Genomic DNA, 53,919 nt, shown 5'->3' on the forward strand with positions numbered 1-53,919 from the left:
GCATCGCCAAGATGCGGGTCAATGTCCGGCTGGGGCTGACGCAGGGCATCCTGTTGCCGCACCCGCGCCCCGACCGCGAGTGGCTGGTGGCGCTCGAGACCGATCCGAGCCGCGCCGGACGGTTGTGGGCGGCGGCGGCGTCGGCCTCGGCGATGTGGGCGGCGAATGCGGCGACGGTGTCGCCCGCGCCCGACACGGCGGACGGGCGCTGTCACCTGACGGTCGCGAACCTCGTCACGATGCCGCATCGCAGCCATGAGTGGCCCGAGACGTTTCGCCAGCTGCGCCTGGCCTTTGCCGACCCGGCGTTCGCGGTGCACGGGCCGGTGCCCGCGCCGTTCGGCGACGAGGGCGCGGCGAACCATATGCGGCTGTGCCGGTCGCATGGCGAGCCGGGCGTCGAGATATTCGTCTATGGCGAGGCGGGCGGTCCTTTCCCCGCGCGCCAGCACCCGGAGGCGAGCGCGGCGGTGGCGCGGCGGCATGGCGTCACCCCGGTGCTGGTCCAGCAATCGCCCGAGGCGATCGCCGCCGGCGCGTTCCACAACGACGTCGTCGCGGTCGCCAACGAGCATGTGCTGTTCGCGCATGAACACGCCTTCGCGGACAAGGAGCGGTTCTACGCTGACCTGCGGGCGCGGCTGCCCGAGGTCGAGATCGTCGAGGTGCCGGCGAGCGCCGTCTCGCTGGCGGACGCGATCGAAAGCTATTTGTTCAACGCGCAGCTGGTGACGCTGCCCGAAGGCGGCCCCTCGGCGGAGCTCGGGCGAGCCATGGCGCTGATCCTGCCGAGCGAGGCCAAGGCGAACGGCCGCGTGTGGGACTGGCTTGAAACGCTGGTCGCGGGAAACGGGCCGATCCGTCACCTCGTCCCCGTCGACGTGCGCGAATCGATGGCGAACGGCGGCGGGCCGGCGTGCCTGCGGTTGCGCGTCGTGTGCGACCCGGCGACGGTCGATCCGCGCTTCCTGGTCGACGAGGCGAAGCTGGACCGGATCGCCGCCGTGGTGGCGACGCACTGGCCGGAACGGGTGGGGCCGGAGGAGCATGCGACGCTGGGTGACTGGCCGGCGGCGGTGGCGGCACGGCGCGCGCTGCTGGAGGCGTTGGATCTTGTCGAATTAATTGACAGTTAACTATCGAGTTGCGCGCGAAAACGGCTGAAAACCGGGGCTGGCCCGTGACTTGCTACGTGTCGGGCATGTTCACCCGTGTCGCCCGCCTTTTCACGATTAAGACCAAGTTCGAGGCGTTCCTCATCATCTATGGCCTGGGCCTCGGCGCGGTCGAGCGCGGCATGCATTATCTCCAGCTCTATCCCGGTATCGGCGGCAAGCTGTTGTTCGCCTGCTGCCCCGTCGCGGTGTTCATGGCGGGCGGGCGGATCCTCCATTCGGTCGAGGTCACCAACGCCGACGAATAGATGGACAGCCGGGCGCAAAGCGACGACATTCCATATGGATGGACTGGTCAGGGCTGGATGACGCGGCATTGGCACGCGCGGCTGCGGCTGAGGCGGGGGCGCTGCTTCGCCATCTGCGCGACGGCAGCGGGTTCGAGGGTGCCGCGCTCGGCGCGCTGGGCGACCGGGCGGCGAACGACCTGCTGATCGAGCGGCTGCGGGTCGCGCGGCCGAGCGACTTCATCCTGTCGGAGGAAGCGGTCGACGACCGGCGGCGGTGCGCCGAGCGGCGGGTGTGGATCGTCGATCCGCTCGACGGCACGCGCGACTATGCCGACGGGCGCGACGATTGGGCGGTGCATGTCGGGCTGGCGATCGACGGCGTCGCGACGGCGGGCGCGGTGGCGCTGCCGATGCGCGACAAGGTGCATGCGACCGACGATCCGCCGGTTGCCCAAGCGCCGCTGCCCGACCGCCTGCGATTGGTGGCGAGCCGGACGCGGTGCACGCCGCTGGTCGAGCGGGTGGCGGCCGCACTCGACGCCGAGCTGATCGGGATGGGCTCGGCGGGGGCCAAGGCGATGGCGGTGGTCGACGGCCGCGCTGACATCTACCTCCATGACGGTGGGCAATATGAGTGGGACAATTGCGCGCCGGTGGCGGTGGCGGTGGCGGCGGGGCTGCATGCGTCGCGAATCGATGGCGCGGCGCTGCGCTACAATTGCGCGGACCCGCTGTTGCCGGACCTGCTGATCTGCCGCGCGGAGCTGGCGGCGCGGGTGCTGGCGCTGGTCGCGGCGGAGCGGGATTAGGCGGCGGCTCTCGTCGCGCTTGTCGCCGCCAGCAGGTGGGCTTCGAGTTCGGCGGCACGGTGCGCGGCGGTGTGTTCGGCCAGGACCCGCGCCCTCCCCGCCTCGCCGATCGCGACCGCGTCGGTGCGGTCGAGCGCGGCGAGGACGTCGGCGGTGGTGTCGGCGAGCACGATCTCGCGATCGGGCGCCAGCAACCGATCGAGCCCGTCCCAGCGATCCGAGACGATCGGCGTCGCGCAGGCCGCGGCCTCGAACAGCCGCACCGACGGCGACCAGCCGCGCGCGATCATGTCGGCGCGGGTGACGTTCAGCGTCCAGCGCGAGGCGGAATAGAAGGCGGCGTGCTCGCTGGGCGGCAGGTGATCGATCCGCTCGACATTGGCGGGCCAGTCGATCGTGTCAGGGTATTGCGGGCCGGCGACGACGAAGCGGCGGTCCGGGGCGGCGCGGGCGGCGTCGATCAGCAGCCGGGTCAGCGTCGGCTGGCGATCGTCGCTGTAGGTGCCGAGATAGGACAGGTCCCAGCGCCTGGCCGCGCCGGTCGGCCGGTAGCCGTGCGGATCGACGCTGCAATATAGCGCGCGGGCGGCGGGGCTGCCGTAATGCTGCTCGATGTGGCGCAGCGTCGGGCCGCCGGTGAACGACAGATAGACGTCGTAGCCGGGGATCAGTTCGGGGCTGAGATACTCGTGGTCGCCGCGCGCCAGCTTGGCGAGCGTGACTGGAGTGTCGATGTCGTAGAACGCGGTGACGCCGCGCGCGGTACGCTGCGCCCACCGACCGACCTCGACGCCGTCGGGAACGTAGGAGCCGACGATCACCGCATCGGCCTGTGCGACGTCGCTCGCCCATCCATGCAGGTCGTCGAGGTCGCGATAGAAGGCGAGCCGGCACCAGTCGGGGTCGGTCAGGTCGCGCTGGTCTGCGTACCAGGGCACGTCGCGTTCGAGGAACAGGACGTCGTGCCCGCGCGCGGCGAACGCCTTGAGCAGCGCGCGGAACGTCGTCGCGTGGCCGTTGCCCCAGGACGAGCTGAGCGACAGACCGAGGACGACGAGCTTCACGCGGCCTCGCGGGAACGGGCGACATGCTCGCGGAACAGGCGGTCGACCTGGACGCCGCGCAGCGCATAGGTGTGCTCGGCCAGTACCCGCGCGAGTGCCGCCTGCCCGATCGTCCGGGCGCGATCGGGGGTGAGTGCCGCGAGGTGATCGGCAACGTCCCGGCCGTCGCGGGCGACCAGGACCTCGCGATCGGGGATCAGGAACTGCTCGATGCCCTCCCATGCGTCGGTAATGAGGCAGGCGGCGGCACCCGCGGCCTCGAACACGCGCGTCGCCGGGCTGAAGCCGATATTCGCCATCGAGTCGCGCGCGACGTTGAGGACGGCGCGGGGCGTGCAGTTGAAGGCGTTGTGCTCGGCTGTGTAGACATGACCCCGGTGGCGAACATTGGCCGGCATGTCCTTGGATTCCCAGCCGTTGCCGCCGATCAGGAACCGCTGCCCGGCGAGCAGCGCGGCGGGGCGGAGGAAGAACTCCTCCACGCGGGCCTCGCGGTCGGGCAGGCGATTGCCGAGGAACGCGAGGTCGCAGGCGAAGCGCTCGTCGGGGGCGACCGGATGGTGCGTCTCGGGGTCGAGCGCGTTGTAGACGGGGATGCACTGCTTGGCGCCGAAGCCGAGATAGGCGTCGACCACCGGCGGCCCGCCGCCATAGGTAAGCACCATGTCCAGCTCGTCGAGCGCGCCGAGCACCGGGTGGCCGGGATCGACGCGCATCTCGTCCAGCGTCGCGGCGGCGTCGACGTCCCAAAAGATCTTGAGCGCACGGTCATGGCCGTGGTCGAGGATGCCTTCGAGCAGCTCGCGGTCGAACACGCCGACTCCCGACGCCTTGACGACGATGTCGGCGTGGCCCGCTTCGGCGAGCACCGTGCGAAGGCCCTCGGTCGTGGCGGGGTAGACGACGCTCTTCGCATAGCCGGGCGGGTCGATGTCGCGGTGCTGTTGGCGGTCGAAGGCGTCGGGTTCGTAGAAGGTGATGTCATAGCCGTGACCGGCCAGCGCGCGGAGGATGCCGCGGTAATAGGTCGCGGCACCGTTCCAGTAGGAAGAGACGAGGCTGGAGCCGTAGAAAGCAATCTTCACGCGGCGTTCCTTGCGGGCAGGTCGAGTCTGGTGGCGATGGCGAGCAGTTCGTGGGCGCGGTGAGTGCAGGTGTGGCGGGCGCAGATCGCTTCCAGCCCGGCGGCGATCAGCTCTGACCGTCTGGCGGGATCGCCACGTAACATGGTGAGGTTGTGCTCAACCTCGCCGCCGTCGTGAGCGACGAGGAAGTCGTTGCCGGGACGGAACAGCTGCTCACTGTCGTTCCACGGCGCGGAAATCAGCGGAATGCCGCAAGCCAGCGCCTCGAAGACGCGGATCGTCGGGATGCCGGGCAGGATCGTGGTGTAGTAACGCCGCGGGACATGCACGGTCGCCAGGTGACGGGCGAAGATGGCCGGCGCGCGGGCGTTCGGTGCCCAGCCGTGGTAGCGCGCGCCGTAGCGGGTAAGCGTCGCGCGCGCGTCGTCCGGGTAGCGAACGCCGTAGATGTCGAGTGACATGCCGGTGGCTTGCACCGGCTTGAAGAGAAAGCGTTCTAGCTCGGCGGTGCGCTCGCCGTCGCCCCAGTTGCCGATCCAGACGACGCCGTCGCGGTCGCCTTCGATCGCAGGTGGATGGAAGAGCCGCGTGTCTGCGGCCTCGTGCCAGGTCCAGACGCGGCCCGCCCAGCCCCAGCCGCGATAGACCTCGCTCAACGTCTCACCGAACGCGAGCACGCCGTCATAGTCGGACAGGTCGAACGCCTGCATCTCCTCGGGCGCGCTGACGGCGCGGTGATGCGTGTCGTGGAACAGCAGGCGGAAGTCGCCACCGCGCTTGCGGAGATCACCGATCGCGGCGACCAGCGTCGGGTCGTTCCACTCGTGGACGATGACGAGGTCGGCGCCCTCGACCAGCGCCGTCGGGTCCGTGTCGGCGGCATAGGTTTCCGGGCGCAGGTCGGGATAGGCGTCGTTGAAGGCGGTGAGCCCTGCCTCGCCCGCGTCGGCGAGAAGGTTGTCGAGGCTCCAGTTGGAGGCCGGCTCCAGCGCGCGGACGTGGTGCCCCAATATCTGCAACTCGCGCAGGACACCGCGCAGGAAATGGGCGTTGCCGTGGTTCCAGCAGGAACGCAGCGAGTGCGTGAAGTAGACGATGTTCACGCGGCGCGGCGCTCCGGCTGGGCGAGAAGGTCGCGGTAGATGGCGAGCATGCCCTGCGCCATCGCGGCCGGGGTGTAGCGGGTTGCGCGGGTACGGGCGCCCTCGGATAAATGCTGGCGGAGACCGGGTTCGAAACGGATACGCTCGATCGCGGCGGCGTAGGCTTGCGGTTCATCGTCGGTGACGAGGAGCGCGGCACCCGTCCACAATTCGCTAAAAGTGTCGATGCCGGAAAGGACGAGCGGGCAGCCGGCCTGCGCGGCTTCGAGCACGGCGAGGCCGAACGGCTCGAACATGGCGGCGGCGACGAAGATCGGGGCCTGCGCGTATTCGGCGGCGAGGTCGGGCTCGTCGAGGACGCCCAACAGGGCCAGGTGACGGGCGGTGAAGGTCTCGCCATGCGGAGCGGTGACCGGGCCGGCGGCGCGGAAGGGGACCGGGAGCAGCGCCGCGACCTCGTCCAGCAAACCGGCATTCTTGACGCGGTCCCAGAGACGGCCGGCGGTGAAGACGTGATCGGACGGGGGAATATCGGGCAGTGCCGCCGGCGTGCGGCCGTTGTGGACGACCTGTGGTGTCGATCCGAGATCGTAACGATCCCGGACGGCGGCGGCGTACCCGGCGCTGGGCGCGACGACGGCGTCCGCCACGTTCAGGCCGGCGCGGACGAGATCGACGTGCCAGGCGAGGTCGGCGGGCACCTCCTCGTGCTGGGCGGCGAACCAGGTGCCGACGCAGCCGTGCGCGACCGCGACCACCGACGTGGGGAAGGAACCGGCGGCGGCCAGCGCGGGGGAGTTGAGGTGGATCAGATCGACCTCGTGTTCGGCAGCGAGGGCGGCGATCGCACGGCCGGCGTGGAGGACTTCCTGCGGCCCGGAGGCGAGCCAGTCGAGGGGGAGGTCGGTGGATAATATGGTCGTGACTCCCCTGTGCCCTTCAGAAGAGAGCGAACAGGGGCCGAGCACCGCGAGGACTATTTCCACGCCTTCGCTCGCCAGCGCGCGCGACAGGTCGTTGGCGTATTGCCAGACACCGCCGACGGCGTCGCATGTCATCAGGACCTTCATTACGCCAGTCGCTGGGGCTCAACGTCGATCGGCAGGTTGAGGCGGCGTTCGGCGGCCAGCCACCGCGCCAGCGTCGCGACGCCGTCCTGCCACGCCACCTTGGGCGCCAGGCCCAGTGCCGCTTCCGCCGCACGGGTGTCCGCGACGAAATAGCGCTGGTCGCCGGCGCGCCAGTCGCTCCACTCGACCGCGACCTCGTGGCCGACGAGGTCGCCCATGTGCGCGAGCAGCTGGCGCAGCGACACGGCGTTGGCGGGGCCGCCGCCGAGGTTGAACGCGCGTCCGCTGACCGCGTCGATCCGGTGCCACGCCTGCATGTACGCGTCGACCGCGTTCGACACGTCGAGGATGTCGCGCACCTGATACCCGTCGCCGTAAAGCGTGATCGGGCGGTTCTCCAGCGCGCGGATCAGGAAGTGCGCGACCCAGCCCTGATCTTCCGTGCCCATCTGTCGCTGACCGTAGATGCAGCTCATGCGGAGTACGCAGGTCGGCACGCCGAAGCTGCGGGCGTAGTCGAGCACGTACTGGTCCGCCGCGCCCTTCGACACGCCATAGGGAGTGTGGAAGTCGAGCGGGCGCGCTTCGCCGATGCCGTGCGCGCGAACGTCCGGATCGGCGGGGACATAGGCGTCGTGCTCGCGCACGAAGTCGAGGTCGGCGAGGTCACCATAGACCTTGTTGGTCGAGGCGAAGATCAGCGGAACGTCGCCGCCACACCGCCGCAGCGCCTCCAGCAATGAAAAGGTGCCGCCGATGTTGATGTCGTAATCCGCCTGCGGATCGTCGAGGCTGGTGGTGACGGCGACCTGGGCGGCGAAGTGGAACACGGCCTGCACGTCGGCCACCGCCGCGATGACCGCAGCGCGGTCGCGGATGTCGGCGTGGACGAACTCGATCGCGTCGCCGTGACGCGACCGGAGCCAGGTGAGGTTGTGCTCGGTGCCGGGGCGGCTGAGCGCGTCGAGGACGCGGACGCGATGGCCGTCGGCCGCCAGGCGGTCGACGAGGTTGGCCCCGATGAACCCGGCGCCGCCGGTGACGAGGACCGGCTGAGTCACGCCACCAGTCCCCGCTGCTCCAGCTCCCGGCGCATCTGGTCGACATTGTCGGTGGCGGTCTGTTCGGCGACCCAGCCGGCGAGTTCGGCCAGCCCTTCGCCGAAATCCTGTCGCGCCGCGAAGCCGAGCCGCTGCTCGCTGAGCGTCGTGTCGCAGAAGCAGTGGCGGATGTCGCCGATCCGTGCCTTGCCGACGATCTCCGGCTCAAGATCGTTCTTGCCCATTGCGCGGGCGAGTTCGGTCGCGACTTCGCGGATCGAGCGGTGATGGCCCGAGCCGATGTTGAAGGTGCCGCCGACTGCCGCGGGCAGCGTCAGCGCGTCGGCGAACGCGCGCGCGACGTCCGTCACATGGACGAAGTCGCGGCGCTGTTCGCCATCCTCGAAGATCATCGGCGGCTGGCCGTTGAGCAGCCGCGAGGCGAAGATCGCGAGCACGCCGGTGTAGGGATTGGAGAGTGCTTGCCCCGGACCATAGACGTTGAACAGACGCAGGCAGACGCTCTCGATGCCATAGGGCGCGCCCATGATGTGGGTGGTGCGCTCCTGCACGTATTTGTTCAGCGCATAGATCGACGACAACGCCGGGCGCTTCCACTCGGGCGTGGCGACCGGGGTCAGGGGGCGGCCCTGCGCGTCGGTGGGGTCCCATTGGGTGAGGCCGTCGCGCAGGTTCGGGCGGTCGGCGTCTTCGACACCGGCACCGTCGGCGTCGTGATAAAGGCCCTCTCCATAGATCGACATCGACGAGGCGGTGACGATGCGGCGGACGGGCTGGTCGATCAGCTTTTCGAACAGCACGGCCGTGCCGACGTCGTTGGTCGAAGTGTACCGTTCGACCTCGTACATCGACTGGCCGACGCCGACCTCGGCGGCGAGGTGGACGACGCTGTCGACGCCGGCAAGCGCGCGCGAAACGGCATCGCCGTCGCGCACGTCGGCGCGGATCAGCTCGGCGTCGCGGTTAAGCAGCGCGGTGCCGTCGACGACGCCGTGGACCTGCGCGATGACGCTGTCGAGCACGCGCACCTGGTTGCCGCGGCGAAGCAGCTCCTCGACCACGAAGCGGCCGATGAAACCGGCGCCGCCGGTCACGAGGACAGTTTCACTCATGCCGCGACCCCGCCGCCTATCAACATCGATTGCATCAGACGCGCCTGCCCCCTTATCATGTCCTTACGCCCGTTCGGGAACGGAGCTTCTTCTTCTTTGTTCCTGCTGACGCCGCTGGCAACCGCGACCTCCGTAATTCAGTGCAACCCATGTTAAATCCTGCGGAGAACTTGTGACGTGACGGCGACGATCCTGCTCGTGCGCCACGCCGCGCATGTCGACCTGGACCGACGCCTGTCGGGACGCCGCCCGGGCGTTGCGCTGAGCGATGCCGGACGCGGGCAGGCGTCGGCGTTGGGCGAACGGTTGGCAGGGCGCGGGATCGATCGCGTGGAATGCAGCCCGCTCGACCGCACCCGCGCCACCGCGGCAGCGATCACAACCGCCTGTCCCCTACCCGCCCCCGCCCCGGTCGACGCGCTGATCGAGATCGACATGGGCGAATGGACCGGACGCGAGCTCGACAGCTTCGGCGACGACCCGGCATGGCGCGCCTGGAACGAGCGGCGGGCGAGTGCGCGCATCCCCGGCGGCGAGACCATGGCGGAGGCGCAGGCGCGGATCGTCGGTCATCTCGCCGTGACGGCGCGCGCGGGCGGGACGGTCGCGATGGTGACGCATTCGGACATGATCCGGGCCGCCGTCGCGCATGTGCTGGGGCTGAGCCTCGACCATCTGCTGCGATTCGACATCGATCCCGCTTCGGTTACAGGCGTGGTCTGGGGCGACTGGGGGTCCAAACTGTTGTGGCTGAACGAGAAGGTGGGTTGATGGCGGACGCCGAAACGCTGCGCGACGAGGTGGACCGCCTCGCGCCCTGGTTCCACAATATCGATCTGGGGCACGGCATCCATACCGCGCCCGACCATTTCCTGGGCGACTATCCGCGCTTCAAATATGCGCGGTTCGCCGATGCGCTGCCCGCCGACCTGACCGGCAAGACCGTGCTAGACATCGGCTGCAACGCCGGGTTCTATTCGGTCGAAATGGCGAAGCGCGGCGCGGCGCGGGTGGTGGGGATCGATTCCGACGACCGTTACCTGGCGCAGGCGCGGCTGGCGTCGGCGGCGCTTGGTTTCGCCGACGTCGAGTTCCGCAACCTGTCGGTCTATGACGTGGGGGCGCTGGGCGAGAAGTTCGATCTCGTGATCTTCATGGGCGTGCTGTATCACCTGCGGCACCCGCTGCTGGCGCTCGACCTGATCCGCGAGCATGTCGCGGGCGACCTGATGCTCTTCCAGACGATGCAGCAGGGATCGAAGGCCGGTTGGACGCCGATCGAGGACCATCCATTCCATACGCCCGGCAGCTATGACCCGCCGGCGTTCTTCGATGATCCGGATTATCCCAAGATGCATTTCATCGAGTGGCGTTTCGCGGGCGACTGGACCAACTGGTGGGCGCCCAACCGGGCCGCGTCGGAGGCGATGCTGCGGTCGGCCGGCTTCACGATCGAGGCGCATCCCGAGAACGAGGTGTATCTCTGCCGCGTCGCGCCGCTGCCCTATGCCGAACACGGACCGAGCGCCGTCTACCCCGCGAAAGGAGCCTGAGCTTGCCTGTCGAAGCGGCGATGATCTGGAACGAGCCCAACAACAAGTCGCATTGGGACCCGGTACTCGATCCCGACTGGAGCGTGTTCGCCGATACCGTGAAGCGGGCAGGCACCGCGATTGCGCGCGCCAATCCCGCCATCACGCGCGTGCTCGGCGGCATGTCGCCGATCGACCCGCTGTGGGTGCGCCGCATGGAGGCGCACGGCGCGATGGACGCGATCGACGTGGTCGCGGTCCACGGCTTTCCACTCGACTGGAACCTGTGGTCGATCCACGAATGGCCGAACAAAGTAGCCGAGATCGAGGCGGTGACGCACCTGCCGGTGTGGGTGACCGAGGTCGGGGTCGGCTCGTTTGGCGCCGAGGAGGTGCAGGTGTTCGGCGTACAGAAGACCGCCGAGCTGCTGCTCGGGCGGGTCCCGCGCGTCTTCTGGTATTCGCTGTTCGACCTGCCGATGGAATGGGGCGCGACGACGCGGCACCGAGAGGCGGAGGGATCGAGCTATTACCGGCATTTCTACATGGGACTGATCCGGCCCGATGGCACGCCCAAGCCGGCGCTGGCCGAATATGCCAAGGTGGCGGACAGGATCGGGCTGATGCAGTGGTTCCACTATCACGATCCGCGCCTCGACGATGCGGTCGAGTGGATGAAGCGGCTGGGAACCAGACAGCTGCGGACGGGGCTGAGCTGGGCCGATCGCTTTCGCGACGACGCGCTGGGCTGGTTCGACCGGCAGATGGAGGCGCTGGCGGACTTCGACGTCACGGTCACCTTCTGCTTCACGCCGGAGCATCTGGGTGTCGAACCGCATCACACCAGCCCGGCGCGCGAGCCGCAGGCGTTCGCGGATTTCTGTCAGGAGATGATCGAGCGCTATGCCCCGGCGACGGTGATGGCGCCGGCCACGGTAGCGTGAGCTATCCCTCCTGTTTCTCCAGCGCGTCGAGCACGCGCTCGGGATCGACGTCTTCCCTGATCTCCGCGAGGTCGTTCGACATCGGATCGACGCCAACCTTTTCGGCGATGCGCGCGACGAGTTCGGCCAGCTTCGACAGCTCGTGTTCGGTCAGCAGGCTGATGTGGAGGTCGAGGTCGGCGCGGTGGTCGGACACGGCGGCCTGACGGTTCTGACTGATGAGCACGAACGTCGACAGGAAGATCGCTTCGACGGAAGCGATCATCGCCAAGACCACGAAGCTCGGGTCGAACTTCGGGCTGCCGAGCAGGTTCCAGGCGATCCACGCACCGAAGAGCAATGCATGCAGGCCGACGAAAAGCATGGAACCGGTGAACGCGGTGATCCGGCCCGCGAGCCGGTTGGTCGCGCTGGCGTCGGCTTCCTCACGGCGGCGTCGATCGGCAAGCCGTTCGATGTTGGTGGCGAGAGTTTGGGTCATGCCTGGCTGCGGGGTCATGGAGCGCTAACGCGCGGAACGGAAAAAGGAACGAGCGTGAGCGAGACGATGCGCGCCGCGGTACTGACCGCGCCGGGGACGATGACGACGACCGATGTCGCGGTGCCGGTGCCCGGTCCGGGCGAGGTGCGGGTGCGGCTGGAGGGATGCGGGGTTTGTGCCTCCAACGTCGAACCGTGGGAGGGACAACCCTGGTCCAGCTTCCCCGGCGAGCCGGGCGGCATGGGACATGAGGGCTGGGGCGTGGTCGAGGCGCTGGGCGACGGCGTCGCGGGCGTGGCGATCGGCGACCGGGTGACGACGCTGTCGGGCAAGAGCTTCGCCGAACATGACCTTGTCGGGGCGGACCGGCTGGTGACGCTGCCCCCTGCCCTTGCCGGCCCCTTTCCCGGCGAGCCGCTGGGGTGCGCGATGAACATCTTTCGCCGGTCGGACATACAGGCGGGCCAATGGGTGGCGATCGTCGGCATCGGCTTTCTCGGCGCGGTGCTGACGCGGCTGGCGACCGAGGCGGGGGCGCGGGTGATCGCGATCTCTCGCCGGCAGGAGTCGCTCGACCTGGCGACACGGTATGGAGCCGTCGACGTGGTGCCGATGCACGACCACGGCGCGATCATCGCGCAGGTCATGGCGCTGACCGGCGGCACGGGCTGCGCGCGGGTGATCGAGGCGGTGGGCAAGCAATGGCCGCTCGATCTGGCAGGCGAACTGGTCGCGGAAGGCGGCAAGCTGATCGTCGCGGGGTATCATCAGGACGGGCCGCGCCAGGTGTCGATGCAGATGTGGAACTGGAAGGGCATCGACGTCGTGAACGCGCACGAACGTGATCCGGCGGTGCAGATGCGGGGCCTGCGCGAGGGCGTCGCGGCGGTGGCATCGGGCCGGGTCGATCTCGCGCCGCTGCTGACGCATCGCTATCCGCTGGAGCGGCTGGGCGAGGCGCTGGCGGCGACGCGGGACAAGCCCGAGGGGTTCGTCAAGGCGGTGATCGAGTACGGCGCATGACCAGACCGCGAGTCGGTTTTCTCGGCGTCGGCTGGATCGGGCGGCACCGGATGGCGGCGATGCTCGATACCGGGCTGATCGAGGCGGTGGCGGTCGCGGACCCGTCGGCCGAGATGGTGGCGGAGGCGCTGACGCTCGCGCCCGGTGCGGTGGTGGTCGACGGTCTGGACGCGCTGCTTGCGCTCGGACTCGACGGTATCGTCATCGCAACGCCGTCCGCGCTTCATGCCGAGCAGTCGATCCGCGCGCTGGACGCCGGCGCAGCGGTGTTCTGCCAGAAGCCGCTCGGGCGTGACGCGGCGGAGGCGGCGCGGGTCGTCGAGGCGGCGCGGCGGGCGGATCGGCTGCTTTCGGTCGACTTTTCATACCGCTACACGGCCGGGATGAAAGCGATCGCGCCGCTGGTCCGCGACGGCGTGCTGGGGCGGGTGTTCGCCGTCGATCTCACCTTCCACAACGCTTACGGTCCCGACAAGCCGTGGTTCTACGACAGGGCGCAGTCGGGCGGCGGCTGCGTGATGGATCTGGGAGTCCATCTGGTCGATCTCGCATTGTGGGCGCTCGGGTTTCCGGCGTTCGATGGGCCGGTAACGGCGCAATTGCTGGCGGACGGGCGGCCGCTCACCGGCGATGCGGTGGAAGATTACGCGGCGGCGCAGTTCCGGCTGGCGGACGGTACGATGGTGCGGCTGACCTGTTCGTGGCGGTTGCAGGCGGGACAGGAGGCGGTGATCGAGGCGGCCTTTTACGGCACCGCCGGCGGCGGGCGGCTGCGTAACGTCGGTGGCAGCTTCTACGACTTCGCCGCCGAGCGGCTGACCGGGACGCGTACCGAGCGACTGACTGCGGGGCCGGACGAGTGGGGTGGTCGCGCCGGGGCCGACTGGGCGCGGCGGCTGGCGGCGGGGGAGCGCTTCTCGAACGAGGCCGACCAACTGGTGCGGGTGGCCGAGGTGCTGGATGCGATCTATGCCCGCTCGCCAGCCATCGCGGGGGACATTTGACGAGCAAGAAGGCCCGTCGCAACCAGACAGCCGGCCCGGCAACATGGCGGGCGTGCTCGCCGGGCGCCGAGCAGCGCCGCGCCTATCGAGGCGCGTCGGCGACCTCGGTCGGTCGCAAGAGCGAGAACAGCAGCGCCACGAGTTGCTCCGCGCCGAGCGGCTTCGGCGCTGCCGGAAGGCGCGCGAAACGATCCGGCAACACGGAACGATCGTAGCCCGTCACGAATGCAAACGGGATATCGTCCGCCCGCAACTCGTCGGCGGGATCGTACGCCATGTCGCAACGCAGGTTGATGTCGAGCAGGACGGCGTCGATCATGATGCGGGCCCGAGCGATGGTAGGCACCGGCCCGATCACCTCGCCCCAGCTATGCTGAGCAAGGCGCGCAGATCGGCGGCCACATGACATTCGTCCTCAGTCACCAGAATGCGTGACCCTGCCATCAGCGCTGAACCTTACGTCTGCTCGTCGCGTAGAGGGCGCTGACCCGACTTCTTTCAGGCGAGGGTCGAACGTGGTTGGCAACCTCGCTCCCTCTGAGTGCGACGTGGGGGCCATCAAGCTTTTTCCGAACCCGGACGGGAAGCACCGGGTTGCGCGCCTGCCTTGCCTTCGGTGAGGAGCGCGAGCGCCTGTTAGAGACTCACGATCGGTTGCGATTCTCCGCGGCCGGAGAAGATGGCTGATTGCCGTCCGGTGCGGGTGAGCAGCGCGGTGTTTCAGGGCGCCAGCTAACGAGCGGCGCGCGCGAACCAGCGCCGCCGGAACAGGCCGCGATCGCTCAGCGGCTCGAACATCTCGTCGGGACCTTCGGGATCGAGCAGTTCGTTGTCCGCCAGCCATCTGCCCGCGTCGCCGAGGTCAGGCAGTTCGTAGGGCCGGAGCGAGCGGCGATTCCCACGTAACGCCTCGATCGCGCCGATCAGACCGTGCGTGTCGATCGTCGCGCCGACGTGCGCGGCCTCCATGCCGAGATGCTCCGCGATCAGGCCGTTACGAAGCGCCGTCGCCTGCTCGCCCACCCGGTCGCCGTCCGCGATCAGCACATCGCATTCGCTGTCGAGCCGCATCGAGCGGTTGTTGATGTTCGCCGACCCGACCCTGATCGACGCGCCGTCGACCACCATGATCTTGGCGTGGACATAGATCGGCTCACCGCCCGCGGTGAAGGGATGATACATCGCCAAACGCCCATGGCGATCGACCTGTCGCAACGCCTTCATCAACCGTGCACGCGCGCCGTCCATCGCGAGCGATTGCAGCCAGCCCTCGGCCGAGGTCGGGTTGACGATGACGAACTCCGGTCCGTCCGCTTCCTGCAGCCGTACGGCGATCGCCTCGGCGACCTTGCGCGACGCGAAATACTGGCTCTCGATATAAACGGTGCGCCGCGCCTCCGCGATCTGATGCAGGAACAATCGCTCGATTTCGTGGACCGCCTCTTGGTCGGGCATGTCGGGCACGGTCCGTGCGATCCCGACCTCGACATGCTCAAGATCGGCGTCGAGGTTGGCGGGCCAGCAATCGCCCTCGGGCTTGACCGGTGCCAGCCGCTCGCCCGTGGCGCTCGCCCAACGGCCACGGCATAGCTCGGCCAGCGCGGCGGCGGCCGGGCCGGACAGCGCAGTGGTCGCGTCGTGCCACGGCTTGTAGGGCTTGCCCGCCGGCGTCCGCCGCCTCGGCTCCTCGTCACGATGACCGCGCGTGTCCCAACGCTCGCTGGTCATGTCGATGCCGCCACAGAAGGCGAAACAGTCGTCTATCGAAACGACCTTCTGATGGTGCGACCCGCCGGTCGGGTGGTGCCCGTCCAGCTTCGTATGGATGCGGGGATGCCGCATCCATTTCAGCACCGTGAAGACGGTGGAGCCGCGGAACAGCGACTTGAGCGCGCCGACGTCCCAGCGCAGGAGATACAGCTCCAGCGTCGGGGTGCGCTCGACGAGCCAATAGAGAAACTCGCCGATCGTGGCGGGCTCGCCCTCGCCGCGCTCGTCGCCGCTGAGCTTGATCCGCGCGTCGAAGTCCCAGCCGATGAGCATGATCCGCGATCGTGCCTGGAGCAGCGCGACGCGGGCGACCTCGAAATAGCGTTCGGCGTCGACGAGAACGCTGAACCGCTCCGCCCGCTCGGTGCGCCAGAGCCGATCCTGTTCGTCCAACCCGTTCCCTCTCACCCATGCGCCCGCGTGATCGGATGACCCGCGTAGCCTTCCCGCGGCCGGTGCCACGATCGACGATCCGTCCAAGCGCGCCGGCGATTTGCCGATGACGAAGTCTAATGTCCAGGTCGCGCCAGCCACCGGAGGGTGCCACGATCATGGTCGCATGGTCGGCGGCCGGCAGATCCGGTCGGTCAGGCGGCTTGCCTGATCGCGGACGCCTCCTCCGAAATCGCCTCGACCGCGTCGGCGAGCGAGCCGGCGTAGCGATCGGCGCCGATCGCGCGCTGGATCGCGGCGTCGCTCAAGGCAGCCTCGCCCTGCGGCCACAACCCCACGACGACGCGCGCGCCGGGTGCCTTGGCGCGCAGCCGCTTGATGAGGTAACGCAGCTGCGCCGGTGAGCCTTCCACTTCGAGATAGGAAATGGCGATTACCGTCACGTCGTCGAGGTCCAGCGTCGCGATCGCATCGCGCGAGGTCTGACCGTTGGCGACCGTCTGCGTCGCCAGCCCGTTGATGGAGAGCAATTGCGCCAGCATGGCGGTGACCGCCTCGTCGAACGATCCGCTGCCGGCGACGCATACCACGCGGCCGGCACCCGCGACCGGCCGCGGGATGTCCGCATCTTCGCCGAGCTCCGCCACGACATATTGCATCGTGCGCGTCATCTCGACCTGGCGGCGGTGGTCGATGGTGCCGCGCGCCTGATCCTCGACCGCGAGCCGCAATCCGGCAAGGGCTACGTCGTCATAATAGGCGAGCAACGAGCGGTCGGTCAGCAGCGCCTCCGCCTGCGCCAGGGCCTCGTCGGGATTGTTGGCGAGGACGCGCTGGTAAAAGGTCTCGACCGGGGTCAGCGCGGGTCGGTCCCCGAGGAGCACGTCGAAGAACTCCAGGCTCTTAACATGCCGCCCCATCACCACCAGGCATAGCGTCAACGGCGTCGACATGATGAGACCGATCGGTCCCCACAGCCACGTCCAGAAGATCGCCGACACGATCACCGATACCGGCGACAACCCCGTCGAGTGGCCGTAGAGCAGCGGCTCGACGACATAGCCGGTCAGCGGCTCGACCACCGCGAACAGCACGACGACCTCGATCGCCATCGTCCAGCCCGGGTCGACCGCCGCCGCCAGCGCCGCCGGCGCCACCGCCGCGATCAGCGCGCCGATATACGGCACGAAGCGGAGCAGCCCCGCCATCACCCCCCACATCGCCGGCGAAGGCACGCCGATCGCCCATAGCCCGATGCCGATGATGATGCCGAAACAGGTGTTCACCGCCAGCTGTGAAAGGAAATAGCGGCTCAGCCGCTGCCCGGCATCGTCCATCGCGCGGGTGGTGCGGTGAAGGTCGTTCGACCCGAACAGCCGGATCATCCGGTCGCGCAAATCCTCCTTCTGCATCAACACGAAGATGGCGACGATCAGGACGAGAATGGTCGTTTCCAGCGGCCCGAGGACCGGCGCCAGCACCGTCATCGCGATCGTGAGCGGCGACGTCCGCTCCTCGACCACCCGCACCGCGACCGGCCGGGTGGCGGCGGCCGCGGGGTCGGCGACGGTGGTCGCCGGCGCGGCGGTGCGTGGCGCGTGACCGCCCAGGCTCTTGGTGATCGACGCCAACCGGCCGACCGCGAACGATTGGACGCCCTGTACCTTCGCCTCGATCGTGCGCGCGTATTGAGGGGCGTTGGCGCTGAGCGACGCGGCCTGACTGCCGATCAGCGTGCCGACCGCGCCGAGCATCCCGAGCGCCGCCAGCACGGCGATGATGACGGCGGGCGCGCGCCAGAGCCGCAGCCGTTGAAGGACCGCCACCACCGGCGACAAGACGAACGACAGCATCACCGCGAGCACGATCGGAATCAGCACGTCCTGGCCGAAGTACAGCGCCGCCACCACCAGCGTTCCGACCGCGATCGCGAGCAGGCTCCTGAGTTCCGGCGCCGACACGGGCGGCACCGGCGCGGCGCCGGTGGTGGCCGACGTCTCCCGTTCGCCGGTAAGCACGTCCTTGTAGCCGGAGATATTGTCGAGATCGGTCATGAGCATCTCCACCCGCCGCGACGACGCTGGCTCGCGTCGAAACCAACGGTGACCGAATACGGTCCATTACGGATGGTCAGTAGACGTCGCGCTATCGCGCCGCCAAGCGCTTCTTCCTGGAATTCGGAAGGCTCGATACGAGCAAAGGAAAATGGTGCGCCCGGAGCGATTCGAACGCCCGGCCCTCAGATTCGTAGTCTGATGCTCTATCCAGCTGAGCTACGGGCGCTTGAGAGTGGTGCCCATAGAAGCGGTTTTGCGGCCATGCAAGGGCGTGATGCGTTGCGTGGTCGTTTCGCGCGGCATAGGGCCGGCGCCATGAAGCGTTCTCTCCTCGCCGTCGTCCTGACCATGTCCGCCTGTACCAATACGCGGGACGACGGCTATCCGTCGCTGTCGCCGCGCGCCGCGGAACGCGCGGGCTTCGACGAGCCGGCGATCGCGCCGCCCGCGGCGACCGTCGCCGATCCCGCGCTCGATGCGCGGGTGGGAGAGATCGCCGGCAAGCTGGCGGCAGTGGTCAGGGGCTTCGATGCCGATGCCGCGGTCGCGACACGGGCGGCGGGCACGTCGGGCGCGCGGACGGTGGGGAGCGACGCCTGGCTGACCGCGCAGACGGCGCTGGCGGCGCTGGACGACTGGCGCGCGCAGGCGTCGTCGCTGGCGAGCGATACCGAGACGCTGGCGGGCGAGCGGGCGGCCGGCGTCGGGACGCCCTATCCTGCGCTGGAGACGGTACGCGCGCGGACGGCGGCGGAGGCGGAGCGGCAGGCGGCGGTGATCGCGGCGCTCAGCGCCAAGCTGCCGACCGGCTGACGATCAGCGTGGCCGTTCGATGGTGTAGGTGAGGTGGCGGCGGAGCGGATCGCCCTCGGCCAGCGCCGGATGATCGAAGTCGCCGTCCGCGACCCGCGTCATGCCGATCCGCTTCATCAGACCCCAGCTACGGACGTTGCCGGGCGTGGTGATCGCGACGATCTTCGCACGGACGGTATGGGTCCACGCCCAGGCAAGTGAAGCCTCTGCCGCCTCACGCGCGTAGCCTTGACCCCAGGCATCGTGCACCAGCCGCCAGCCGATCTCCAGTTCGCCCTCGACCGGCGACGCGGCGGGGGCGTGGCCGATGCCGCAAAACCCGAGCATGCGCCGATCCGCACGACGCTCGATCGCCCATAGGCCAAGCCCCTCCCGATTCTTCGCGCGCATGTCGTCGATGACCGCGTCCGCCTCCTCGCGGGTCTGCGGCGGACCGATCGTCGCCATGACGCGGGGATCGCTGTTCATGGCGTGGAAGGCGGCGCGGTCCTGATCGGTCCAGTCGCGCAGCACCAGCCGCTCCGTCTCGATCATGCCAGCCGGTCGATCGCATAGACGATCATCGCGCCGTCCGGATCGCCCGCCGCGACCTTGGGGTGGTGGAAGTCGAGATCCGGCAGGCGATGCATGCCCAGCCGCTCCATCAATCCCCACGACCGTGTGTTGCCGATGCTCGTCCAGGCGGCCACGCGCGGCGCGGTGGTGTTGGCCCAAGCCCAGGCGATGCTCGCTTCGGCCGCTTCGCGCGCGATCCCCTGCCCCCACCAGTGTTCGCCGATGCGCCAGCCGATCTCCAGCTCGCCGAACACCGGCGTGCCGGGATAGATCAGCTGCCAGCGCACGCCGCAGATGCCGGCGAGGTCGCCCGCCTCGCGCAGTTCGACCGCCCACATCGAACAGCCGTCCGCCGCCTGGCTGGCCATCTGCTGGTCGATCAGCGGGTCGATCTCGGCGCGTGGGCGCACGCCACCGAAATGCGTCATCATCGCCGGTGTGTTGACCACCGCCGCGAACCCCGGCTTGTCGCCCTCGCACCACGGGCGGAGGATCAGGCGGTCGGTCTCGATCAAGCGCCGAGCAGCCGCGCCGCGTGGGCGGCGTGGTAGGTCAGCACGCCCGAGCAGCCGGCGCGCTTGAACGCCAACAGCGTCTCCAGCACCAGCGCGTCGCGCTCGCCGGCACCGGCGGCGACGCTCGCTTCGATCATCGCGTACTCGCCCGACACCTGATAGGCGAAGACGGGCACGCCGAACCGCTCCCGCACGCGCACGACAATGTCGAGATAGGGCAGGCCCGGCTTGACCATCACGCTGTCGGCGCCCTCGGCGAGGTCGAGAGCGACCTCTCGCAGCGCCTCCTGCGCGTTGGCCGCATCCATCTGATAGGTCTTCTTGTCGCCCTTCAGCAGGCCACGGCTGCCGACCGCGTCGCGGAACGGGCCGTAGAAGCCGCTGGCGTATTTGGCGGCATAGGCCATGATCTGGACGTTGTGGTGGCCGTCCGCCTCCAGCGCGGCGCGGATCAGGCCGACGCGGCCGTCCATCATGTCGGACGGCGCGATGACGTCGGCGCCCGCCGCCGCCTGATTGAGCGCCTGCGCGACCAGCATTTCCGCCGTCGTGTCGTTGACGACATAGCCGGCGGCGTCGACCAGCCCGTCATGGCCGTGCGTGGTGTAGGGATCGAGCGCCACGTCGGTGAGGACGCCGACCTCGGGCACCGCGTCCTTCAACGCGCGGATCGCCCGGCACATCAGGTTGTCGGGATTGAGCGCCTCGTCGCCCCGCTCGCTCTTGCGATCGGGTGGGGTGTTGGGGAACAGCGCGATGCACGGGATGCCGAGGTCGCGCGCTTCCCTAGCCCGTGCGACGATGCCGGCGACCGGCCAGCGCGATACGCCGGGCAGGCTGGCGATCGGCTCCTCGGCGTCACCAGCGGTGATGAACAGCGGCCAGATCAGGTCTGCGGGGGTCAGCGTGGTCTCGGCATGGAGGCGGCGGCTCCAAGCGCTGGCGCGGGTGCGGCGCAGGCGGACGGCGGGGTAGGAGGACATGGACGGGCTTTGCGCCCGAGGGGGATGCGAGGCAAGCGGGGCCAAAACCGGGATCGGAGCGTTACGCATGTGCAATGACCCGACAGATCAATTCCGCCGCCTTCATCGTCAACGCCAAATCACGGCAGGGACAGCGCCGCTTCGCGGAGGCGTGTTCGGCGATGGCGGGATTACCCTATCCGGTCGACGCGCACGCGGTGGAGGACCCCGGCAAGCTGTGCGAGGTGCTGGCGACGGCGCTGGCGAAGAAGCCCGATCTGGTCATCATTGGCGGCGGCGACGGCACCGTCAGCGGGCTGGTCGATCAGCTCGTCGGCCATGGCGTCATTCTCGGTGTGATGCCGTTCGGAACCGCCAACAGCTTTGCGCGGACGCTGGGCATCCCGCTCGACCCGGTCGGCGCGATCGAGGTGCTGAAGTCGGGTGTGCCGCGGCGGATCGACCTGGGAATGATCGGCGACGATTATTACTGCAACTGCGCGACGCTGGGGATCGCGCCGCAGATCGCCGCGTCGGTGCCGCACGGGCTGAAGAAGGTTGCGGGGCGGCTGGGTTACCTCACTTGGGCGGCGTGGGAGTTCCTGCACTTCAAACCGTTCACGCTGATCGTCGGCGAAGGGGCTTCTGCCGAGCGGCTGCGCGTCGTCGAGGTCCGCATCTCCAACGGGCCGTATCATGGCGGCACCGAGTTGGTTGAGTCGGCGGAGATTGATTCGGGCGAGATCGTGGTTCAGGCCGTCGTCGGTCACATCAAGCGGCGGCTGGTCGTCAACTGGGTGTCTAGCGTGCTGCGCCTCCCCGCCCGCCACGAGCAGGTACGCGAGTTCCGGGGCAAGGCGCTGAAGCTCGCGACCGAGCCGGTGCTGCCGATCTCGATCGACGGCGAGTTGCTGGCGACGACACCGGTCACCGCAAAGATCGCGGCGGGGGTGATCGAGGTGATGGTGCCTGCGGCTCAGTGAGCGGGACGCAGGCCGCCCGCTGGTTCGACCGTCGCCTGCGCCTGCTCTTCCGCCGCCGGTGACTCGGGAACGAACAGCCGTCCCTTGCGCCAGCTGCCGTAGCGATAGAACAGGATCGCCATCGCTAGGTTGGCGGCCGATCCCGCCGGGAAGCTCCACCACAGGGCATCCGCGTCGAGCCACGGCTTCAACGCGACCGCGACGCCGATCCGGACCGGGAACATCGACACGAACAGGATCAGCAGCGGCCCCAGCACCGCGCCGTTCGCGCGGACGACGCCGAACAGCACCATCGTCGCGCCGAACAGCACGAAGCTCCACGTCACGATCAGGCCGATACGGCTGGCGATCGGCAGCGACGCCGGGCCGAGATGAAACAACCCGAGCAGCGTGCGGTCGAACCACACGACCGTGACCACCAAAACCCCCGTCAGCACGACGTTGTAGATCAGCCCGGCGCGGGTGATGAGGCCCACCCGATCCCATTTGCCGGCACCGATGTTCTGCGCGGCCATGCCGCTCACCGCCGCGCCGATCGCCAGCGCGGGCATCTGCACATAGGCCCAGATCTGTTGCGTGATGCCATAGGCGGCCGACGTCGCGAGCCCTTCGCGGTTGACCAGCCCGACCATGGTCAGCGCGGCGGTTGAGATGATGAGCATCTGCGCGCCGATCGGCAAACCCTTGCTGACGATCGCGCGGACCAGCGCCGGTTGGGGCAGGATGTAGCGCAGCTCCCGGCCTGTCAGCCGGATCGGCAGGTCGCGCCACGCGATCCATGCCACCATCGCCGCCAGCGCGACGCCGTTCGCGACCAGCGTCGCGGTCGCCGACCCGGCGATGCCGAGCCGTGGCGCCGGACCGAGGCCGAGGATGAACACCGGGTTGAGACCTGAATCGAGCAACACGCTCAGCCCGGTGAACCACAAGGGCGTCAGCGAGTCGCCGGTGCCGCGCAGCGCCATGCTCATCAGCACCAGCAGCATCGACGCGGGCAGGCCGAGGAAGATGACCCGGAGATAGGTCAGTGCCAGCGGCATCGCGCGGCCGGGCGTCTGGAGCAACCCGAGGATTTCCGGCGCGAATATCCAGCCGAGCGTCCCGACCACGATCGAGGCGGCGAGCACCAGCCCGATCGCGGAGCCGACCGCGCGCCGCGCCGCATCGACGTCGCGTCGGCCCCAGCTCTGCCCGACCAGGATCGTCGCCGCCATGCCGAACCCGAACACCGCGCCGAACATCAGGAACATGATGATGTTGGCGTTGGACGTCGCCGCGATCGCGTCCTCCCCCAGGAAGCGCCCGACCCAGATCGCGTTGATCGAGCCGTTCAGCGACTGGAGGACGTTGGACCCGAGCGTCGGCAGCGCAAACGCGAGCAGCGCGGGCGCGATGGGGCCGGTGGTGAGGTCACGGCGCTTGCTGCTGGGGCCGGGAGAGTTCGGGGGACGAGCCACCTTAGTTCATCATCCTAAGCGCGACCCGTGATCCCGCTGCCGAAAGGTCGACGAAGAAGAAGCGGGACCCCGGCTCAAGGCCGGGGTGACGGGGTGCTTGTCTCACCCGAGCCGGCCCAACGCCGCACGCAGACGCTCCGCCTCCGCCGCGCGTTCGTCGTGGTCGGCACGCGCCTTTTCCACTGCTTCCGGTTTGGCCCGCTCGGTGAAGCTCGGATTGCCGAGCCGCGCCGCGAGGCCGTCGCGGTCCTTCTCCGCCACCGCGATCGCCTTGGCGAGGCGGGCGCGTTCGGCGTCGAGGTCGATCATGTCCCCGAGCGGCAGAATGAAGGTTGCCTCGTCCATTACCACCGACACCCGCGCGCCGAGCGCCGGCGTGCCGTCCTGCACCTGCACCCGAGCCAGGCGCTCCAACGTCGGCCGGCTGCTCGCCAGACGAGCGCGAGTCGTATCCCCCTCGCCGTCCACATGGAGCGGCAGCTTGGCTCCGGGCGGCACATTGAGTTCGGTCCGCGCCGCACGGATCTCGCCGACGAGGCGGATCAGCCAGTCGACCTCCGCCTCCGCCGCCGGATCGAGACTACGCGCGTCGGTCATCGGCCATTTGGCGACGATCAGGTCGTGGTCCCGCTCGGCCAGCGCATGCCACAGTTCCTCGGTGATGAAGGGCATGAACGGGTGGAGCACGACCAGGATCTGGTCGAGCACCCAGCCGGCGACCGCCTTGGTCTCGGTGTCGATGGCGCCGCGCTCGTCGCCGATCGCGATCGGCTTGATGAGTTCCAGATACCAGTCACAGAAGCGGCTCCAGATGAACTGATAGATCGCGTTCGCCGCCGCGTCGAAGCGATAGTCGGCGAGTGCGAGGTCCACCGCCTGCACGGTGCGGATCGTCTCCGCCACGATCCACTTGTTGACCGCCAGCGTCGCGGGCGGCGGCTCCAGCGTCGTCGAGCCGCCGATGCCGTTCGCCTGCGCGAAACGGGCGGCGTTCCACAGCTTGGTCGCGAAGTTGCGATAGCCCTCGACGCGGCGCTCATCCATCTTGATGTCGCGACCCTGGCTCTCCATCGCGGCCATGAAGAAGCGAAGGGCGTCGGCACCGTAGCGATCGATCAGGCCGAGCGGATCGACGGTGTTGCCCTTCGACTTCGACATCTTCTGCCCGTCGGCGGCGCGGACGAGGCCGTGGAGGTAGAGCGTGCGGAACGGCACGTCCTCCATGAAGTGCAAACCCTGCATCATCATGCGGGCGTCCCAGAAGAACAGGATGTCGAAGCCGGAGACGAGGACGTCGTTGGGGTAGCGGCCGTGAAGTTGGGGCGAGGGCTTACCGTTCGTGCTGAGCCCTTCGACTTCGCTCGGCGCGAACGGAGGGTGATTACCCTCACGCCAACCCAAGGTCGCGAACGGCCACAGCGCGGAGCTGAACCACGTATCGAGGACGTCCTCGTCCTGCCGTAGCGCGATACCCTCTCCGGCCTGCGCCTGCGCCTCCTCTTCAGTCGCGGCGACGAAGATACGGCCGTCGTCCGCGAACCACGCCGGGATGCGATGCCCCCACCACAATTGCCGCGACACGCACCAGGGCTGGATGTTCTCCATCCAGTTGAAGAAGGTCTTCTCCCATGTCTTCGGCACGATCCGGATCGCACCCGAGCGGACCGCCTCGATCGCCGGTTGTGCGAGCGTCTTGGCGTCGACATACCATTGATCGGTCAGCATCGGCTCGATTACGACGCCACCGCGGTCGCCGAACGGCTGCATGATCGTCTTGTCCTCGACGCCGAGCATCAGCCCCTCGGCGTCGATGTCGGCGACCACCTTCGCACGGGCATCGTAGCGGTCGAGACCGCGATAGGCGTCGGGAACGAGGTTGAGCGTGTCGATCTCGACCGCGCTCGCCTCCGCCCCCGCCGCGATCTCCCGCGCGCGCGCCGACGCGACGGCATAGGGGGCGCCGTCGGTCCGCATCGCCGCGATCTCGTCCATCAGGCGATACATAGGGATGCCGTTGCGCTGGGCGACGCCGTAATCGTTCTCGTCATGCGCGCCGGTGATCTTCACTGCGCCAGAGCCGAACGCGGAATCGGGATAGTCGTCGGTGATGATCGGAATCAGGCGGCGATGCTCCTTTGGTCCCACCGGGATTTCGCAGAGCATGCCGACGATCGGACGGTAGCGCTCATCGCCGGGATGGACTGCGACAGCGCCGTCGCCGAGCATCGTCTCGGGCCGCGTGGTCGCGATCGCGATATAGTCGCGCACCTCCTCCAGCACGACCGCGCCATCGGCATCGCGCTCCACGTAAGTATAGGTCGCGCCGCCCGCGAGCGGGTATTTGAAGTGCCACATGTGACCCTTCACCTCACGCGACTCGACTTCCAGGTCGGAGACGGCGGTGCGGAGCGCGGGGTCCCAATTGACCAGCCTCTTGTCGCGATAGAGCAGGCCCTCGCGGTGGAGCTGGACGAAGACGTGCGTCACCGCGGCCGAGAAGCCCTCGTCCATCGTGAAGCGTTCGTTGCTCCAGTCCATCGAGCAGCCGAGCCGGCGCAGCTGGCGCGTGATCTCGCCGCCCGACTTGGCCTTCCAGTCCCAGACGCGGTCGACGAACGCCTCGCGGGTGAAGTCGGTGCGCTTCTTCTGCTCCGTCGCGAGGTCGCGTTCGACTACCATCTGCGTCGCGATGCCGGCGTGGTCGGTGCCGACGACCCACAGCGCATCCTTGCCCTTCAGCCGCGCGTGCCGCGTCAGGATGTCCTGCAACGTGTTATCGAGCGCGTGGCCGATGTGGAGCGAGCCGGTGACGTTCGGCGGCGGGTTGACGATCGTCCACGGCGCCGCGCCCGGACGGTCGGGCCGGAACAGACCGCTCTCCTCCCAATGGGCATACCAGCGGGATTCGATCACGGCGGGATCGAAGGTCTTGGGGAGTTCGGCCATGCCGGCGGCTCTAACGAGCGGCCGGCATTAGTCCAAGCCGGTCAGTTGGTCGGGCTCGCTGCCGGGGCGACGTGCAGGTCGGCGCGCGAAGCCTTGCCGGTCCAGCGATCCATCCAGCCGAGCACCTCCGCATACCATTGGCGGCTGTTGCGCGGCTTGAGCACCCAGTGGTTCTCGTCGGCGTTGACGAGCAGGCGCGAGGGGATGTTGCGGCGTTGCAGCGCGGTGAACGCGGCTAGCCCCTGGGTGTAGGGGATGCGGAAGTCGCGTTCGCCGGTAATGACCAGCATCGGCGTCTTCCACTGCGCGACGCCGTTGACCGGATTCCAGCGCTCGAACGCCTGCGGGTCTTCGTAATAGGCTTTGCCGCCATGCTCCCACTCGTCGAACCACAGCTCCTCGGTCTCGTACGCCATGGCGCGGGAATCGAAGACGCCGTCGTGCTGGACGATGCACTTGAACCGGTCGGGCCACTGGCCCTCGATCCAGTTCATCATGTAGCCGCCATAGGACGCACCCAGCGCGCAGGCGCGGTCGCCGTCGAGCCAGCCGAAGCGGTCGGTCGCCGCCTTCAGCCCGGCCTTCAGATCCACCAGCGGCCAGCCGCCCCAGTTGTTGCTGATCGAGTCGGTGAAGGCCTGGCCGTAGCCCGTGGACCCGTGGAAATCGATCGCGACGAGGCCATAGCCGCCGCCGGCGAACACCGCCGGGTTCCAGCGATACGACCAGCTGTCGTTGCTCGATCCCTGCGGCCCGCCATGGACCATAAAGGCGACCGGCACCTTGCCCGCCGCGCCATAGGGCCGCACCGCATAGCCGTGCGCGGTGTCGCCGTTCGCGCCGGTGAAGCTGAAGCGGGTGACGGTCGGCAGGTCGATGCCCGCGAGCTTGTCGGCGTTGACGCTGGTCAGCCGCACCGGCTTGCCGCGACCGGCGATGCCGTAGAAGTCGTCGGGCGCGATCAGGCTGTCCATCGCCACCACCGCGCCGCGCGGCGTGACCGCGACCGCGGCGACATGGCCCTCAGCGGTGAGGCGGGTGACCTTGCCGGACGTGGCGTCGACGCGGAACAGCGGCACGTCCTGCACATCGTCGGCGGTGACGAGCAGCGACTTGCCGTCGGCGGCCCAAAAGATACTGGACACCGACCGGTCCCAGCCCTGCGTCAGCGGGCGAACCTGTCCGGACGCGAGGTCGCGGAGCATCAGCACCTGACGATCCGCCTCGAAGCCCGGCCGCGCCATCGCCACATAGGCGAGCATACGGCCATCGGGCGACACGGTCGGCAGCGTGTCGGTCGCGTCGTTCGCGTCGGTCAGGTTGAGCGGGGCGGCCGAGCCGTCGGCCGGGACCGAGAAGATGTCGAGATTGGTCGAGGTCGCCTCGATCCGCCCCGCCTCGCGCAACGCGAAGAACAACGTGCGGCCATCGGCGCTCCATGCCACTTCCTCCGCCCCGCCGGACGGCTTGGACGGCGTGTCGCCGACCAAGCCGTGTTCCACCGCGACGCCGTCGCCCGGTGCGCCATCGGGGCCGAGCGGCAGGACGAAGAGCTGCGACCGGTCGCCGTTCGCCCAGGTATCCCAATGGCGCACGAACAGCTGATCATAGGTGCGGCCGGTGCCCGCGTTCGGGTCGCGCTTTTCCTGCGCTGGCGCGAGGCTGGGGGCGCCGGGCTTGCGGTCCGCCCAGACGACGATGCGGTCGCCGGTCGGGGCGACGCGGAACCCGCCGAAGCCGCCCTGGAAGCCCGTCAGCTGCCGCGGTGTGCCGCCAGTGACGGGGATCGACCAGATCGCGTCGTCGCCGCCCTTGTCGGACGAAAAGTAAACGGTTTCGCCGACGATCTGCGGATCGTTCTCGTTGACGTCGGCCTCGGCGAGCAGCTTTTCGGGCTTTGCGCCGCGCCGGGTCAGGTCGAGCCGCCACAGGTCGTAGCGCCCCCGGTTCGCCGCCAGGTCGGTCTCGCGCTGCGCCCAGACCAGCCAGTGGCCGTCCTTGCTCGCGGTCGGCGCGCCGACGCGGCTTAGCATCGTCACGTCGGCGATGGTGAGCTGACGGGCGGCGGCCGGGGCAGCGGCGACGGATAGCGCGAGCAGGCTCGCGGACAGGATGCGCTTCATGGCGGGGTTAGAGCAGAGGGGCACGCCTGATTCAACATGCGGCCTCAAGACCGGATCGGTTGCCGGAAGTTCACGAACGTCACGGAACGTAAGCGGGAACGCGGATGAAGCGTGGCGACGTAGCAATCAGTCTACCGAGGCGCGACACGAGGATGTGCGACCGGCCTGGGGGGATGCCGGTTCGCTGAATGTATGACAGGAAAACCGCGCCACGACGCCGGTTCGCCGTCGCGAACTTACCTCAGCCTTGCTGGCCAGTGATCCGCTTGATCTCGGCGGCGACCATGTCCTCGACCATCGCGGGCAGGTTGGCGTCGAGCCAGTCGCTCAACATCGGCCGAAGCATGTCGCGGACCATCCCCTCCAAAGTGCCGTCGCTGCCCGGTTCGGCCTTCACCACCATGCGGCTAAGCTGATCCAGCGCACCGCGACTGGCGGCGGCGACGTTCGCGGAGACGATCGGGGCGACCGACGCGGCCGGTGGCGCTTCGCGTCGGGGTTCGGGGCGCGCCGCCTCGATCGGCGAGGGGTCGAAGCGCGGCATCGGCTCCGGCCGCGCGGCCGGCATGGGATCGCTCAGCTCCAGCACCTCGGCGGTGTCGTCCGCCTCGTCAACGTTCAGGGGAAGCGGCGCGAGCGCCGGCGCAGAGAGCGGTGCGGCGGCGGTGCCGCCCGGCCGTACTGGACGCCGCTGACGCGGGCCGGGGCTGTCGCCTTCCTCGGCGATGATGCGTTTGATGGAGGACAGGATTTCCTCCATCGACGGTTCGGCGCTCAGATCACCCATCCCGGTCGGCTCGCCCCTTTTGTCCCGCCGTTACTGACGGTTCGGCGAGGCGGAACCTGTGGTCAAGGGGCGGTTCCTGTCAACCGGCGCGTCGAGCAACGGGTCCAGCGGCTTGGTCACCGTCGCGGTCTGCGCCGGCGTCTGTCCGGTCGTTGTCGCGACCGGCGCGGGCTCCCCGTCGCCGCCGAAGTCCGAGATCCTGTGGCGCACGCGGTTGTAGTTGACGGTCGGGTCGTAGAGCGGCCCGCCCTCCAGCCCCAGGTCGCGCGCCTCCGCCCTGCCCATCGCGGCGAGCAGGTTGAAGCCCGCGACATAGGCGTCGCGCCGCGCGGTCACCAGCGTGACCTGGCTGTTGAGCAGCTCCTGCTCGGCGTTGAGGATGTCGAGGATCGTGCGCGTGCCGACGCTGTTTTCGGCGCGCACGCCTTCCAGGCTGAGCTTGTTGGCGTTGACCGCCTGTTCGGAGGACAGGATCACCTCCTGACTGGAGCGATAGACCGCGAACGACGAGCGCGCTTGTGCGATGACGCCGCGTTCGGTTTCGGTCACGGCCTCGATCGCCTGGCTGCGCCGCGCCTCCGCCTGACGAACCAGCGCGGCAGGGCGGCCGCCCTGGAACAGCGGCAGATTGACCGAGAGGCCGAGCGTACCGGCGGTTCCGGTCTGTCCGACGCGCGTCGTGGTGCCGGCGCCTAGCGAGCCTAGGAAATCGCTGTAGCTGCCCCCCGCCGTGCCGCTGATCTGCGGCAGGCGCTGTGCCCGTGCCACGGCGATGTCATACCGCGTCGCATCGCGCTGTCGCGCAGCCGCGATCAACGCGGGATTTTGCGCCAACGCCTGCTGCACCGCGTTGTCGACCACAACCGGCAGGTTGGGCAGCGGCGGTGGCTCGTCCAGCGTGCCAGGCGGCGTGCCGATCAGGCGGACGTAATTCTCGCGGCTGCCGATCAGCCTCGCCTCCGCCGACTGGAGCTGCGCGCGGGCGATCGACAGCCGCGCTTCCGACTGCGCGACATCGGTGCGGGTCAGGTCGCCGACCTGGAACCGGTCGCGGCTGGCGCGCAGATTGACCTCCAGCACGCGGACGTTCTGCTGGTTCAGCCCGACGATCGCCTCGTCGCGGATGACGTCCTCGTAGGCGGCGACGACGTTGGTGAAGAGCACCGCCTCCGTATCGCGCAAGCCCGCCTGCCCTGCCTCGACACGAGTTTCGGCGGCGCGCACCGAGTTGCGGACGGCGCCGCCGCGATAGAGCGGAACAACCAGGTTGGCGCTCGCCTGCGCCTGACGCGCGGGCGAAGCGAAGCTGTTACCCGAGGTAAGCAGGTTCTCGCTGTATCCGCCGTTTGTCTGGATCGACGGCAACCCGTCGGCGCGCGCGATCGGGACGTTCTCGTCGATCGCGCGCTGTTGCGCGCGGGCGCCGGTGATGGTCGGATTGCTCTGATACGCGCGCAGCAGCGCCTCGCGCAGCGTGTCGGCGGCGGCGGGCGTGGCGGTGACGGTGCCGGCGAGCAGCAGGGAAACGACGATGCGGCGCATAGGCCTCCTTCCTAGAACCGGAAACCCTGCGGGCGCGCAAAGCCGGGCAGGACGACACAATCGGAATCGACGAACGCCTGCAGGCCGAACCCGCCCGCCGTCTTGCGCCCGGCGGCGAGCCGGGTGACGCCGCGCTCGATCAGGCCCGCTACGATTCGGCCGCCGGGGCGGACCTGATCGAGCAGCAGGGCGGGCAGCTCTTCGGCGGCGCCGTCGACGACCAGCACGTCATAGGGCCCACCGGCCGGGTGACCGGCCTCTAGGGGAGCCTCGACTACCTCGACATTGCCGGTGTCGGCCAGCGACCGACGCGCGATCGCCAGGAGGCGCGGGTCGCTTTCGACCGCGACGACCTGCGCCACCAGCCCGGCGAGCACCGCCGCCGCGTAACCACCGGCAGCCCCGATCAGCAGCACGCGATCGTCGGGCGCGAGCGCCGCCTCGGTCAGCAGGCGTCCGGTCGCGAGCGGGGGGTTGGCGGCGCGCGCGGCCCCCAGCGGGATGGCGGTGTCGCGATAGGCGAGTCCGGCGGCCTCGGGCGGCAGGAACAGCTCGCGCGGGATGCTCGCCATCGCGGCGATCACGCGCGTGTCCGACACCGCGTTGGTCCGCAGCTGGCTCGTCACCATGGCGTGGCGTTCGGCGCGGGTGGTGACGGGATCGGTCGCGAACATCATGGTCCTGGTCTGTCGCACGGCTGTTTTAGCGGTGCAACACAGTTGTTGAGCCGCGACTTGTAGCGGGCACAGCGGCGAGCGCCAAGGCACCTGCTGGCCCCATCGACATCGACCGATGGCTTGACCGCATCGGGATAAGTCGCCATTCGCCCGGCCCTCCACGCGATCGGCCCGATGGCGGAGTGGTGACGCAGAGGACTGCAAATCCACACACAAGTGAGGTTTGAGGCCGAGTGTTCGCGGTCTTCATGGTCTGTTCGCCTCGTGGAATATCATAGGGTTAGCAAAGCTACTGCGAACTCGTGCGAGGACTGGCTCACGCACTTTCCGCCACCTCCATCTTGGCCATCGCGGCCTTCGCGCGCAGCCGCTGAGAGGCATACTTCAGCGCCATCTTGAAGGTCTGATGACCGAGCACTGACTCGATCTCGGCAACGGTGCAGCCGGCCTCTTCCATCCGCGATCCGGCCGCATAGCGCAGGCCGTGCATTGATCGATTGTTCGGCAGGTCGGCGGTCTTCATGACCACGCGACGCAGCGCCTCCGACAGACCCTGCGCCGTGAATGCCACCGCGTCCGCGCTGGTCGCGATCACGACGGCGGTACGCGGCAGTGCGTCCAGATGCCGGCGCAGGACGGAATGGCAGGCGATGTCGAGCAGCGCCGAGGTCTTCGACTGCCTGACCCGGATCACGTCGCCTTGAAACTGCTGCCACGTCATCTTCGCCACGTCCTCCCGGCGCTGACCGGTGTAGAGCGCGATGAGCACCGGCGTGACGATATGCGCCGGCGCGGTTGCGAGGAAGAGATCGACCTCTGCGTCCGACCAGACGACGATCTCACGATCGCCCCCTTTGCGCTTCAGCCGCTTGATGCTCTTCGCGGGGTTGAAGCCGGCGGGGACATGATCGTTCTCGTCAGCCCAGCTGTAGAGGCGCGAGAGCATCTGCTTGATCTTGTGCGCCTTCCTGACCGTTTCTGCATGCCCGTCACGAACGGCCTTCAGGATGTTGCGGGTGGCCATGGCGAAGCGAACCTCGCCCAGCTCGGCGACGATCAGGTCGAGCGTGCGGCCGTAATCAAGCTGCGTGGCGTCGGCGAGCTCGTTGAACTCGGCGCTACGACGGTACTGCTGCACCAGCCAGGCGAAGCTTGCGCGTGATACCGGCACGGTGGCTGCGCGCCTGTCGACCGCCTCAAGCAGCTCGGCATAGCGCGCGATAAACGCCGGCTGATGCGGCTGCTCGCTCCAATGGATGCCTCGCTTGTTCGGCAGCGCCACGTCGCCGGTCAGCTTGTGCCTGAACCGCCAGTAGCGCCCCTTCGCGATGTATGTGTACCGAAGCTCAGTTGCGGCCATTGGCCTGCCGGCGCGCGAAGAAGCGCTCCTCTTCGTCGATGCTCTCGCGTAGATGATCCGCGGCGGCGATCGGCTGCTCGTCCATGCGGTCGACCCAACGATCCAGATCCCTGATGTCGTAGAGAACTCGACGGCCGACACGGCGAGCCTTCAGCCCGAGCCCGCGCAAGGTCGTGCTGCCGATCGAGAGGTAGTCGGCGGCGTCGCCTTCGGAGAGTAGGCGCGGCCAAGGGCGGACGGCGTCACGGTTCACCGGCAGTCTCCCATCCCGTAACGACGCCAGTACCGATCCCACCGAACCGCAGCCCCGGCCGCGATCACCGCGCACTCCAGCCGTCGACCGTCAGGCAGCGAGCAGCGCGCGACAATCCGGTTCCAGCTACGGTCCACCGGCGTGCAGGTCAGCCGCTGGTTGAGCACCAGCCGCGACACGACCGCCCTCGCCTGCTGTGCGGGCATGGCTGGGCAGACGGAGAGATGGCAGCCACCCGATAGCTCGTTCGCTTCGACGCCACTCGTCCTGACTCGTGTTCCGTTCGAACAAGTAAACGTATCAGCGTCGTGTACCGCCACGACTAGGCATAAGAAGGCGGTCAGCATGTGCGCTCCCTGCGGCGCGCAATAGAGTTGCCAGCCGCTCGCCTGCGGGTAGCGTCCGCCAAAAGCTCACCCCGAACCGCTTCTGGGACATGCACAGCGCCGCCGGTCACGTGGCTCCAAAAATCACCGCTCTTGATTCTGTAAATTACGGAAAACCCGACACCGAACCTGGGTGCGATTGCTTTTGGCAACTCTCCGTTTTGCAGGCGACGGACAATCTCGCGAACATCCAATTCGCTTAGCTTAGCACCGGGGCAAAGTTCACCTACCCGACGTTGCTTCTTTACGGCGTCCCGCGTGTTCTCGCTCGGCGTGCCCGCCCAGATGTGAGCCGGGTTGCAGCAGGGCGGGTTGTCGCAGGTGTGACAGGCAAGCCTGTCTAGGGGCATGGGTCCGTTGACCAGCTCCCAAGCGTAGCGAGGCGCGGGCGCTGACCAGAACCTTCCGTAGCCACCCTTCCTGGCGCTCGCCGTCCAAGGCCAGCAATCCTCAGGGCCACGCACGTCCACCTTCGCCCAAAATGCGCAAGCGCGGGAGCAATGCCGTTGCGATCCGTTCGTGCGCTCAAAAGGCTTCGAGCACTGAACGCACTGCAAATTGGTAGACCCAGCTCTGATAATGCCTCTTCCCATCACCCCTCCCCTACAACCGAGCCGGTAGCTTGGAGAGCGGCGCGGTAGGTTGTGGCGCGCATAAGCGTTGCTGGTCCGTCTTGCGCGTAGACCGCAAGATAGTGGCGCGCGTCAGCTTCGTAGGTGGACGCCGCGACCTGCATGTCATCTTGCCAGACCTCGAACATTACCTCCCCGCCCACAGGTTGAGCCGGGGCGGGTACTTCGGGGCAGGTGACGAGGGCAGCGCGCGGGTAAATCTGAACGCTGCCCGCCTCGTTCTCGCTCTCGACGGCGTAGCCTTCCGGCGTAAGGCTAGTGCTGTAAAAGCCAACCACCCGACCGGTCCAAGACGAGCCCTTCGATTTAAACACACGATCGCCAAGCGTAAATGTCCGCGCCTCCGCTTCGCTGCGATCGGCTGTCGGTTGGGGGGAGGCGAGGCGGGTGTTCCATGCGGCGGCGGCGATCACCTCATCGGGATACGATATTTGCAGCGCGTGAAACCCTAAGGGGCACGGCTCAACATGGGTGTCTGCGATGCTGACAGGATAATTCGGGTCGCTGTCGCGCATGAACGACGCAGGCTCACCGCACCAAGGGCACGGCAGAAGCTCCACCACCTCGCCGGGGCGAGCGTCGTCAGTCATATTTAAGCATTGCGTCTAGCCTTAGTTGAGAAAACCAGTTGTTTACGATACTTCGCGCCGCTGCCTTTTCTTCTTTTCCCCCGTCCGCCATCAATACGCAGTAACGGATAGAAATAACAACCGATGGCCTTAACTTCTTTTGAGACGGGTTCCATTCGCGGTCTGCAAATGGAGCAGCACGTTCTATAGCATCAAGAATATCATCACCGACCTCCGGTGCATCGTCAGTCTGCATGATCATGCGCTCCGAGTAAGTACCGGCGGACGGCGAGGCGGCGGTGACGGGCGAAGGCTTGGACAATCGAGTTGTCATCGATTCTCCCAGCTACGGCGTCCTCTTGCGCCTCTCTGGAGATCATCACTTTGCCCGCCTCCTCACGATCCACCTGCTCCACCACCTCGCCGTCAGTCTGCGACCACGGCCCGGTTGCAGGGCGAGACTCGCGGCTGCCGTCGTTGTGCTTGTAGGGGTCGGGCATGCGTCTTCTCCGAGTAAGTGCTGGCGGAGGTTGGCGGCAAGATCAGCCAAAGACGATCGCAACTTTTCGACGGCATCCGGCGTGTCAAAGGTGAGGTAGCATTGCGGGCCCGTCTCAGCCGCCTTCCACGCAATATTCACCATGTCCTCTTTTCCGACATAACTGTCAGGAACAGCCCGCATATTTAGGATGCCGACGCCTTCAGTTATGCCATGGCCAGTAATCACAGCCCCCGCACCAAACGGCCACACTTGAAGCATACCAAATTTCGGCTGGCTCTCCACCTGGTCGGTGTGCGCGTTATCCATGGTCATGCGACTGCTTTCCGCTCTTGAACCGGCCGCCACTCTTCTCGCTGAAGCCAGCCCGAGCCGATAACGGTGCGTTCCCACCCCCAATGAGCAAGGATCGCAGGCATCTGCGGCCCCATTGGCTCAACGACGACCGGCGACAGGCCCGCAGTGCGGGCACCCTCAATCAGCCGGGACAAAGCCCCTGCCCGCGTCGCCATAACTGCGATGATGTGAAGCTCGCCCTTGCTGATCGATAGAACGGGCCACCCATGCCAGTCAGACGGATTAAGCCAGTAGGGCGCAGTATGCGGGTAGATGGGCGTTCTGCCTTCCTCGCGTTCTCCGGCGAGCATCATTCGAGTGATTGGGGAAAGGCTCACGCCCCACCTCCATCACTCTGCTCGCTAGATGCTGTCTGGGTGCGGGCGAGGATGGCCGAGCGCGCGGCTTCAGCTTTTTCCGCCGAGTCGAAACTTTTGACCGTCCATTCATCATCATCGCCGACAGGCGGGATGAACAACTCCCAGCTATCCGGCAATCTCTCCGCCCATTGGAAGCGATTGATGAATGGCGTTACCTCTTGCGGCCAAACCTCTTGGTGCCATTCCAAAGGGTCGTCATAGGGGCGCTCGGGATCGTCGGCGTCCCAGCACATGTCACCGACCAGCTTTGCCCGCTCGTCACGCTCACGCACCGCCTCTGCAATACGGGCAGGCTCACCGTCGATATGGTCGAGGAGGGCGGGTAAGCCGTTGATGGCGGCGACGATGGCCCTAGCGTCGGACCAGCCTTCGCCTGTCCGTTCGTTAAACCACACAGCAGCTACCGCATCGCCATCGGGGCCAATGTCATGGCAGACCAGCTTGCGCTTGCCATCCATCACCTTGCCGCGACAGCCGTTCACGATCCACGGCCCCGGCGTCGCCTTCGCCAGAAGCGCCCGCAATTCAGCGCAATCGGCTACGTCCCCGCTCATTCTCCTGACTCCTGATGTTGGGTGGCGAGGGCGCGGAGAGCGGCGGTCTGCGGGAAGAACGCCCCCACGATGCGCCGCCAGTTCGGAATGAGCGTGACCAGCAACGTGGCGGCGGCGAGCACGGCGATGCAGCTGAGGCAGGCGATGCCGAGCAGGTAGAAGGCGAGGTCGGTGTTGGTCATGCGACGGGGGCCTCCTGCCAGCGCTGCTCGGGCACCTCGAAGGGCGCGCGGTGGGACTTCTCGACCATCACGAAGCCGGGACGCGTCGCCGGCTGGCGTGATCGACGGACCTTGACCGTGTGCCCGGCCGCGATCGCCACGATGCGGTGTTCGCTCGGCATCAGCCGAACCCCACTGAGCCGCGGTACGGATAGGAGCTGGGTTTTGCCGCCCAGCCGTCCGCGCGGATGTGCTTCGTCGTGCCGTCGGGCGCGATGATGGTGACCTTGTCGTCCGCGCGCCGCGCGAGCACCGGGCATGCGAACTCGTAGATCGGGATCCACGTGTTCAGGTTCGGCGCACCCTCGGTGTAAAGATCCTGCTCGCGGCGAACCGTCATCCGCTCGGCGGTGACCGGGTCGCGCCCGAGCTGGATGAGCCGCTCCTCCTGCTCAATCGTGAAGTCGTGGCCCTCGCGCCAGCCGCCCAACCACCAGGGCAGCGGCTTCGACGGCGTCCATTTCACCATCGCCGGGCGGCGGCCGAGCACCTGACGGTGCGCCAGTCCGAAGTTTGGTTCCCGTGCGATCACCGGCTCGCCTCCATGTAGCTGAGCGCGGCGGTCGTCGACGCAGCGCGGTGGGTAGCGAGCACCTTGCCCAGACGGGCGAGGTTGTACTCGGCCTCCGCCTCGGTGAGATCGCGCGCGGCGTTCTCGACTGCGGTACGGACGGCAAGGGCAAGCTGCGCGGCGGTGGGGCGGCGACCGCGGTGCGCCCGGCGCCAGCGGCCGACCTCCTCCACCACGGTCAGCAGCGCGCGGCCGGCGATGTGACGGGTCGGGTGCATGGCGAGCCGCTCGCCGCGCAGCCGGAACTCCTCCTCCGCATCGGCGAGGTCGGACCGGCGGGCGACGATCGTGGAATAATCCTTGATCGGGTCGATGCGGGCGACCTGCTCCTGCAGCTGGCGTAAGCGGACGGCGGGGTACGCCAGATCCTCGCACGCCTGATCGAGGTCGGGATCGTTGGTCACCGGCCCAACTCCCCCTGCTCACGCTCCCACGCGAGACGGCCGGGCCATTGCTGCCAGTATTTGACGGACAGGCTGACGGCGCTGCTCTCGGGCAGGCCCTTCTCGAAGGTCAGCCAGCCGACACAATGCTGCTCGCAGTGGCAGTCGTCGCAAAGCGGTATGCTGTGCCTGTCCGCTACCTTGGCCCCCATCCCCTTCCCGCCCGCGTGATCGACATGCGCGGCGACAATTGGGTTGCGGCGGTCACCCGCCTCGGGCTGGTGCGCGCATTTGGCGCACGGCAGCTTACGGAGCCAGCGGCGGAACTCCTCGGCGCACTTCCACGCCGGGCGGCCAGCGCGGGCTGGCTTCCGAGCCTGAAAAGCGGAACGGGGTAATTGGCGCGATTGTAGCACCGAGACCTCCCCCGCCGCTCCAGCAACCTCCCCGCGAGATTGCGGGGGCGGGTGGTGCAGCGGGTGGGCTCGTGTTCGCAGACTGCGATTATGCGGTCAATAGGAAACTTCGCAGTTTGCGAATGTGGGGATCTGGCTGGTACGTCACCTAACGATAAGCGCGGAGCACTGCGCTTTTTCGATTAAAGCGCCAATGAGCCTTGCCCCGTTGTTAATTTGGTGTTGATCCGTGTCGGCATGTGGAACTCGCGCTTATGAACAAGCACGTCCTCCGTCGTCAGGAACTGGATGCGCGGGTACCGAACGCCCCCGTACTCAAAGGTGCCAGCCTCCGCAGCCTCGCTCATCATCGCCTTGGTAGGCGGTGTGATGCTAAGAAACCCGGCCAAATCAGCGCCGTCTTCTCGCTCAAGCACTCCCCGAAGGTCTCTAACGTCCGTCGGCCGAACGTGCTTACCGCCTTTCACTTGGATCATCATTTCCCGAAGTCCCGTGCGCGTCTCAAAGTAGATGCGGCCATCGATTCCACGATCCGCGCTCTTTTTCGCCATAGGAAAGCCGCCGACGCGTTCGACAAACCAGTTCTGGAACGTCGAAGGATCCTTGTTGAACAGCTCCTGCGCTCCATCGACGCTCGTGGGTATCCCGTCTACCGCGTAATGAACGCCTTCGACCTGCCTGTACGTTTCGGTCAAAACCTCTCTAACAAGCTTCACTGACAGAATGGCGATGTCGCATCCGATCCACTTACGTCCATTCTTGACCGCACTGTAAATCGTCGTTCCACACCCGCAGAAGGGGTCAAATATCACGTCGCCGGGGTCGCTGGATGCCTGGACGATGCGATCCAGCAGGGCGATCGGCTTCTGCGTGGGATAGCCCATCCGCTCTTTCGCCTGAGAGTTGATCGGCGGAACGTCTAGGATCATATCTTGGATAGGCTGCCCACCAGATAGGTGGAGCTTAAACTCAGGAACCCCGACTGCTCCGCCTTTCTTCTGAGGAAAGCGAATAAATCCGTGCTGGTAAAGAAGCTCCAGCTGGTCGTGCAGGTCCTTGGGAATGGAAATTCCATCCTCCTTAAGTGCCGCGATCGCTCGCTTAGGCACAGCCCAATGCCTGCCAGCTGTTGTTGGATTGTAGCCGCGCCACTCTTGCCCCGACGCGCCTTTCGTGATGCCGGGGCCGGTTAGGACAACAAGGCGATAGGTACCGCGCTCATCTTTGTAACGGTATTTTGAGTCCAGATAGGATTGATCGTAGGCCTGTTCAACGCGGTTCCATTTGTAATGCTTGGAGGCACTGTAGAAAAGGATGGTGTCGTGAATATCGCCCCAACGTGAGGCTCCACCGTGTGCAAAAGTACGCTTCCAAACGATTTCGTTCTGAAAGTTGTCATGACCAAAAATGCCATCCATCATCACCTTTATGTAATGACTCGCGGTTGGGTCGCAGTGAAGATAGATTGACCCTGTTGGACGCAATATGCTCTTCATGTGTAGCATTCTCTGCACCATGAATATAAGGTATGCGAGTAGCTGCGGCTGCGTTTTTCGCAGCGCATTCATCCATAGCTTCCAGAAGTCTACATAGAAGTCGTCTACTCCATACTCACGCATAAGGACGGGCATGGATTTAGCGATGGCTTCCTTTTGCGCGTCCATCTGCCAAGTATCGCAGAAAGCCTCTACTTGCTCCGGAACCGGCTTTCCAGTCATGGTCGTATAAAGCAAGTTGTAGTTCTGTTTAGAATTAAAGGGCGGATCTAAATAAATCAGATCGACCGAATGCTTTTTCATGCCCTGCATAATTGTGAGGTTGTCACCGTACCAAAGCTTGTTCACGCGGCCGCCCCTACGAACATGCACTTGCTAACCCGGAATGCCGTCCAGAAACGATGCCTGACTCGTCGGCTCTCACCCGTCAGTGCCAGTGCCTGGAACAACCACGGCGGCCAAAGCTATAAGCTGCCGCCTCTGATCTTCAGTAGCTGCGAACCAAATTTCCGCGAGACCCGTTGGAAGCGCGGACGGGTCATGGTCAAGTAAGTGACCGGGTGTCGTTTTGAGAATTGGAGCGATACGACGGAGCCATTTCGCCGATAACTGGCGGTTGCTGTTCGTAAGATCGCTGACCATCCCAGCCGTCACTGTGCCTCCAAGCGCGTCCGCCAACGCCTGACCCGATACGCCGCGAAAGCGCATCCACGCCTTTAAGTGATTCGGACCGCCGTTCTTCTCGTCGCTCTTGTCCATCATCGCATTATGCGAATGCAGGTTGGGCAGGGCATCTGGCATTCTGCGATTTTCGGGGCTTGCGAACATAATCGCATTCTGCGAATATCGGGTTATGAACGAAGCACCATCGACGGGCCAGCTTGCGGCGGCGGCGGGCATCAGCAAGTCCTACGCCTCCGAAATCGTGAATGGCATTCGGAGACCTGCGCGCGCCCTTGCCATCCACATCTTCCGCCGCACCGGCTGGAAGCATGACAGCATCGGCGACCTGACCGACGACCAGATCGAAACGCTTGAAACGATCGAACCGTGGTCGCCCCGCCCCGCCCCCGCCCCGTCCGTCGCTCCGTTGGAGAAGGCGGCGTGAGCAGCCCCTATGTCGTCGGCGTCAGTCGCTCTGAGCGGATGCCAGTCGGTCTCGCACCCGCGCCCAGAACATATCGAGCCGCTGCGCTGCCACTTCTTGCAGCTGGTCTGTGTCTGCTGGCCCTGAGCCATGCACGTCAGCCGGGAGGTCGGTAAGTTGACGCCGCATCTCATCAGCAATGCCCGCGACGTGCTCGGCGCCAGCGCCCATGTCGCGCAGGACCAAGGCGTAGAGGTTCTCCAGCAGGAAGTTGATCTTGCTGAGCTCGGCCCCGAGCGCAGTCGTGTCGTCCATCGATCATCTCCGGTGGTTCTCTCTCCCTCCACCGTAGCCGAAGCCGGGGGCGTTGGAAGCGCTCCCGGTGGAGGGCTGGCATGACCGCCACCTGCGACCGCTGCCAGATCAGTTGCTGGCACCCTGAGGCCCGTAGCTGCACGCTCGCCGATTGCGCGCTGCGCCTCCCCTGTTCGGTCGACGGCATCCTGCCGCGCGGCCTTACCCTGGCCGATGTCCACTCCCCCGTCGGTCAGGAGCCTACCGCCAGCGCCACTGTGTCCCCCGCCCGTGGCGCTGGCGGCTTTGTCAACATTGAGAGCGGCCAAGATCGCGCGGGCGACGGCGAGCCGGACGGCCTTCGGTGCGGTGTGGAGAGTATCCCTGTTCATGTGGAGGCTCTTGCAGCGTGACCGACCAGACAATCCACGGCGTTCGCCCAGTCTTTTCCGCTTCGGCCGCCCTTGAGGCGGTCGGCGGTGAGCTGGCGCTGATCAAATCACAGGACCGGCTCACTTGGGGTGACGTCGCCGCGGTGCTCGGTGTCAGCGACGACCAGGCTGCAAAATACGCAGACGGCACCGCCGCCATGAACGTGGTTACCTTCGCCCGCGCCAAGCGCGAGTGGAATGGCCGTTTCACCGGCGCGCTCGACCGGCTCTGCCACGACAGCCGTCCGGGGAAGGACAGCGACCGCAAGCGGCACTGCCATGTGCTGCGCGCGGCGGTCGCCTTCGCCGAGGCGCTGGCAGACGATGACGACTTCGATGCGGACGAGGTGCGGGCCAATCGGCCGGCGCTGGAAGCCGCGCGTGACGCGATCAACGACGTGCTCGGCAAGCTGACGCCGCGCGCGATCGCTGGATGAGGATCAACCGGTCGCCGCAGCGCTGACCACAGGAGTGCAACATGGCCGAAGCAAAAGCCGTGACGGGGCGTCCCGTCGCGGGAGGAAACCTGCGTCCGATCGCCCACCGGCAGTTCAAGCTGCTGCCGGTGCCGTGCGACGCTGTGCCCGGCTGGAATGAGCGCTTGGCGCGGTGGGCGGCGGCATGACGGCGCGCACCTGCCTCGACTGCTCGACCACCATCACGCGCCATGGGAAGTCTGGCTGCTGCCGTCCCTGCGCGGCGCGGCGCACCCACGCCGACCCGGCCTTTCGTGCGCGGCTTGAGGCGGCCTCTCGGGCCGCAAAGCGCAGCCCCGCGTCGCGCGCCCGAGCCTCGGAGGCCGCCCTGCGAACGGAAGCGGAGCGCCGGGGCGATCCCGCATGGCACGCCTACAAGGTCGCCTCCGGCCGTCGCCTCCGCGCCGAGTACGATGCGTCACCCGAGGCACAGCTCCGCAATAGCGCAATGCGCGCCGCGGCCGGGCGTAAGATCAGCGACACCCGGCATGCGTGGTGCCCAATCGAGTATCGGCCGGCCTATCGAGCTATCCGCGACAAGGATGTGCCGGCAGCCGAAGCTCGGCGGATGGTGGAGGAGTTGATCCTCGCCGATCGAGCGCGCGAGGCTGCTCGGTTCGCCGCCCTTCCCCTCTTGGAACGCCAGCTCGCCCGCGTTGCTGCGGGAGCCAAGGTCGTTCCGACCTTCAAGCCGCAATTCGCAGGTCCGTCCTACACGCTCGGCGGCGTCGCGCCGGAGGCGATGTGATGTGCGCCGCTAAACCGGCTCAGCGCCTCGACCTCAACCGCATGGTGGGTCTGGAGACAGCCGCAACGATGCTCGGCGGTCAGCGGCACCTTGCCGATGCCCTGTCAATCGGAGACCGGGCAATCCGGGCCAAGCTCGCGGCCGAGCGGGGTGTCACGTATTCCGATCTGACGCTGGCCGGCAAGGCGCTGCGGGCGCGGGCTGCTCGATTGAGCGAACACGCCGACAAGCTGGACGTGCTCGCCGAGGCGGCGGTCCATGGCTGATCTGTTCCGCTACCCATATCAGCCTGGCGCTCGCGATCGCGACACGTCGCGTGCAGCTGCTGTTGCGATCGCACCCGCCTCCGCCCTGCTGCGCCAGCGGGTACTCGACGAGTTCGAGAGATCTTCCGGCCTCACAGCCGACGAATGCGCCGGCAGGCTCGGCCTGAGCATCCTCAGCGTGCGCCCTCGCGTCACCGAGCTATCGCGGCTCGGTAAGGTGCGGGACAGTGGCGCGCGGCGGACAAACGGATCGGGCCGGCGGGCGATTGTCTGGTCACCCGTCTACCCGGCGCGCATGGCCGGGCAGCGGGTTTCCTGATGCGGCTACTCGCCGCCTTGAACGAACATGTCGCCGGCATCGACGTCGTTGGTCAGCCGGGTCACCTGCGCGGGCGTTTCGCCTGGCGCATCGTCGCCCGGCAGCTGGGTCTCGTCCGGGGTGAGTGGTGGCGAGGAAGGTTGCTGCGTGGGGTCGCTCATCGCTTAAGCCTGCTGGCCGAGCTGAGCGGCGGATTCCTCGTCCGTCATCTCTTCGATCTCGGCATCGGGATCATCGGAGTCACCCGTCGGGCCACCAGCGGCGTCATCCATCGGGACCATGCTTGCGTCGGTGACGGTGTCGGCGATCGTGGGCTCCACGCCCTCGGTCGGATTGTCGGGGAAGTCAGCCATCGTGTCTCTCCTCTATGGGTTCGGTCTGAACGCCTGATCTCGGCGCGCGGCGGCATGATGCATGTTCTCGGGAGGGGTGAATGATCGCCGCCTGCTTCAACTGCGGCGCCAGAGAAGGCGTGCGCTGCGTCGACGATCGATGCTGCGAGAAGGAAGCCCGCGACACGGCCCTTGATTGGGATGCCGCTGGCGGCGCGGTCGATCTCGCGCGTGTGCACCACGACGCCCTGCTTGCCGAGGTCGCGCGCCGGCTGGAGGCCCGTCCGTGAGTGACGCGCTTCTCCAGCAGCTGCTCGACGCAGGAACACCTCCCTTGCTGGTGGCAAAGGTAGCGGCCGAGCTGGCGCGCGCGGAGGAGCGGGCGTCGCAATCACGAGAGCCGACCAAGGGTGCGCTGCGGATGCGCGCCTATCGCGAACGTCACCCCGCGTCACAGAACGTCACAAGTGACGCCAGTGACGCACAAGTGACGGAAAGCGTCACCTCGCCCCCTACCCCCAATAAAAGCCCCCCAGACCCCCAAAAATTAACCCCCACCCCGCCCCCGCCACCCACACGGGCGCGTACGTGCGAGGCGTTCCCCCGTCCCGATTGGGCCGACGCCCAGGTCTGGTCCGACCTGCTCGCCAACCGTCGCCGCAAGGGGCTGGCCGGCACCGCCACGGCTCACCGCAAGCTGCTCGCCGACATCGACCGGCTGACCGACGACGCATGGCCGCCAGGCCGGATCCTCGAAGCGGCTGTGAGCCGCGGTTGGGGAGCAATCTACGGATCGATCAAGGACGATGATGGCGATGGACGACGAGCAGGAACCGACCGCATGGCAGGAAACGGGCGGGGTCGTTCCGCAACCGGCTTCGGCGCTACCGGCGACGCAATGGTCGAGTTCGTCGCTGGCGCTCCCCACTAACACCGACCCGACGTCCGACACGCCGGACAATCGTCGCGCGTTCGCCGAGACGATCGGGCCGTGCTTGGCGCTCACCGCGCCGAGCGGCATGGGAAAGGAAGATCGGCGGAACTGGCTGGCGGCGGCTTTCGCATCGCTTCGCCACCTTCCGCTCGACGTGATCGAGGCCGGGTGCCGCGAGGCGGCGCGCGTGGCTGATCATCCAAGCAAAATCGTGCCAGCGGTGATCGCCGCGACTGAGGCCGACATGGCTTGGCGGAAGCGGAACAGCGTGCCGCGCCTCAGCGCGCCATCCGCGCCCGCCCTGCCCGCACCGGGCGATGAACGCCCAACCAGCGACGAGCTCGACGCAATCTGCAAGCGGTTTGCCGTCGGCCGGTACGCGACAGCGCAGCCACAACGAGATCCCGCCCGCCCTGTCGCTCAGCCCGCCCACGCCGACCCTCAACGGCCGTGCCGCGCGCCGACACGAGACGACTACCTGCGGCTCGGCGTTGATCCCTCAGTGTTGGAAAGCTTGATCGCGTCCGGCGAGCAGCGAGAGGCGGCGTGATGGGCGACTGGATCATCCTGCGGTGCTCGGCGGCGAGGACATTGAAGCTGGCTGCATCGCTGCAGGCGGCAGGCCTTGAGGTGTGGACGCCGACCGGCGTGGCAACGCGGGTGGGCCGCGGCAAGCAGCGCCGCGAGCAGGTCGCCACACCTGCCCCTATCACGCCGACGTTCGTGTTCGCCCCGGCGGGCCATGTCCGTGGCATGCTCGGCCTCGCCTCAGCAATGGCGAGCCCGCATCCTTCATTCTCGGTCTTCCGTCATCGCGACCGCGTGCCTGTTATCCGAGACGGCAGCCTCAACGCATTGCGCCAGGAGGAGGAGAAGCAGCAGACGAAGCAGCGCAAAGCCACACGGCGCTCCGTCCGCGTGGGTGCTACCGTCAAAATGGAGGAGGGCGCTTTCGCCGGCATGACCGGCACCGTTGAGCGAGGCAACGATCGTAAGGCGCTGGTCAACTTCGGTGGCGGCTTCGTGGTTGAGATTGCCACTTACCTTCTGCCTGAAGGCGTGCTATGCGGTGCCGCATCGGCCCAATAGGGCCAGCCGCCCGAGCGGCTCGACGGGTTTAGAGCGGCCCCACGTGAGGCAGCCTCCGTCTATCACCCTGCCCTTGCAGGCTGTGCGACGCTAACCAGGATCAGGTAAGCAACGTCATGCTCGGCGACACACCTGTTCGAGGTCAGACCAAGCGATGCGTTGGCTGCATGGGCGTCAAGCCTATCGCCCACTTCGCACTGATTGCGGGGCGTCGGTACCGAAGGTGCGGTGACTGCCATGCGCCGCATACCCGCGGCAAAGGCCGTGAGTGGTGGAAGACGGCTGAGGGTAAGCGGGAGTACCGCAAGCTGCGAGCTGAAAGGGAGAATCGGGAGTTCCGGCCGGGCATGCCTGGGCGGGTGCCGACAGTTGAGCGGAAGCGCGTCGAGCAACAGGCTGCGCTGAGTGGCGCAGAGGCTATCATCGCCTGTGCGCTTGTCGCTCAACACAGCATCTTGGCTGCGTGGAAGACGGCGCGAAACGAGCGGCAACGCTTAAGGTGGGTCGCGTCCCGTCAAGCTCGTCGAGCACGACAGCGCTCGCAATCTGACGGCACACTGACAACGGAAGAGATGGTCCGCCTCTTCCAGCGCCACACTAAGTGCGCTCATTGCGGCACGCGGCTAACTCGCCGCGCTGGCAATCGGCGTTACCGACCAACGGATGCGACCCTAGATCACGTGGTGCCGCTGTCGCTTGGTGGGCTTCACGGATTGAGCAACGTCGTAGTGGCCTGCTCAGCCTGCAACTTCGCGCGACCTCGTGCGACCTTGGACAGTATCGCGAGGGGTGCCGCTGGGTCCTGTCCGGCCTCCTGAGCAATACGGGGGACAGAGGCGTTCTTCGTTCCCAGCGCTAAGGTGTGAAAGGTGTCCGCACCCAAAATGTCCGCACCCAGACTGGTCAGCGTCCGCGAGTTTGCCCGCCTGGACGGCTGCGACGACAAGCTCGTCCGCCGAGCCATTAAGGCCGGAAAGCTGCGGGTTTCCGACGACGGCAAGGTCGACGCGGCGCTCGCCGGGTCGGGCTGGCGCAGGCAGAACCGGCGGGCTGCGGACAGTGCGGACATTCGCGAAGTGTCCGCACCAAGTGTCCGCACTGCGGTGAGGCGGAAGAAGTCCGCGCCCACGGCGGAGGAAGTCGCCGCGGCGGAAGGCGAGCTGTTCGCCGAAGAGATTGAGGGTTTCCTCGATAACGTCCTCGCCGGCACCTACGCGGACACGGCGACTGCCGAACGGGTGAAGGAGAACGCGCTCGCCGCGAAGCACCTGCTCGCCGCGCGTCGCGATGCCGGGCATCTGGTGGAGATCGAGCAGGCAGAAGCGGTGCTGTTCGAAACGCAGCGCGCGCAACGTGACGCCTGGATGAACTTCCCGACGCGGATCGGACCCTTGCTGGCGGCGGAGCTGGAGGTGGACGCGGACAAGGTCGTGGAGGCCCTGACGGCGCATGTCCATCAGCAGCTCGCCGACCTCGGCGAACCCGAGGCAGACTTCGCCGCCAACCGCGAAGGTTGATCGCCTAGCCGTATCGGCCCGGCGGGGTTGGACCCCGCCTCCGCGGATCAGCGTCCCTGAGTGGGCGGACAGAGAACGACGGCTCGCGAAGGAGGCGGGCAGCACGTCAGGGCGGTGGCGCACCAGCACGGTCGAGGTCGCGCGCGGCGCGATGCTCGCTGTGACGGAGCCCGGCGTCCACAAGATCAGCGTCATGGTCTGCACGCAGCTCATGAAGACCGCGCTGCTGGAGAACACGTTCGGCTACTTCGCCCACCTCGACCCGGCGCCGATGCTCATCGTGCAGCCGAAAGAGGACGCGGCCGAGCAGTTCAGCAAGGAGCGCATCACCCCGCTCATCCGCGCTACACCGGCACTGCGCCGCATTTTCGGCTCGGGCAAAACGCGCAACGCCGACGACACCCTGCTCTACAAGGCGTTCCCGGGCGGCTTTGCGGCGCTCGCCGGCGCCGGCAGCCCCGACAACCTCGCGCGCCGGCCAATCCGGGTCGGCATGTGTGACGAGGTCGACAAGTACCCGATCACGAAAGAGGGCAACCCGCTCGATCTGGTCGACGAGCGCATGGCCACCTTCGCCAATTGGCTGTCGGTGCGGGCCTGTTCGCCCACGATCGCCGACGAGAGCCTGATCGAGCAGAGCTATAACGAGGGCGACCAGCGGCAGGCCTCCGTCGAGTGCCCACATTGTCAGCATCGACAGTTCCTGGAGTTCTTCAAGCACGTCCATTGGGAGAAGGACGAAGACACCGGCGAGCACCGTACCGCGAAAGCCGCCATCCATTGCGAGGCGTGCGGCACGGCATGGTCGGAGGGGCAGCGGCTCATGTCGCTGCGAACGACCCGCTGGCATCAGACGCGACCCTTCACATGCTGCGGCAAGCGCCACGACCCGGTCGCCGATTACGAGCGCGCATGGTCCGACCCGGCCCGCGGCGACGACGCGCCGCCGGCCGTGGAGACAGTCTGGACCTGGTGGCAGTCGGAGCGCTGGGCGGTCTATCGCGCCCACTGCTCGGATTGCGGACGTTGGCCGGTCGACAATGAGCATGCCAGCTTTACCGCCTCGAAGCTGTTCAGCCCCTGGCCGAAAGACGCGCCGCCGAAGATCGCGGCGAAGTGGATCGCAGCGAAGGACGACCCGGACAAGCGGGTCACCTTCGACAACACGCAGCTTGGGCGGCCACACAAGAGGCAATCGGCCAAGGACATCGCCGCCGAGGTGCTGATGCGTCGGGCGGAGAACTGGCCGGGCGACGTGCCAGATGGTGTCGGCGTCATCACCGCTGGGCTGGATACGCAGGACGACCGCATCGAGATCGAGTTCGTCGGCTGGGGCTACGGCGAAGAGAGCTGGTCGCTCGACCATGTCATCGTCGAAGGTGACCCCGCCACCGAGGATCTGTGGAAGCGGGTCGACAGGGAGCTGTTGCGGACCTTCAATCGTGCCGATGGCCGCACCTTCATCGCGGCGGCGGCGTGCATCGACTCCGGCGGTCACCACACGCAGCAGGTCTACAAGTTCGCGAAGGCACGGCTGGGTCGCAACGTCTGGGCGATCAAGGGCCAGAGCGCCCGCAACGGCGAGCGGACGCCGGTCTGGCCGACGACGAGACCGAGCGCCGCAAACCGAGCGCGGTTCAAGCCCGTCATCGTCGGCACCAATTCGGCAAAAGACTCGATCCGCTGGCGGCTGGGCATCGAAGAGCCCGGGCCCGGCTACATGCACTTCGAAGCGAAGCGCGATCTCGCCTGGTACACCCAGCTCGTTGCCGAGCGACTGATCCCCAAGGTGGTCGCCGGCCGTCGGTTTTCGGTCTGGGACCTGCCGAAGGGCAAGGCGAACGAAGCGCTGGACTGCCGGGTGTACGCCTATGCGGCGCTCGCCGGCCTGCTCCAGCGCGGCATGCGCCTGAACGCGGTGGCCGACGCGGTGTCGGCAGCGCCGGAAGCACCTGTTCCGGTGAAGCATGCGCTCCAAGCGCCAGCCGAGAACGCCCCCTCCAAGCTGATCAGCAGCGAACAGGCGAAGATCGCCGGGTTCGCGGATCGGCCGCGCGGCAAGTTCAAGAACAGGAGGCGGTGATGCCTTACCAGCAGTCCGATCTGGACAAGCTCGACGCCGCCATTCTGACCGGCGTGAAAAAGGTGACCTTCGCCGACGGTCGAGGCACCGAGTTTCACTCGCTCGACGAGATGCGGCGGCTTCGCAGCGACGTGAAGGCCGAACTCGCGGCTTCCGCCTCCCAGACCTCGCGACGCACTCGCCTCACGATTGCGCGCGTCGGTCGCTGCCGGTGAATTTCGTCGACCGGGCGGTCGCCTTCGTCTCTCCCGTCGCCGGCATCCGCCGGCAGGCGGCGCGCAGGATGCTCGAGCGATCTGCACCAGCGGCGCGGAGCCGTTTCGCTGGCCGATCGGAACGCGACTTCTACGTCAACACCGGGAACCCGAACGACGCGCGGCCGAAGCGCCTCATCGCTCGCCAGACGATCCTGCAGCTGGTGGCCGAGAACCCGTTCGCGCGAAAGGCGCTCAACGCGCTCCTGAACGGGCTCGTCGCCTGGGGAGTAACCGGCGCGCCGCAGGGATCGAAGGCGCTGCGGACCGCTTGGGCGGAGTGGATCAAGGTCTGCGACTGGTACGGCCGCCACGATCTCTACGGTCTGCAGGAGCTGTTCGTCCGATCAATGCTGCGCGACGGCGAGGTGTTCATCGTCAAGCGGACGGTGAAGGTGCCCTCCGGCATTCCGCTCCGCATCCAGCTCTTGGACAAGGGCATGCTCGCCACCCACAAGGTCGGCGACAACATCGAGCGCGGTATCGAGTACGACGCCGACAAGCGCCCGGTCGCCTATCACTTCGTCAAAGTGCGGCCCGGGTCGGCGTGGTTCTCGTCGGAGACCATTCGTTTCCCCGCCGACGAGGTGGTTCACCTTTTTCATGGCGAGTGGATTGGCCAGACCGAAGGCGTTTCGATCTTCGAGAGCGTCGTCAAACGGCTCGGCGACATCGAGGAGGGTATCGAAGCAGAGGTCGTGAAGGCGAACATCTCCGCCTGCATGGTCGGGTTCCGTTATCGCCCGCCGGCGCAGGAGGGCGAGGACCCGAACATCGGCATGCCAACCGACGGTCATCGCGACGGCCCCCCGGTGGAGGAGTTCGTCCCCGGCATGATCGAGACGCTGGAGGACGGCGAGCAGATCACCTTCTCCAATCCGCCCAAGACCGGCGGCATCGGCGAACTGGCCCGCATCGCGCTGCTCGCCGCGGCGGCCGGCACCGGGGTGACCGTCGAACAGATCTCCGGCGACGTCAGCCAGGTCAATTTCAGCAGCTTCAAGGCCGGTCACCTCGAATATCGTCGCCAGGTCGGGCGCATCCAGTACCTGACGATCATCCCGATCGGGCTCGATCGCATCTGGGCATGGTTTCTCGGCACCGGCATCGATTTCGGGCAATTCCCGAACAAGCCGGTGCCGATCAAATGGACCCCGCCGCCGTTCGAGAGCATCGACCGCAAGGGCGAGGCCGAGGCCGACATCCTCGAGATGCAGGCCGGCCTCGAAAGTCGCCCGAACCTCCTCAACTCCCGCGGCTTCGACGCGCCTGAGATGATGGACCAGATTGCCGAGCATCAGGCGCTGCTCAAGAAGCTCAGCCTGGCGTTCAAAGGCGACCCGTTCACGCCCGCGCAGACCGCCACCACCGACCCGACCGCTCCTGGGGCGGCGGATCGCGACCTGATGTTGAGGCTGGCTCGCCGCCTCCTTGTGGGGACCCACACCGATGCCTGAGGTAACGCCGACCACGCGGTCTGTCGCCGCGCCCACGATGGTGCGCGCGGCCGAGACGCGGCCCGCCTCCTATCGCGAGGCGGACAATTCGATCGAGGTCGTCTGGTCCGTAGGCGCCGCAGGGCTGCGCTTCGACTGGTATGACGGCGGCTACTACATCGAGGAACTGAGCATGGAGCCGGGCGCGGTGCGCCTCGAACGGCTCAACGCGGGCGCATGCGTGCTGGACAGCCACAGCGCGTCGCGGCTTTCCAGCGTTCTTGGCTCAATCGTGCCGGGCACGGTCAGCATCGCCAACGGCGAAGGCACGGCGCGCGTCCGTCTCGCCTCAACGCCCGACGTCGCCGACACGGTCGCCAAGATCGTCGATGGTCACATCCGGTCGCTGAGCGTCAGCTACCACGTCTACGAGTTCCAGCGCACCGAGCGAGAGGGGGAACATCCCCACATGCTCGCCACCGACTGGGAGCCCACCGAGGTTTCCTTTGTCGCGGTGCCATTCGATGCCGCCGCGCAGGTGCGCGCGCGGAGCGCCGAGCAGGGCGGCAGTAACCCCTGCACCATCCGCGGCGCCGCCGCTCCCACGACGGAGAACACAATGCCCGATCCCGTGATCGCGCCGGCGGCTGATACCCCGCCGGCTCCTGCCCCGACGCCGAGCCCGGCGCCTGCCCCTGCACCCGCGCCGAGCCCCGCCCCTGCCCCCGAGCAGCAGCGTGCCGCGCCGGTGACCATTGCCCGCATTCGCGAGCAGTGCGCCCGCACGGCCGACCTCGGCGATGCGTTCGCGCTCGAGCTGATCGGTCTGCACGACACCACGCCGCTGACGGAGGCCGACCTCAACAGTCGTGTCGCCGATCGGCTGATCGCAGCGCGCTCGCGTGACTCGATCGATGCGCGCGCCGGCCGCACCGGCACGGAGTCGGAAGGCTACCGCACCGCCGTGGAGGACGCGCTCCTCATGTCGGCCAACTCCAGCGTCAATCCGGCGGCGTTGGGCATCGACGACGCCCGGGCGGCAGCGGCCCGCGAGTTCCGCGGCCTGACCCTGCTGGAGATGAGCCGGGACTTTCTGCAGCGCACCGGCATCCGCGTGGCAGGCCTCGGCAAGCATGAGGTCGCCGGCCAGGCGCTCGGCATGCGCGGCGGCGCGCTGACGACCAGCGACTTCGCCAATGCGCTCGGCAACGCGGCAAATCGCCGGGTGCGCCAGGCGTTCGCGGCGGCTCCGCAGAGCTTCCGGGGCTGGGTCTCGACCGGCACGCTGCCCGACTTCCGTCCTGCGTCGATCATCGGCATGGGCGATGCGCCCGCGCTGTTGCTCGTGAAGGAGAACGGCGAGATCAAGCACGGCGCGCTGACCGACACCGGCGACACCTACAAGCTGGCGACCTACGCGCGCATCATCCCGATCTCGCGGCAGGCCATCATCAACGACGACAAGGGGCTGTTCGGGCGTATCCCGACGCAGTTCGCCAACAAGGCGGCGGACCTCGAGTCCGACCTCGTCTACAGCCAGCTGCAGGGCAACCCGAACACCTACGACGGTGTCTCGTTGTTCCACACGAGCCACAATAACCTCGCTCCGGCGGGTACGGCGATCACCGTCACCGCGGTGGGCGCGGGCCGCGCGGCGATGCGTCAGCAGAAGACGGCCGAGAACGGCAATATGTCGATCCGCCCGGCCTTCCTGATCGTCGGCCCGCTGCAGGAAACTCCCGCCGAGCAGTTCCTGGCGGTGGTCAACTCGACCTCGAACGGCAACGTGAACCCGTTCTCGGGCAAGCTGACGCTGGTCGTTGACGAGCGGATCATCGACTACAGCTGGTATCTGGCTGCCGACCCGAACGCCTACGACACGATCCTGCTCGCCCACCTCGAAGGTCAGGAGGAGGTGTTCACGGACACCCACCTGTCGTTCGAAGTCGACGGGATCAAGTTCAAGGCGCGCTTGGACGCGACGGCCAAGGCTCTCGACTGGCGCGGCCTCTACAAAAATCCCGGCGCCGCCCCGGCCTGACCCTGACCGGGCGGCCATGGGGTCGCCCGGTCCTCCTGCGAGGATACCATCATGAAGATCATCACGCTGGCGGGCCCGACGTCCGTCGACACCGGCAATCCGCCGCGCGGTTATTCCGAGCTGCGTCACCCCATCGAGGGCGCGCTCACCGTCTCGGACGATGAGGCAGAGCGCCTGAAGAAGAACAACCTGCTCGCCTGCGATCCGGAAGACGTGCCGGAGGAAGACGACGTCGAGCCGGAGGTGCCGGACGACCTGAAGGACCTCAAGCTCGACGAGTTGAAGGCCAAAGCGCTGAAGGACGGCGTGCCCCTGCACGACGCCAAGACGAAGCCCACCATCATCGCCGCCTTCGTCGCGCACCGCGCGTCCCGGGCCTAAAGGAGCACCTGAACCATGAAGAACTACGTTCAGCTCGGTGACAACTTCACCGCCCCCGCCCCGTACAACGTCGCCAGCGGCGCTCCGGCGCTGATCGGCGCCGTCGTCGGTATCGCGTCGACCGACGCAGCCAGCGGCGAAGATTGCTCCTTCGTCCGCGTCGGCGTCTTCAACCCGTTGCCCAAGGCGACCGGTCAGGCGTGGGCGATCGGCGTGAAGCTCTTCTTCGACAACACCGCGCGCAACTTCACCACGACCGCTGCCAGCAACCCGGTTGCAGGTTTCGCGGCGGCGGCGGCGGCGTCCAGCGACACCACCGGCGGCGTCGGCCTTACCGGTCAGGTCGTCTAACCCCTTCCGGGCGGCCGTCCCCCCTTTCGGCCGCCCGGAAACCTGCGGAGAGCACCATGTCCGACCCGTTCGTGATGGCGCTTTCCGCCCTCTTCTCCAGCCCTCTGGCGATTGATGCGATCTACATTGCCCCGAACGCGACAGGTATCTTGATCCGCGTCATTCGCAGTCAACCGGATGCAGAGGCCCCGTTCGGACAAGGGCGTGTCGTGGAAGGCACGAACATCTTCTCCATCCAGCGGTCCGACGTGGCCACTCCGGCCGCCGGCGCGGCGCTCGTCGTCGGGGCTGAGACGTTCGAGCTTACCGGCGAGCCGATGCTCGACACCGAAGGGCTGACCTGGACGATGGGCGCGTTCCCGCTCCCGTGAAGGTCTCGGTCGGCGTCTCTTCGTTCAAGGATCTTGCTCTCGGGCTGGAAGGCGACATCGCCAGCGCAGCCACTGAGGCAATGCGAGAGGCATCGTCTTCGGTAAAGCAGGAGCTTCGCGAACAGGTCACATCCGCAGGGTTGGGCAACCGGCTCGCGAACACCTGGCGCGGTGAGACCT

64 protein-coding genes, 1 tRNA gene and 1 pseudogene (2 of these 66 cut by a window edge) are annotated in these 53,919 nt (G+C 67.3%); 30 read left to right on the forward strand and 36 right to left on the reverse strand.

Features of this window, described 5'->3' with window-relative positions; all coding sequences use genetic code 11:
- From ACOFKS_RS05945 to ACOFKS_RS05955, 3 genes are all read left to right on the forward strand, one after another.
- Window positions 1-1,136, forward strand: partial view of an N-succinylarginine dihydrolase gene (locus ACOFKS_RS05945; RefSeq protein WP_419808323.1) — the 3' portion only. 139 nt of this gene lie to the left of the window's left edge; the window shows 1,136 of its 1,275 coding nt (coding positions 140-1,275); the start codon falls outside the window, past its left edge; it ends in the stop codon at window positions 1,134-1,136.
- 65 nt (window positions 1,137-1,201) lie between these two features.
- A complete protein-coding gene (locus ACOFKS_RS05950; RefSeq protein WP_419808324.1) occupies window positions 1,202-1,423 on the forward strand; it encodes a hypothetical protein in 222 nt (73 codons plus the stop codon).
- Window positions 1,424-1,461: 38 nt separating this feature from the next.
- Entirely contained in the window at window positions 1,462-2,214 is a 753-nt protein-coding gene (locus ACOFKS_RS05955) for a 3'(2'),5'-bisphosphate nucleotidase CysQ (protein ID WP_419808325.1), read from the forward strand.
- Here the strand turns inward: ACOFKS_RS05955 and ACOFKS_RS05960 are convergent.
- The 6 genes from ACOFKS_RS05960 to ACOFKS_RS05985 are packed head-to-tail and all read right to left on the reverse strand — an operon-like array spanning window position 2,211 to window position 8,709.
- Window positions 2,211-3,278, reverse strand: coding sequence for a CgeB family protein (locus tag ACOFKS_RS05960; protein ID WP_419808326.1), 1,068 nt, complete (start codon window positions 3,276-3,278; stop codon window positions 2,211-2,213). The two genes, ACOFKS_RS05955 and ACOFKS_RS05960, sit on opposite strands and share 4 nt — an antisense overlap.
- Window positions 3,275-4,363 carry a CgeB family protein gene (locus tag ACOFKS_RS05965; RefSeq protein ID WP_419808327.1) on the reverse strand — a complete coding sequence of 363 codons (1,089 nt, stop codon included), beginning with the start codon at window positions 4,361-4,363 and terminating at the stop codon, window positions 3,275-3,277. Before ACOFKS_RS05965 ends, ACOFKS_RS05960 begins: the two co-directional genes overlap by 4 nt.
- A complete protein-coding gene (locus tag ACOFKS_RS05970) occupies window positions 4,360-5,466 on the reverse strand; it encodes a CgeB family protein (RefSeq protein ID WP_419808328.1) in 1,107 nt (368 codons plus the stop codon). The genes ACOFKS_RS05965 and ACOFKS_RS05970 overlap by 4 nt, the downstream gene beginning before the upstream one ends.
- On the reverse strand, window positions 5,463-6,536 hold the full coding sequence (locus ACOFKS_RS05975) for a glycosyltransferase family 4 protein (protein WP_419808329.1): 1,074 nt from the start codon (window positions 6,534-6,536) through the stop codon (window positions 5,463-5,465). The genes ACOFKS_RS05970 and ACOFKS_RS05975 overlap by 4 nt, the downstream gene beginning before the upstream one ends.
- Window positions 6,536-7,597 carry an SDR family NAD(P)-dependent oxidoreductase gene (locus tag ACOFKS_RS05980; RefSeq protein WP_419808330.1) on the reverse strand — a complete coding sequence of 354 codons (1,062 nt, stop codon included), beginning with the start codon at window positions 7,595-7,597 and terminating at the stop codon, window positions 6,536-6,538. The genes ACOFKS_RS05975 and ACOFKS_RS05980 overlap by 1 nt, the downstream gene beginning before the upstream one ends.
- Window positions 7,594-8,709 (reverse strand): NAD-dependent epimerase/dehydratase family protein, encoded by a 1,116-nt coding sequence (locus ACOFKS_RS05985; RefSeq protein WP_419808331.1) that lies wholly within the window; start codon window positions 8,707-8,709, stop codon window positions 7,594-7,596. The genes ACOFKS_RS05980 and ACOFKS_RS05985 overlap by 4 nt, the downstream gene beginning before the upstream one ends.
- 177 nt (window positions 8,710-8,886) lie before the next feature.
- Here ACOFKS_RS05985 and ACOFKS_RS05990 point away from each other — a divergent pair, with 177 nt between their 5' ends.
- From ACOFKS_RS05990 to ACOFKS_RS06000, 3 genes are read left to right on the forward strand one after another with little or no spacing between them, the layout of a single operon-like run.
- Window positions 8,887-9,480 carry a histidine phosphatase family protein gene (locus tag ACOFKS_RS05990; RefSeq protein ID WP_419808332.1) on the forward strand — a complete coding sequence of 198 codons (594 nt, stop codon included), beginning with the start codon at window positions 8,887-8,889 and terminating at the stop codon, window positions 9,478-9,480.
- Complete coding sequence (locus ACOFKS_RS05995; RefSeq protein WP_419808333.1) at window positions 9,480-10,262, forward strand: TIGR04290 family methyltransferase; 783 nt, start codon at window positions 9,480-9,482, stop codon at window positions 10,260-10,262. Before ACOFKS_RS05990 ends, ACOFKS_RS05995 begins: the two co-directional genes overlap by 1 nt.
- Window positions 10,263-10,264: 2 nt before the next feature.
- Window positions 10,265-11,185 (forward strand): beta-xylosidase, encoded by a 921-nt coding sequence (locus tag ACOFKS_RS06000; RefSeq protein WP_419808334.1) that lies wholly within the window; start codon window positions 10,265-10,267, stop codon window positions 11,183-11,185.
- A 1-nt stretch (window position 11,186) separates the two neighbouring features.
- Here the strand turns inward: ACOFKS_RS06000 and ACOFKS_RS06005 are convergent, their stop codons facing one another.
- Window positions 11,187-11,684: a DUF1003 domain-containing protein gene (locus ACOFKS_RS06005; RefSeq protein WP_419808335.1), complete on the reverse strand. Its 498-nt coding sequence runs from the start codon at window positions 11,682-11,684 to the stop codon at window positions 11,187-11,189.
- A 36-nt stretch (window positions 11,685-11,720) separates the two neighbouring features.
- Here ACOFKS_RS06005 and ACOFKS_RS06010 point away from each other — a divergent pair, with 36 nt between their 5' ends.
- Window positions 11,721-12,689 carry an MDR/zinc-dependent alcohol dehydrogenase-like family protein gene (locus ACOFKS_RS06010; protein ID WP_419808336.1) on the forward strand — a complete coding sequence of 323 codons (969 nt, stop codon included), beginning with the start codon at window positions 11,721-11,723 and terminating at the stop codon, window positions 12,687-12,689.
- The gene (locus ACOFKS_RS06015) at window positions 12,686-13,693 is read left to right on the forward strand and encodes a Gfo/Idh/MocA family protein (protein WP_419808337.1); all 1,008 of its coding nucleotides are present in this window, start codon (window positions 12,686-12,688) and stop codon (window positions 13,691-13,693) included. The genes ACOFKS_RS06010 and ACOFKS_RS06015 overlap by 4 nt, the downstream gene beginning before the upstream one ends.
- An 82-nt stretch (window positions 13,694-13,775) precedes the next feature.
- Here the strand turns inward: ACOFKS_RS06015 and ACOFKS_RS06020 are convergent, their stop codons facing one another.
- The 4 genes from ACOFKS_RS06020 to ACOFKS_RS06035 form a co-directional block, all read right to left on the reverse strand.
- Window positions 13,776-14,012, reverse strand: coding sequence for a hypothetical protein (locus tag ACOFKS_RS06020; RefSeq protein ID WP_419808338.1), 237 nt, complete (start codon window positions 14,010-14,012; stop codon window positions 13,776-13,778).
- Window positions 14,013-14,425: 413 nt separating this feature from the next.
- Window positions 14,426-15,856 carry a phospholipase D-like domain-containing protein gene (locus tag ACOFKS_RS06025; RefSeq protein ID WP_419808339.1) on the reverse strand — a complete coding sequence of 477 codons (1,431 nt, stop codon included), beginning with the start codon at window positions 15,854-15,856 and terminating at the stop codon, window positions 14,426-14,428.
- A gap of 194 nt (window positions 15,857-16,050) precedes the next feature.
- Window positions 16,051-17,910, reverse strand: coding sequence for an AI-2E family transporter (locus tag ACOFKS_RS06030; protein ID WP_419808340.1), 1,860 nt, complete (start codon window positions 17,908-17,910; stop codon window positions 16,051-16,053).
- A 152-nt stretch (window positions 17,911-18,062) separates the two neighbouring features.
- Window positions 18,063-18,139: transfer RNA gene (locus ACOFKS_RS06035), tRNA-Arg, on the reverse strand.
- Between the two features lie 89 nt (window positions 18,140-18,228).
- Between ACOFKS_RS06035 and ACOFKS_RS06040 the strand changes: the two genes are divergently transcribed.
- On the forward strand, window positions 18,229-18,726 hold the full coding sequence (locus tag ACOFKS_RS06040; protein WP_419808341.1) for a hypothetical protein: 498 nt from the start codon (window positions 18,229-18,231) through the stop codon (window positions 18,724-18,726).
- A gap of 3 nt (window positions 18,727-18,729) precedes the next feature.
- On the opposite strand, the gene ACOFKS_RS06045 is transcribed toward ACOFKS_RS06040, so the two are convergent.
- Genes ACOFKS_RS06045 through hemB form a run of 3 tightly spaced genes read right to left on the reverse strand, consistent with a single transcriptional unit; the run spans window position 18,730 to window position 20,779 of the window.
- On the reverse strand, window positions 18,730-19,260 hold the full coding sequence (locus ACOFKS_RS06045; protein WP_419808342.1) for a GNAT family N-acetyltransferase: 531 nt from the start codon (window positions 19,258-19,260) through the stop codon (window positions 18,730-18,732).
- Window positions 19,257-19,796, reverse strand: a complete 540-nt coding sequence (locus tag ACOFKS_RS06050) for a GNAT family N-acetyltransferase (protein ID WP_419808343.1) — start codon at window positions 19,794-19,796, stop codon at window positions 19,257-19,259. The genes ACOFKS_RS06045 and ACOFKS_RS06050 overlap by 4 nt, the downstream gene beginning before the upstream one ends.
- On the reverse strand, window positions 19,793-20,779 hold the full coding sequence (gene hemB, locus ACOFKS_RS06055) for a porphobilinogen synthase (protein WP_419808344.1): 987 nt from the start codon (window positions 20,777-20,779) through the stop codon (window positions 19,793-19,795). The genes ACOFKS_RS06050 and hemB overlap by 4 nt, the downstream gene beginning before the upstream one ends.
- A gap of 74 nt (window positions 20,780-20,853) precedes the next feature.
- On the opposite strand from hemB, the gene ACOFKS_RS06060 reads away from it, so the two are divergent.
- Complete coding sequence (locus tag ACOFKS_RS06060) at window positions 20,854-21,741, forward strand: diacylglycerol/lipid kinase family protein (protein ID WP_419808345.1); 888 nt, start codon at window positions 20,854-20,856, stop codon at window positions 21,739-21,741.
- Here ACOFKS_RS06060 and ACOFKS_RS06065 read toward each other — a convergent pair.
- The 19 genes and pseudogenes from ACOFKS_RS06065 to ACOFKS_RS06155 all read right to left on the reverse strand — a co-directional run bounded on the left by ACOFKS_RS06065 (window position 21,735) and on the right by ACOFKS_RS06155 (window position 40,229).
- A complete protein-coding gene (locus ACOFKS_RS06065; protein WP_419808346.1) occupies window positions 21,735-23,198 on the reverse strand; it encodes an MATE family efflux transporter in 1,464 nt (487 codons plus the stop codon). The genes ACOFKS_RS06060 and ACOFKS_RS06065 overlap by 7 nt on opposite strands.
- Before the next feature lie 102 nt (window positions 23,199-23,300).
- Window positions 23,301-26,144 carry a valine--tRNA ligase gene (locus tag ACOFKS_RS06070; protein WP_419808347.1) on the reverse strand — a complete coding sequence of 948 codons (2,844 nt, stop codon included), beginning with the start codon at window positions 26,142-26,144 and terminating at the stop codon, window positions 23,301-23,303.
- A gap of 41 nt (window positions 26,145-26,185) precedes the next feature.
- Window positions 26,186-28,267 carry a prolyl oligopeptidase family serine peptidase gene (locus ACOFKS_RS06075; protein WP_419808348.1) on the reverse strand — a complete coding sequence of 694 codons (2,082 nt, stop codon included), beginning with the start codon at window positions 28,265-28,267 and terminating at the stop codon, window positions 26,186-26,188.
- Between the two features lie 241 nt (window positions 28,268-28,508).
- Window positions 28,509-29,054, reverse strand: a complete 546-nt coding sequence (locus ACOFKS_RS06080) for a DUF2497 domain-containing protein (RefSeq protein WP_419808349.1) — start codon at window positions 29,052-29,054, stop codon at window positions 28,509-28,511.
- Between the two features lie 30 nt (window positions 29,055-29,084).
- The gene (locus tag ACOFKS_RS06085) at window positions 29,085-30,596 is read right to left on the reverse strand and encodes a TolC family outer membrane protein (protein ID WP_419808350.1); all 1,512 of its coding nucleotides are present in this window, start codon (window positions 30,594-30,596) and stop codon (window positions 29,085-29,087) included.
- Between the two features lie 11 nt (window positions 30,597-30,607).
- Window positions 30,608-31,273, reverse strand: coding sequence for a protein-L-isoaspartate O-methyltransferase family protein (locus tag ACOFKS_RS06090; RefSeq protein WP_419808351.1), 666 nt, complete (start codon window positions 31,271-31,273; stop codon window positions 30,608-30,610).
- A 316-nt stretch (window positions 31,274-31,589) separates the two neighbouring features.
- Window positions 31,590-32,633: a tyrosine-type recombinase/integrase gene (locus ACOFKS_RS06095; protein ID WP_419808716.1), complete on the reverse strand. Its 1,044-nt coding sequence runs from the start codon at window positions 32,631-32,633 to the stop codon at window positions 31,590-31,592.
- Window positions 32,620-32,886, reverse strand: a complete 267-nt coding sequence (locus ACOFKS_RS06100) for a hypothetical protein (RefSeq protein ID WP_419808352.1) — start codon at window positions 32,884-32,886, stop codon at window positions 32,620-32,622. Before ACOFKS_RS06100 ends, ACOFKS_RS06095 begins: the two co-directional genes overlap by 14 nt.
- The gene (locus ACOFKS_RS06105) at window positions 32,883-33,092 is read right to left on the reverse strand and encodes a hypothetical protein (RefSeq protein ID WP_419808353.1); all 210 of its coding nucleotides are present in this window, start codon (window positions 33,090-33,092) and stop codon (window positions 32,883-32,885) included. The genes ACOFKS_RS06100 and ACOFKS_RS06105 overlap by 4 nt, the downstream gene beginning before the upstream one ends.
- A gap of 991 nt (window positions 33,093-34,083) precedes the next feature.
- Window positions 34,084-34,239, reverse strand: a pseudogene (locus ACOFKS_RS06110) (DfrB family trimethoprim-resistant dihydrofolate reductase); the annotation flags it as partial.
- 247 nt (window positions 34,240-34,486) lie between these two features.
- Window positions 34,487-34,729 (reverse strand): hypothetical protein, encoded by a 243-nt coding sequence (locus ACOFKS_RS06115; RefSeq protein WP_419808354.1) that lies wholly within the window; start codon window positions 34,727-34,729, stop codon window positions 34,487-34,489.
- Window positions 34,719-34,973, reverse strand: coding sequence for a hypothetical protein (locus ACOFKS_RS06120; protein ID WP_419808355.1), 255 nt, complete (start codon window positions 34,971-34,973; stop codon window positions 34,719-34,721). Before ACOFKS_RS06120 ends, ACOFKS_RS06115 begins: the two co-directional genes overlap by 11 nt.
- A gap of 669 nt (window positions 34,974-35,642) precedes the next feature.
- Complete coding sequence (locus ACOFKS_RS06125; RefSeq protein WP_419808356.1) at window positions 35,643-36,242, reverse strand: hypothetical protein; 600 nt, start codon at window positions 36,240-36,242, stop codon at window positions 35,643-35,645.
- Complete coding sequence (locus ACOFKS_RS06130) at window positions 36,239-36,424, reverse strand: hypothetical protein (RefSeq protein ID WP_419808357.1); 186 nt, start codon at window positions 36,422-36,424, stop codon at window positions 36,239-36,241. The genes ACOFKS_RS06125 and ACOFKS_RS06130 overlap by 4 nt, the downstream gene beginning before the upstream one ends.
- Window positions 36,421-36,585 (reverse strand): hypothetical protein, encoded by a 165-nt coding sequence (locus ACOFKS_RS06135; RefSeq protein ID WP_419808358.1) that lies wholly within the window; start codon window positions 36,583-36,585, stop codon window positions 36,421-36,423. The genes ACOFKS_RS06130 and ACOFKS_RS06135 overlap by 4 nt, the downstream gene beginning before the upstream one ends.
- Window positions 36,585-36,953 carry a hypothetical protein gene (locus ACOFKS_RS06140; protein WP_419808359.1) on the reverse strand — a complete coding sequence of 123 codons (369 nt, stop codon included), beginning with the start codon at window positions 36,951-36,953 and terminating at the stop codon, window positions 36,585-36,587. The genes ACOFKS_RS06135 and ACOFKS_RS06140 overlap by 1 nt, the downstream gene beginning before the upstream one ends.
- Window positions 36,954-36,991: 38 nt before the next feature.
- Window positions 36,992-37,438, reverse strand: coding sequence for a hypothetical protein (locus ACOFKS_RS06145; protein WP_419808360.1), 447 nt, complete (start codon window positions 37,436-37,438; stop codon window positions 36,992-36,994).
- Between the two features lie 577 nt (window positions 37,439-38,015).
- Window positions 38,016-39,677: a DNA methyltransferase gene (locus ACOFKS_RS06150; RefSeq protein WP_419808361.1), complete on the reverse strand. Its 1,662-nt coding sequence runs from the start codon at window positions 39,675-39,677 to the stop codon at window positions 38,016-38,018.
- 72 nt (window positions 39,678-39,749) lie between these two features.
- The gene (locus tag ACOFKS_RS06155) at window positions 39,750-40,229 is read right to left on the reverse strand and encodes a hypothetical protein (protein ID WP_419808362.1); all 480 of its coding nucleotides are present in this window, start codon (window positions 40,227-40,229) and stop codon (window positions 39,750-39,752) included.
- 25 nt (window positions 40,230-40,254) lie between these two features.
- On the opposite strand from ACOFKS_RS06155, the gene ACOFKS_RS06160 reads away from it, so the two are divergent.
- Window positions 40,255-40,437 carry a hypothetical protein gene (locus ACOFKS_RS06160; protein ID WP_419808363.1) on the forward strand — a complete coding sequence of 61 codons (183 nt, stop codon included), beginning with the start codon at window positions 40,255-40,257 and terminating at the stop codon, window positions 40,435-40,437.
- Between the two features lie 21 nt (window positions 40,438-40,458).
- Here the strand turns inward: ACOFKS_RS06160 and ACOFKS_RS06165 are convergent, their stop codons facing one another.
- Window positions 40,459-40,731 (reverse strand): hypothetical protein, encoded by a 273-nt coding sequence (locus tag ACOFKS_RS06165; RefSeq protein ID WP_419808364.1) that lies wholly within the window; start codon window positions 40,729-40,731, stop codon window positions 40,459-40,461.
- A gap of 388 nt (window positions 40,732-41,119) precedes the next feature.
- Between ACOFKS_RS06165 and ACOFKS_RS06170 the strand changes: the two genes are divergently transcribed.
- Genes ACOFKS_RS06170 through ACOFKS_RS06190 form a run of 5 tightly spaced genes read left to right on the forward strand, consistent with a single transcriptional unit; the run spans window position 41,120 to window position 42,950 of the window.
- Window positions 41,120-41,578, forward strand: coding sequence for a hypothetical protein (locus ACOFKS_RS06170; protein ID WP_419808365.1), 459 nt, complete (start codon window positions 41,120-41,122; stop codon window positions 41,576-41,578).
- A 41-nt stretch (window positions 41,579-41,619) separates the two neighbouring features.
- A complete protein-coding gene (locus ACOFKS_RS06175; RefSeq protein WP_419808366.1) occupies window positions 41,620-41,766 on the forward strand; it encodes a hypothetical protein in 147 nt (48 codons plus the stop codon).
- Window positions 41,763-42,365 (forward strand): hypothetical protein, encoded by a 603-nt coding sequence (locus ACOFKS_RS06180; protein ID WP_419808367.1) that lies wholly within the window; start codon window positions 41,763-41,765, stop codon window positions 42,363-42,365. The genes ACOFKS_RS06175 and ACOFKS_RS06180 overlap by 4 nt, the downstream gene beginning before the upstream one ends.
- The gene (locus ACOFKS_RS06185) at window positions 42,365-42,631 is read left to right on the forward strand and encodes a hypothetical protein (protein WP_419808368.1); all 267 of its coding nucleotides are present in this window, start codon (window positions 42,365-42,367) and stop codon (window positions 42,629-42,631) included. The genes ACOFKS_RS06180 and ACOFKS_RS06185 overlap by 1 nt, the downstream gene beginning before the upstream one ends.
- On the forward strand, window positions 42,624-42,950 hold the full coding sequence (locus ACOFKS_RS06190; RefSeq protein ID WP_419808369.1) for a hypothetical protein: 327 nt from the start codon (window positions 42,624-42,626) through the stop codon (window positions 42,948-42,950). The genes ACOFKS_RS06185 and ACOFKS_RS06190 overlap by 8 nt, the downstream gene beginning before the upstream one ends.
- Window positions 42,951-42,955: 5 nt before the next feature.
- Here ACOFKS_RS06190 and ACOFKS_RS06195 read toward each other — a convergent pair whose 3' ends face one another.
- Window positions 42,956-43,111 (reverse strand): hypothetical protein, encoded by a 156-nt coding sequence (locus tag ACOFKS_RS06195; RefSeq protein WP_419808370.1) that lies wholly within the window; start codon window positions 43,109-43,111, stop codon window positions 42,956-42,958.
- Window positions 43,112-43,114: 3 nt separating this feature from the next.
- Window positions 43,115-43,303: a hypothetical protein gene (locus ACOFKS_RS06200; protein ID WP_419808371.1), complete on the reverse strand. Its 189-nt coding sequence runs from the start codon at window positions 43,301-43,303 to the stop codon at window positions 43,115-43,117.
- An 80-nt stretch (window positions 43,304-43,383) separates the two neighbouring features.
- Between ACOFKS_RS06200 and ACOFKS_RS06205 the strand changes: the two genes are divergently transcribed.
- The 14 genes from ACOFKS_RS06205 to ACOFKS_RS06270 all read left to right on the forward strand — a co-directional run.
- Window positions 43,384-43,572 (forward strand): hypothetical protein, encoded by a 189-nt coding sequence (locus tag ACOFKS_RS06205; RefSeq protein WP_419808372.1) that lies wholly within the window; start codon window positions 43,384-43,386, stop codon window positions 43,570-43,572.
- Window positions 43,569-44,213: a hypothetical protein gene (locus ACOFKS_RS06210; RefSeq protein WP_419808373.1), complete on the forward strand. Its 645-nt coding sequence runs from the start codon at window positions 43,569-43,571 to the stop codon at window positions 44,211-44,213. The genes ACOFKS_RS06205 and ACOFKS_RS06210 overlap by 4 nt, the downstream gene beginning before the upstream one ends.
- Window positions 44,098-44,766, forward strand: coding sequence for a hypothetical protein (locus ACOFKS_RS06215; protein WP_419808374.1), 669 nt, complete (start codon window positions 44,098-44,100; stop codon window positions 44,764-44,766). Before ACOFKS_RS06210 ends, ACOFKS_RS06215 begins: the two co-directional genes overlap by 116 nt.
- Window positions 44,766-45,305 carry a transcription termination/antitermination protein NusG gene (gene nusG / locus ACOFKS_RS06220; RefSeq protein WP_419808375.1) on the forward strand — a complete coding sequence of 180 codons (540 nt, stop codon included), beginning with the start codon at window positions 44,766-44,768 and terminating at the stop codon, window positions 45,303-45,305. Before ACOFKS_RS06215 ends, nusG begins: the two co-directional genes overlap by 1 nt.
- 572 nt (window positions 45,306-45,877) lie before the next feature.
- The gene (locus ACOFKS_RS06225; protein WP_419808376.1) at window positions 45,878-46,123 is read left to right on the forward strand and encodes an HNH endonuclease; all 246 of its coding nucleotides are present in this window, start codon (window positions 45,878-45,880) and stop codon (window positions 46,121-46,123) included.
- Between the two features lie 66 nt (window positions 46,124-46,189).
- Entirely contained in the window at window positions 46,190-46,822 is a 633-nt protein-coding gene (locus tag ACOFKS_RS06230; protein WP_419808377.1) for a hypothetical protein, read from the forward strand.
- 46 nt (window positions 46,823-46,868) lie between these two features.
- Window positions 46,869-48,905, forward strand: coding sequence for a phage terminase large subunit family protein (locus ACOFKS_RS06235; protein ID WP_419808717.1), 2,037 nt, complete (start codon window positions 46,869-46,871; stop codon window positions 48,903-48,905).
- Window positions 48,905-49,120, forward strand: coding sequence for a phage head-tail joining protein (locus ACOFKS_RS06240; RefSeq protein WP_419808378.1), 216 nt, complete (start codon window positions 48,905-48,907; stop codon window positions 49,118-49,120). The genes ACOFKS_RS06235 and ACOFKS_RS06240 overlap by 1 nt, the downstream gene beginning before the upstream one ends.
- Window positions 49,117-50,616, forward strand: a complete 1,500-nt coding sequence (locus ACOFKS_RS06245; RefSeq protein WP_419808379.1) for a phage portal protein — start codon at window positions 49,117-49,119, stop codon at window positions 50,614-50,616. Before ACOFKS_RS06240 ends, ACOFKS_RS06245 begins: the two co-directional genes overlap by 4 nt.
- A 37-nt stretch (window positions 50,617-50,653) precedes the next feature.
- Window positions 50,654-52,636, forward strand: a complete 1,983-nt coding sequence (locus ACOFKS_RS06250; RefSeq protein WP_419808380.1) for a prohead protease/major capsid protein fusion protein — start codon at window positions 50,654-50,656, stop codon at window positions 52,634-52,636.
- Between the two features lie 51 nt (window positions 52,637-52,687).
- Window positions 52,688-53,017: a hypothetical protein gene (locus ACOFKS_RS06255; RefSeq protein ID WP_419808381.1), complete on the forward strand. Its 330-nt coding sequence runs from the start codon at window positions 52,688-52,690 to the stop codon at window positions 53,015-53,017.
- A gap of 15 nt (window positions 53,018-53,032) precedes the next feature.
- Entirely contained in the window at window positions 53,033-53,368 is a 336-nt protein-coding gene (locus ACOFKS_RS06260; protein WP_419808382.1) for a DUF2190 family protein, read from the forward strand.
- Window positions 53,369-53,424: 56 nt separating this feature from the next.
- Entirely contained in the window at window positions 53,425-53,739 is a 315-nt protein-coding gene (locus ACOFKS_RS06265) for a head-tail joining protein (RefSeq protein ID WP_419808383.1), read from the forward strand.
- Window positions 53,736-53,919 carry the beginning of a DUF6441 family protein gene (locus tag ACOFKS_RS06270; protein WP_419808384.1) on the forward strand. Its footprint extends 464 nt past the window's final position, so 184 of the gene's 648 nt are visible here — the first part of the coding sequence; its start codon is at window positions 53,736-53,738; the stop codon falls past the right edge of the window. Before ACOFKS_RS06265 ends, ACOFKS_RS06270 begins: the two co-directional genes overlap by 4 nt.

The sequence above is a fragment of the Sphingomonas sp. genome (assembly GCF_965200135.1).
GTDB lineage: Bacteria > Pseudomonadota > Alphaproteobacteria > Sphingomonadales > Sphingomonadaceae > Sphingomonas.

Coding starts and splice junctions, on each gene's coding strand:
- ACOFKS_RS05950 (WP_419808324.1), top strand. CDS start 1,202: ATGTTCACCCGTGTCGCCCGCCTTTTCACGATTAAGACCAAGTTCGAG.
- ACOFKS_RS05955 (WP_419808325.1), top strand. CDS start 1,462: ATGGACTGGTCAGGGCTGGATGACGCGGCATTGGCACGCGCGGCTGCG.
- ACOFKS_RS05975 (WP_419808329.1), bottom strand. CDS start 6,536: ATGAAGGTCCTGATGACATGCGACGCCGTCGGCGGTGTCTGGCAATAC.
- ACOFKS_RS05985 (WP_419808331.1), bottom strand. CDS start 8,709: ATGAGTGAAACTGTCCTCGTGACCGGCGGCGCCGGTTTCATCGGCCGC.
- ACOFKS_RS05995 (WP_419808333.1), top strand. CDS start 9,480: ATGGCGGACGCCGAAACGCTGCGCGACGAGGTGGACCGCCTCGCGCCC.
- ACOFKS_RS06005 (WP_419808335.1), bottom strand. CDS start 11,684: ATGACCCCGCAGCCAGGCATGACCCAAACTCTCGCCACCAACATCGAA.
- ACOFKS_RS06015 (WP_419808337.1), top strand. CDS start 12,686: ATGACCAGACCGCGAGTCGGTTTTCTCGGCGTCGGCTGGATCGGGCGG.
- ACOFKS_RS06020 (WP_419808338.1), bottom strand. CDS start 14,012: ATGATCGACGCCGTCCTGCTCGACATCAACCTGCGTTGCGACATGGCG.
- ACOFKS_RS06030 (WP_419808340.1), bottom strand. CDS start 17,910: ATGACCGATCTCGACAATATCTCCGGCTACAAGGACGTGCTTACCGGC.
- ACOFKS_RS06040 (WP_419808341.1), top strand. CDS start 18,229: ATGAAGCGTTCTCTCCTCGCCGTCGTCCTGACCATGTCCGCCTGTACC.
- ACOFKS_RS06045 (WP_419808342.1), bottom strand. CDS start 19,260: ATGATCGAGACGGAGCGGCTGGTGCTGCGCGACTGGACCGATCAGGAC.
- hemB (WP_419808344.1), bottom strand. CDS start 20,779: ATGTCCTCCTACCCCGCCGTCCGCCTGCGCCGCACCCGCGCCAGCGCT.
- ACOFKS_RS06060 (WP_419808345.1), top strand. CDS start 20,854: ATGACCCGACAGATCAATTCCGCCGCCTTCATCGTCAACGCCAAATCA.
- ACOFKS_RS06070 (WP_419808347.1), bottom strand. CDS start 26,144: ATGGCCGAACTCCCCAAGACCTTCGATCCCGCCGTGATCGAATCCCGC.
- ACOFKS_RS06075 (WP_419808348.1), bottom strand. CDS start 28,267: ATGAAGCGCATCCTGTCCGCGAGCCTGCTCGCGCTATCCGTCGCCGCT.
- ACOFKS_RS06080 (WP_419808349.1), bottom strand. CDS start 29,054: ATGGGTGATCTGAGCGCCGAACCGTCGATGGAGGAAATCCTGTCCTCC.
- ACOFKS_RS06085 (WP_419808350.1), bottom strand. CDS start 30,596: ATGCGCCGCATCGTCGTTTCCCTGCTGCTCGCCGGCACCGTCACCGCC.
- ACOFKS_RS06090 (WP_419808351.1), bottom strand. CDS start 31,273: ATGATGTTCGCGACCGATCCCGTCACCACCCGCGCCGAACGCCACGCC.
- ACOFKS_RS06095 (WP_419808716.1), bottom strand. CDS start 32,633: ATGGCCGCAACTGAGCTTCGGTACACATACATCGCGAAGGGGCGCTAC.
- ACOFKS_RS06105 (WP_419808353.1), bottom strand. CDS start 33,092: ATGCCCGCACAGCAGGCGAGGGCGGTCGTGTCGCGGCTGGTGCTCAAC.
- ACOFKS_RS06115 (WP_419808354.1), bottom strand. CDS start 34,729: ATGCAGACTGACGATGCACCGGAGGTCGGTGATGATATTCTTGATGCT.
- ACOFKS_RS06120 (WP_419808355.1), bottom strand. CDS start 34,973: ATGCCCGACCCCTACAAGCACAACGACGGCAGCCGCGAGTCTCGCCCT.
- ACOFKS_RS06125 (WP_419808356.1), bottom strand. CDS start 36,242: ATGAGCGGGGACGTAGCCGATTGCGCTGAATTGCGGGCGCTTCTGGCG.
- ACOFKS_RS06130 (WP_419808357.1), bottom strand. CDS start 36,424: ATGACCAACACCGACCTCGCCTTCTACCTGCTCGGCATCGCCTGCCTC.
- ACOFKS_RS06135 (WP_419808358.1), bottom strand. CDS start 36,585: ATGCCGAGCGAACACCGCATCGTGGCGATCGCGGCCGGGCACACGGTC.
- ACOFKS_RS06155 (WP_419808362.1), bottom strand. CDS start 40,229: ATGCCCGCCGCCGCCGCAAGCTGGCCCGTCGATGGTGCTTCGTTCATA.
- ACOFKS_RS06165 (WP_419808364.1), bottom strand. CDS start 40,731: ATGGACGACACGACTGCGCTCGGGGCCGAGCTCAGCAAGATCAACTTC.
- ACOFKS_RS06175 (WP_419808366.1), top strand. CDS start 41,620: ATGGCCGAAGCAAAAGCCGTGACGGGGCGTCCCGTCGCGGGAGGAAAC.
- ACOFKS_RS06180 (WP_419808367.1), top strand. CDS start 41,763: ATGACGGCGCGCACCTGCCTCGACTGCTCGACCACCATCACGCGCCAT.
- ACOFKS_RS06185 (WP_419808368.1), top strand. CDS start 42,365: ATGTGCGCCGCTAAACCGGCTCAGCGCCTCGACCTCAACCGCATGGTG.
- ACOFKS_RS06190 (WP_419808369.1), top strand. CDS start 42,624: ATGGCTGATCTGTTCCGCTACCCATATCAGCCTGGCGCTCGCGATCGC.
- ACOFKS_RS06195 (WP_419808370.1), bottom strand. CDS start 43,111: ATGAGCGACCCCACGCAGCAACCTTCCTCGCCACCACTCACCCCGGAC.
- ACOFKS_RS06200 (WP_419808371.1), bottom strand. CDS start 43,303: ATGGCTGACTTCCCCGACAATCCGACCGAGGGCGTGGAGCCCACGATC.
- ACOFKS_RS06205 (WP_419808372.1), top strand. CDS start 43,384: ATGATCGCCGCCTGCTTCAACTGCGGCGCCAGAGAAGGCGTGCGCTGC.
- ACOFKS_RS06215 (WP_419808374.1), top strand. CDS start 44,098: ATGGACGACGAGCAGGAACCGACCGCATGGCAGGAAACGGGCGGGGTC.
- nusG (WP_419808375.1), top strand. CDS start 44,766: ATGGGCGACTGGATCATCCTGCGGTGCTCGGCGGCGAGGACATTGAAG.
- ACOFKS_RS06225 (WP_419808376.1), top strand. CDS start 45,878: ATGGTCCGCCTCTTCCAGCGCCACACTAAGTGCGCTCATTGCGGCACG.
- ACOFKS_RS06230 (WP_419808377.1), top strand. CDS start 46,190: ATGTCCGCACCCAGACTGGTCAGCGTCCGCGAGTTTGCCCGCCTGGAC.
- ACOFKS_RS06240 (WP_419808378.1), top strand. CDS start 48,905: ATGCCTTACCAGCAGTCCGATCTGGACAAGCTCGACGCCGCCATTCTG.
- ACOFKS_RS06250 (WP_419808380.1), top strand. CDS start 50,654: ATGGTGCGCGCGGCCGAGACGCGGCCCGCCTCCTATCGCGAGGCGGAC.
- ACOFKS_RS06255 (WP_419808381.1), top strand. CDS start 52,688: ATGAAGATCATCACGCTGGCGGGCCCGACGTCCGTCGACACCGGCAAT.
- ACOFKS_RS06260 (WP_419808382.1), top strand. CDS start 53,033: ATGAAGAACTACGTTCAGCTCGGTGACAACTTCACCGCCCCCGCCCCG.
- ACOFKS_RS06265 (WP_419808383.1), top strand. CDS start 53,425: ATGTCCGACCCGTTCGTGATGGCGCTTTCCGCCCTCTTCTCCAGCCCT.